Source organism: Brevibacillus sp. M2.1A (genome assembly GCF_013284355.2).
GTDB lineage: Bacteria > Bacillota > Bacilli > Brevibacillales > Brevibacillaceae > Brevibacillus.
Genome location: NZ_JABSUY020000001.1, coordinates 1,632,102 through 1,688,667, shown reverse-complemented (window position 1 = coordinate 1,688,667; position 56,566 = coordinate 1,632,102). Strand labels below are relative to the sequence as shown.

Here is a 56,566-nt window from a genome sequence, read left to right as displayed (position 1 = left end):
GCGGTCATCGCCATGCACCATGATCATCGAACCAATCAGTCTCGTAGAGGTGCCCCATGATGTGGTGTGAACGTACTTGAACTGATTGTCGCGATCCAAAAACTTGATTTCAAAGCCGCGCGCGAATTTATCGCCCAAATAGTGCGAGGTACCCGCCTGCACTGCTTTTCCATCCTTCATCATCGCTTCAATGGAATACGTGTCAACAGCACCCGCAAAGCGTTCACTTGGTGTTTTTTGTCCCTTCCAAACCGGAATGGCCAGCTCCTGCTCAACGACCTCTCGGTAAATCTCCAGCATTTGCATCGTTTCCTGACGAGCTTCCTCCTCTGTCGCATGTGCCGTGTGGCCTTCTTGCCAGAGAAATTCCGATGTCCGCAAGAACGGCATTGTCCGCTTCTCCCAGCGAAACACGTTTGCCCACTGATTGATTAATACAGGCAGGTCCCGATAGCTCTGAATCCATTGGCTGTACATATGCCCGATGATCGTCTCGGAGGTTGGACGTAGTGCGAGCTTTTCCTCTAGCGGCTCGCCCCCAGCCTCTGTTACCCAAGGCAGCTCTGGATTGAAGCCCTCGATATGCTCTTTTTCTTTTTGAAAGAAGGACTCGGGGATCAGCATCGGGAAATAGGCATTGCGATGCCCTGTCTCCTTGAAGCGCTTATTCATCGCCTCTTGAATTCGCTCCCATAGCTCAAAGCCATCCGGCTTGAAAACGATGCAGCCGCGCACCGGTGTGTAGTCCATCAAATCCGCCTTTTTGATGGCATCGATGTACCAACGCGAAAAATCCTCCGATTGCGGTGTAATTTCTTTTACAAACGCTTTGTCCTCTTTCATCCGTCTACGCTCCTTTTTGTTCTTACGTAAAATGCAAAAAATCCCCCATCCCAAAAAGGGACGGAGGATTAACTTCCGCGGTACCACCCTGATTGACCATAGCAATACGCCATAGTCCTCTCGATAACCCGATAACGGTGGGCATCCGGCTAAGCTCTTCACCAGCGGCTTCAGGATGGGATGCAGTTATCCTTTACGTATCAGCCTTCCAGACTAGGGCCGACTCTCTGTAACGTGGGAATAGCTGCGGGTCCTTTCATAGCCTTTTGAAACTTTCTATTAAGTTAACATATTAGCGAGTCATGTCGTGGTTGTCAATTGTTGGTACGCGCAGCGATTCTGGAGCCGAGCTTCACGTAGATCGGATACGCGACCACTGAAATCATAACACCTTTGAAGAGATTGAACGGCACGATTCCGTACAGAACCAATGACCAGATGCTTGTCGCGTTGAACATAGTCAAGAGCTGTTCAATCGGCATTTGATAAAGCACAGCGTACGCAGGCAACAGCACATATGCATTTGCCACAGCCATGACGATCGTCATCAAAACCGTCCCCAGAGCGAGACCAGTCAGGAAGCCTTTTTTGCCTTGGCCCAGACGCTGCATGTAGACAGCCGCAAAAATAAAGCTTGATCCTGCTACGACGTTTGCGAGTTCACCGATCAAAAGGCCATCTGTATTTTTGAAGAGCATGTGCAGTGTATTTTTCAGTACCTCGATAATAATGCCAGCTACAGGTCCGTACATGAGTCCCCCGATCAATGCCGGGAGTGTGCTGAAGTCGAGCTTCAAAAAGCTTGGCATCAGTGGTACGGGAACCTCGAGATACTGCAGAATAAATGCAACGGCCGCCAGCATGGGAATCGTCACCAGCTTTTGGGTTGCACGTGTGCGCGAAGAATGCAGCGCTGTTTCTTTCATGTTTACCATCTCCTCATTTTTCTACTCCTTCTTGAGGAATGGCAACAGTCGTTGTATGCTCACACGTCTTGTTACACAAACAGAATAAACCCTGTGGCTATGTTCCACAGGGCATTTGCAAGCGTATGACAAAACCATGCGCAAATAAAAGGTACAAGAAACAAGAGGGCTGGCCTCTACGTTCTCATCCCGTTTGCACAGGTAAACAAGCACGTGTGATAAACGTACTGTCGTCATCCTTCTCCCATCCAGACTGTACTGTCGGCTCTGGAATCACACCAGATCCTGCACTCCGTCGCAACTTTACGCTCGGGAGGCTCGCGGGCTTAACATGCGTAAAGCATGATCACCGCCGGTCGGGAATTTCACCCTGCCCCGAAGGAATGTGTAGTTGTATACAGCATATTATACTGCTGTTTTTTGATTTGACAATAGAGGAAACTGCCAAAGCGACACTTCTTATTTATTTTTCCGATGTGTTTAGTGCGAATAGCGAATAAAAAAGACACTTGCTAACTAGAGAGCACATTATGCTATCATTCGCTTGTACAATAGAATCGGCTCCTCAAGGGTGGTCGCGGCTCATCCCCATAGAAAGCGGGTGAGATCGGCTTGGTAGTTACCTTGACCAAAAAGAAATAGACCGCCCTTGAGTTGACAGCTCTGCGGTCTATTTCACAACATAGTATTGATCCGCACCCCTTTGCGGGAAGCGCCTATTGTACCGACCGTTCCGGTTGCAGCCGGGATGGTCTTTTTTTACCTCACAACGACTTCGGATTATAAATAATCAAGAACCCGCTCCCCGATACTTCGTGACTCCCCAGTTCCAGACCAACAGCCCAATCCCGAAGAAAATAACAGCCACTACCGGCGTCATTGCCGCATATGTGTACCAGACTTCCTTGCGCAAAAAGTAAGCCGCCGGATAAACACCTACGAAAGCAAACGGCAGCACGTAGGTGAGCACAAAGCGAATAGCCTTGTTGTACACGTCTACCGGATAGCGCCCATATTGCTGGATGTTGTAGATCATCGGAGCAATCCCTGTCCGCGAGTCGGAAAAGAAGCTAACCGCGGCAATCGCGGTATACACGCCACCGTAAATCAGTGCCCCGCTGATCGAGAGCCCGATAAAGATGAACACGTCGTACCAGTAAAACGACAAATCGAGTTGAATGGCAGCATACCCCATGATGATGATCCCGGTTATGACGCCAAAAATGCGGTCTGGCGCAATCGACTCGAGGCACACCTGCGCCAGATTGTGGATCGGTCTCGTCAGGATGCGATCCATCTCGCCCCGGATGATGTACCGTTCGTTGAAGTCCCAAAAACCGAAGAACATCGAGAATAACGCGTATGGAACCAAAAAGAACCCATAGATAAAGATAATCTCGTCACGCGTCCAATCCCCCATCAGCGGAACATGGGTGAACACAACAACAATAAAGACAAGATTGATCAACTCAGAAACCAGATTGGACACAAAATCCCCGAGAAAATCTGTTCGGTAGGCAAGTCTCGTCTTGAAGTACTGGCTCAGGTAGTCGGCAAAAATACTGAAAATATGTCTCATGTCTTGCATGCTCTACCCTCCTTGCACAACCAGCTTGTTGCGGGCAAGACGCCACATCACCAAGATGGGAACCAGTATGACAAACATCCAAACCACCTGAAAACCGATCAATTCCCAGGAGCGTTCCGTTGTAATCGCACCTGTGAAGATCAAGCTCGGATAGTAGTTGACCGCCTGAAATGGAAGATACCCCATTACCGTTTGCGCCCAACCGGGGAAAAAGCTGATCGGCAGCACGAGACCAGACAACAGATCCACCACGACCCGCTTGGCTCGCATCATGCCATCGTTTCGGAACAGGAAGAAAGTAAGCAAGCCTGTCACCAGATTGATTTGTGTATTGATCAAAAACGCACACATCAAGCTGATCAAATACAGTCCCCACCCAGTTGCTGTCGCAGGGAAGCTGAACGGAATGATCAGACTGATAAGGAAAATGCCTGGACCCGCGAAAAAGAGAAAACGAAAGATCCCTTCCCCAAAAGCCTGCGCCGTTTTCACGGACAAGTAATTATAAGGGCGTATCATTTCAATCGCGACCTTGCCTTCTCGGACGTCCTGGGCTATTTCCGTATCGATGTTGTTAAAATAAAACGCCCGCGACATCCAAGCAATCGCAACGTAGGAAGTCATCTGTTCCACCGTAAGCCCGCCCAGCTGCTGTTGACCTCCGTAGATCGCTCCCCATAAAAAGTAGTACGCACCGATGTTGATCGCGTAGATAATGATCCCGCTGTAATAGTTCACACGATAGGCAAGCATCGTCAAAAACCTCATGCGGATGAGTTCCATATAAAGCTTACGCATGGCTTCTTACCTCTTGGTCTGAGGAATAAATGTTGCGAACGATATCCTCTGTGCTCGTCTCCTCGATTTTCACATCGCTGACTTCAAAGGAGGACATGACCGTCGACAACACAAAGGGCAACATTTCTTGACTTCGCGCTACTTTTACACTGAGGGTAAAGTCATTGATTTGCTCGATCTCACAAGGCATCTCGCCCAATGCCTGACGAAGAGCATCTGCTGAAGTGCGCTTTTTCATTTGAAAGGACACTTCTGTGCCATTGCCCCATTTTTCCTTGAGGTCATTCAGTAAACCATCGAAGATCAGCTTTCCTTTGTCCATGACAAGCACCCGTTTACAGAGTGCTTCGATGTCTGACACATCGTGAGTCGTCAACAAGATCGTCATATTTTCCGTCTCGTTCAGATTGCGGAGAAACTCACGGATTTTTTGTTTAACGAGGACATCGAGTCCAACTGTCGGTTCATCGAGAAACAGCAGGCGTGGCTTATGAATCAACGAAGCAGCCACTTCACAGCGCATCCGCTGTCCGAGACTCAGCTTGCGCACTGGCTGACTGACGAACGGAGAAATTTCCAGCTCTTCAATCAAACGCTCCAGCCATTTTTCTCCTTCTACTTCGTCAACCTTATAAACACTTTTCAACAGGCGGAAGGACTCTAGCGGAGATAGGTCCCACCAAAGCTGAGAGCGTTGCCCGAAAACAACTCCGATGGATCGAACGTACTCTTCCCGCTGCTTGAAAGGCACATAGCCGTTGATGACGATTTCGCCATCGCTCGGGGTTAAGATACCCGTCAGCATCTTGATCGTGGTCGATTTTCCGGCACCATTTTCCCCAATCAGCGCGAACATTTCCCCTTCCCCTACTGTAAAGGAAAGGTCATCCACCGCTTTTACTGTCTTGTACTCTCGACTGAACAAATCACGAAAAGCACCACCAAGGCCCGGTCTGGACTGATGAATGCGGAAATCCTTTTGTAAATGATTTACCTGAATCATGGAAAACCGTCCTTTTTTCTTCGCTTAAATACCATTTGTAGTGTATATGAGCCAATCGAATTGTGCAAAAGGCAAACTGCACCAAACTGTTATTGAAGATAAAGAATCATGCCCGTTTTGTCGTCTGACTTTTTAAAACGGATATAGTGGAGGCATTCGGGATCATTGTTTTCCAGAGTGATGAGCTCGTCTGTATAACGTTGCAGCCCTTTATGTACAATCGGCAGCACCGTTTCTTCCCACTTTGGCTGTGCTCCACCTATAGTTCTCGGCATGAAAAGACCATCCGTTACCAGCACCAATGCCTTCACGCCAACTCGATTCATGCGTCCATACTCGATAAAATCCCGACAGGCAACATCACCATTCAACACGCCGTAGCCTCCTGGTCCATTCGCCTGATAGCGGTTATGGATCAGGATGTCCATACATCGTTCGTACAGCTCTGTTCGGGTACACGATCCTTCGTTGATTCCTTCTTCCCACTTCGCCAAGGCGGCCTGTTCCAAATGGCTGACTTGCGTGTGCGTCAGGGGTCTTACCATCTCATCATCATAAACGGCAAATATCATGCAATCACCCAACTGCGCATACTCGATATGGGCATCTCCTACACGAACGACTGCACAGGCCGCTCCCCACAATGCTTCCTTTTTCTCAAGATTGATGCCACTTTGCCGCATCTGCTCCTGAAGGGTTTCGTTTATCGTCCCCAAATAATTGTGCAAAGCTGCATCCTCCGGCATTGCTTCCAACTGCTTTTTTACAAGGTCAGCCGCGATAGCTCCTCCTGTCTGCCCTGCTTCGTTCTCATACGGGATCAGCGACGTAGTGCCATCGATGACCGCATACACATGTTTGACCTGCTGAATCACATAGGCGTCCTCATTGCTTTTGCCGCTTCCTTTCATGGAGATGCACTCAAGTTTCATGATGACCCCGCCTTTACCCTTGGAGTGATTTGCTTGAAAATTGTATCATTTTTCCTTTCCTTCATCTATAGCTCTCCGTTCATATCCACTTGTTGAACAGCTGTGGTAAGATAATGAAGGACTTTTTCCAAAAGAGGTAGTTCCAAAAGAAAAGAGGGAATATGCATGAAACGTGAACGATCCGCGCAACTGCACGAGCAAGCACTCGACGTCATTCTAGGCGGGGTAAACAGCCCTTCCCGCTCTTTCAAGGCCGTAGGCGGGGGAGCACCCGTAACGATGGAACGTGCCCAGGGCGCGTATTTCTGGGACGTGGACGGCAATCGATATATTGACTATTTAGCAGCATATGGCCCCATCATTACTGGCCATGCACATCCACATGTGACCAAAGCGATTTGCGAAGCGGCTGCCAATGGAACCCTGTACGGTACGCCTACTCCATGGGAAATTACCTTTGCAAACATGATCCGTGAAGCAATCCCTTCGATGGAGCGCATTCGCTTCAACAATTCCGGTACAGAAGCAGTCATGACCTGCATTCGTGTAGCACGTGCCTATACCGGACGTGTCAAAATCATCAAATTTGCAGGCTGCTACCACGGCCACTCTGATTTGGTGCTCGTTGCTGCCGGCTCGGGGCCATCTACTCTGGGGATTCCAGACAGTGCAGGTATTCCGCAAAGCATTGCCAGCGAAGTCATTACCGTACCTTTTAATAATATCGAAGCATTCGCAGAAGCTATGAGCAAATGGGGAAGCGAAACGGCTTGCGTCCTCGTTGAGCCGATTGTCGGCAACTTCGGTATCGTGGCACCTGAGCCTGGCTTCCTGGAAGAGGTTAACCGCATTACGCACGAAGCTGGCGCCCTTATCGTCTACGATGAAGTGATCACGGCCTTCCGCTTCTGCTATGGCGGCGCACAAAACCTCCTCGGAGTCGAGCCTGATCTGACTGCATTGGGCAAAATTATCGGTGGCGGTCTGCCAATCGGCGCTTATGGCGGTCGTCGGGAAATCATGGAGCAAGTCGCCCCACTCGGCCCTGCGTATCAAGCAGGAACAATGGCTGGTAATCCTGCTTCTATCCGTGCGGGTATTGCCTGCCTGGAAGTATTGAAGCAGCCGGGCGTGTACGATGAATTCGAACGACTTGGCGCTATGCTGGCGAACGGAATCATCGAAGCGGCAAACAAACACGGCGTGACCATTCAGCTCAATCGTGTAAAAGGGGCATTGGCTGTTTACTTTACGGACGAGCCTGTTCATGATTACGATGCAGCTCAGAAAGCGAATGGAGAAATTTTTGCCCGCTTCTTCCAGCTGATGCTGAATGAAGGTGTATGCCTGGCTCCATCTAAATATGAAGCTTGGTTCGTGACGACAGCTCATACAGAAGAAGACATCCAATACACCATCGCGGCTGTAGACCGCGCCTTTTCTCAGCTGTAAACCATTCCCACGTCCTTTCGTATCCGTCCGAGGAAATAATAAACCTGTTCGCGATTATGTTTTCGAGGAGGATATCCCGGTGTCCAAAGGTGAAAAATCATATCCGCAGGCTCCTGAAAAGACGTTGGATTCCAAAATGAGCAGTAAGATGCTCGAAGTGAAGGGCTTTCAAAACCCGCGAAAAACCGAGCATCATAAAACTCAAAATCACGACAGATGAGCATCAAAACAGACACATTCCCAATCATACTGACGAGGAATGTGTCTGTTTTTTCGCATGCGGCAACATTGTCAATATTGGTCAGAGATTGTACAATAAAATAGTGAAACTGTCATAGGACTTATTCGTATACATGAATATGGGACAGAATGAAGTAGTAAGGTTACATGTATGGCTTAGCAACATTTCGTTTTCATAGATTACAATGAGGAGTGAGTGTGGAATGTTTTTCCATCCTATGGATTTCCTGATTCTGATTGCATTCGGACTGTCGCTCTGGGCACAGTTCCGTGTGAAAGGAACTTTTAACAAATTCGCCGAAGTTCCTACCTCCTCCGGTCTTACCGGTGCAGAGGCAGCCCGTCGCATGCTCGATGCGAACGGCTTGACGAACGTTCCTGTTCAACATATCCCAGGTACATTGACTGACCACTACGACCCGACTGACCGTGTCGTACGCCTGTCTGATCCCGTATACTTCGGCAACTCGATTGCCTCTCTGTCCGTTGCTTGTCACGAGGTAGGCCATGCGATTCAGCACAAGGTCTCGTACCCGATGCTGGTAGCACGCCATCGCATTTTCCCGGTAGTCAACCTGGTGTCTGGTGTGGCGCCATTGCTGCTGTTGGCTGGTTTCTTCTTCAAAATGGCTGGACTCCTGCTCATCGGGATTATCTTCTTCTCCGGAGCAGTTGCCTTCCAGCTCGTCACACTACCTGTCGAGTTTAACGCAAGCAGCCGCGCGAAAGAACTGATGCTCAAAATGGGCTTCATCCGGAATGAAGAAGAACGTGGCGCAAGCAAAGTACTGGGCGCAGCCGCTCTGACGTACGTAGCTGCCGCTCTGATCTCTGTTCTGGAGTTGGCGAAATACATCATGATTTTCCGAAGCTCTGACGACTAATCCGTTAAACGAAACGGCAAAGGTACAGCTCTCTCATATGGGAGGCTGTACCTTTTTTCATGAGGCTACGTTACAATAAGGCAGGGGGTTTTGCATATGCGAATTGGAATCATTGGATTAGGCAGTATGGGACAAATGCTGGTGAAATCACTCTGTAAAAGCGGTGTGGTCCAGCCCGAGCAAATAACCGTCTTCAATCGAACAAGAGAAAAGGCTGAAAATCTGCAAGCATCACATGGTATTCTCATAGCCAAAAGTGCGCAAGAGGTGTGCGATCAGGCAAAGCTGGTCTTTCTCTGCACAAAGCCACTGGATATCCTGCCTGTACTGCGTGAGCTGTCTATCCCCAAAAGTGTACATATCGTTTCTGTAGCAGCAGGTGTTAGCATCGATGATTTGGAAACCGTCCATACAGGTGCCGTAAGCAAGGTAATTCCTACAGTCACTTCGCAAGAGCTGCATGGTGTGTCTCTGTTTACATGCAGCAGTCGAACAAGTGCAGAGGATCGCAATGAGCTTCTCGCTCTCCTGTCTTCCATTAGTCAATCACAGGAAGTATCCGAGGTCGAGATCGAAACAGCGACGATTCTCACCAGCAGCGCACCAGGACTGATCGCAGGGATTCTTGATTCCTTCGCGCAGGCAGCCGTTCGCAAAACACCGGAGCTTGACTTGGATACTGCAAGAAGCATGCTGGTGGAAACGATGCTGGGAACCGCTCTTTTGCTCAAAAACGAACAGCTTAGCTTCGACCAGCTGATCGAGCGTGTTGCTACCAAAGGTGGCATTACCGAGGAAGGCTTGCGTGTGCTTGACAAGACGCTTCCTTCAGGGTTTGACGAGTTGTTTGCCATGACAGAATCCAAGCACGCTGCTTTGAAGATACTTGTTCAACAACAAATAAAAGCATAAATCGCGGATAGGAGAACAACACGATGATCATCGGTTGGATTGGTTTGGGTAACATGGGTATACCAATGGCTAGCAATCTGCTGGCTGCAGGCTACGACGTACGTGTCTGGAATCGTACGCCGGGAAAAGCTGCACCATTGGTGGCATTGGGTGCGAAAAAGACTGCGACTTTGTCTGAGCTCGTGGCAGAAAGCGATGTACTTTTTACCATGGTTAGTGATGATGATGCTGTAAAAGCAATCTATACAGGCTCAGATGGCCTCTTGCGTCTTCCTGTGCAAGGAAAGCTGGCGGTGGACATGAGCACTATTTCTCCGGATACTTCCCGTTTTCTTGCTGACCAGGCCAAACAAGCTGGGCTGCGCTTTCTCGATGCGCCTGTCTCTGGCAGTGTAGGACCTGCAAAAGAAGGGAAGCTCGTCATCATGGTAGGTGGCGAGAAGGCGGATTATGAGGTAGTCAAGCCGATGCTGGACAAGCTAGGCAAAGCAGCCTTTTATTTGGGCCCAAACGGTGCTGGCACGTCTGCCAAGCTGGCGATCAATCTGTTGCTTGGCATTACGGTACAAGGTGTCTCAGAGACATTGCTGTTCGCACGCTCTCTCGGCATTGGCACAGAACAGATGCTGGACATCATTTCCGAGAGCGCCGTGGGAACCCCGTTAATTCGCGGAAAAGCAGCCTCGATTCTCGCTGACGACTATCCGGCTGCCTTTGCCCTGAAGCATATGGCCAAGGACCTTCGATTAGCGCATGAAGCAGGCGTTTCTACACCATTGGCGGAATCCGTCAATGCCACCTATCGCCATGCACTGGAATCAGGACTGGGAGAGCTCGATTTGATGGCGATCCTGCGTCACCTTGGCGGAAAATAAGCATTGTGCCTTGACTGACCCAATATAAGTGAAACAGCGGCTACCTAAGACCTGAAAAAGAAAGTCTTGGAATGGCCGCTGTTTTTTGTCATTCCACGCAGAGCATACGCCTATGTTTGACATATATTGCTTACAAAAGGAGGAGTAGGCTATGCATCATCCCAATTTTCCGTATATACAATACAGTCATCGACTCCCAGTATACGCTGGTAAGACCTTTCGCTATGATTATGATGATGGCAATATATTTATCATCGATTTCTTTGACGCTACTCACCGGCATGATGTCGGGATTGCTGGGATGCATAAAGGATTCAATGGTTACTATACATTCAACTACGTGGAGATAGCCCCTTGCGTATACTTTATGTATTGGCTGGAAGAAGTCTATACGGTCAGCCAAGTTGCTGATTTTCATAAGATGCTGGTCTATACCCATTATACCTATGATGCACAGGGTGTTCGAATAAGTCTGTTCCATTCTGGTACCATAACCGAACTAGACAGCTCCACCTCCTAATGCTTCACCAACGCTTCAAACTGTCGGATCATTTTATCCAGTTCTGTCACAGATTGCGTCAGCCTGTCCATATCGCCCAGCGTCGTTTCGGCAACAGCGCGCACTTCCTCTGAGCCAGCCGATGTTTCCTCGGAAAGAGCCGTTACTTCTAAAACGGCATCGACCATTTGCCTAGACAGCTTGGCCTGTTCATCCATCCGCTGTTTAATATCGTCAATGGAGGCAACGGTCTGTTGTACCCGCTCCACGGAATCTCCTAACGTTTCGCCAGTCTGCCCGACGATTCGGACGCCCTCCTCAATCACTCCATGCCCTTCCTCTGAACGCTTCATGAACTGGTAGATTTGCGACTGGATGTTATCAATAATCCCTTGAATGTCTTGCGTCGAATCGGCTGTCTGCTGAGCCAGCTTGCGAATTTCATCAGCTACCACCGCAAATCCCCTGCCCGCTTCACCCGCTCTCGCTGCTTCGATCGCTGCATTTAACGACAATAGTTTCGTTTGGTTGGAAATCGACGAAATCATGGTAGAGATTTGCCCGATTCGCTCTGATTGGCCATGCAACTCAGTCATAGACTCCATGCTCTGGTTCATCAGATTTTGAACCATATTCATTTTGGCTGACGCCTGTAATACAGCTTCCTTGCCTTCCTGAAAAGCATCGGAAAAATATTCGGCCCGACATTGCTTCCGTAAGCACTTTGGCTAATAGTTTGGCTCTGGTAGACAACTCCGGCACCCAACGCAAGGAAAGCCAGACTGGCATAGCGATCAAATGTTTTACTCATGGCTGTTCTCCCTCCCTGTTGAAAATCTGTTGCGAGGCGAGTGAAAGAGAGAAGAGGTCTTGCCCCTTCCCTCTGTGTCCCGCTTTATTTATGAATCCCGATCGCCTTCAACAGTTCCTCGATCTGTTTATCCTGCTCGTCCAGGAATGCTTTGAAATCCTTCGAGTTCTTGTAATCGCCCTCTACGCCATCCGCCTTCAACAATTGCTTCCATTCTTCTTTTTCACTCAATGCCTTGAAGGTTTTATCCCAGTATGCGACCTCGGCTTCTCCCATCTCTTTTGGACCCAATACGCCACGCCAGATCGTAAATTCCGCATCCAGACCAAGTTCCTTCATAGTCGGCACGTCGCTCAAAATACCGCCAAGACGCTCAGGCGAAGTCACGGCCAACACGCGGATTTTTTTCGCTTCCAAATAAGGCAGTACCAGCGATACAGGCTTGGCAGCAGCTTGTGCATGGTTGCCGAGCAGCGCGGTGATCGATTCTCCACCACCCTCATACGCGACATACTTGACCCTTTTCGGATCAAGACCGTACTTGTAGATCGGAAGCATTGCAATCACATGGTCCATGCTGCCCGGTGAGGAACCGCCAGCGATTGTCACCTGTGTAGGGTCTGCCTTGATGTCATCCAAGAGAGACTTGAGATCCTTGTACTTGGAATCAGCAGGCACGGAGATCGCGCCGTAATCTCGCGTTAACTGCGCCAGCGGAGTTGTATCTTTGTAGCCGTATGGACTATTTCCCTCTTTTTTGTGGTTGTTCAAAAGCACTGGCGGTGAATTCACCAGCAGCTTGTACGGGTTTTTGGTTTCTTTGGTGGCATATTCCGCCATGTAGACGCTGCCTCCCCCGCCAGGTCTATTTTCGACCAGGACGGTTTTTGTTACCAATTTCGTGTCAGCCAAACCTTTTGCCAGAAGTCTTGCCGTTTTATCCAAACCACCGCCTGCCCCGTTGGGAGCAACGAGCGTGATCGCTTTTTCCGGATAGTTGGATGCAGCTGCGGTCGCTTGACCTTTTCCAGTCTCCTTGGTCCCGCCACAAGCAGCCAAACTGACCGTCAGTGCTGTAGACAAAACAGCCAACATCCATTTTTTCGTTCTTCTTTGCATGACAATTCCTCCTACTGTTTCGTTTAGTAAAACGCTTACATTATTCTGTGAGTGGCAAAGCCCGTAATGGGTATTTCGCCACTGCACAGACTTTCTTCATTTCCTTAAATAAAGGCAGAATAATCAGTTATTTATTACGTAAGACGGATACGGGCACATGTGCATAGCCCTCCATCAGCCTACGGGCTGTTCTTCCATTGGCTGCCCGACTCACAATCCAGTTAGTTCCATGCTGTTCCACTGTAGACTCTACATAGATCACTCCTGACGGATGCCCAATGCGAATTCCTTTGTTTTGTGTGGCGACCACTTCATTCGGAATAGTTCCCGGGATTTTCGCCGCCGCTGCCACTGCAATGGCTCCGCTTACTGCATAAGCACGATGAAGACTCCCCATAGAAATGTAGCGTGAAACCAGATCGATCTCATTCTCTTCAATTCTGCGATGAACGGAAGTGCTATACACTTGAGGCGGAGCAATCATCGCAATCTTTGGCAGTGCATGTGACGATGGCGATACTCTCTCTCTGTCTTCTGGCTGAATCATTCCGATTAAAATGCCCGCCTCGACTCGAATTGCTTCTAATGTGGACATGAGCCCTTTATTGTTGTTGACCTCAGCTTGCAGCTCTGTTCCCTGCACGCCCACATCCTCTGCTCGCACAAACACCACAACGTTGGCGCAATCGATGATCGACACTTTGAACTGACCTCCATCTTGCAAGCGGATCGTATCGGTAGCATGTCCGGTAGGCAGTGTCTTCCCTGTAAAGGTACCGCCGGAGTTGAGAAAATTGATCATGATTTTTGCTGATGAGCCGGGTACACCGTCGATGACAAAGTCTCCTTCGTACTCGATTTGCCCATCCTTCACAGGAATTTCGGCCACGATCATCTTTTTGATATTGGTGTTGTAAATGCGTACGTAGGTAACCGGCTCCTGTAACGGCACATATCCTTCCTCTGCTGCATACAAGCCGACTGCCGTGACAAAGTTACCGCATGTAACGTTGTAATCGATGACCTTTTTCTCCAGGCTGACCTGACCAAATGTGTAGTCAATATGCGCATCAGGCTGAAGGGACGGTCCGACTATGGCGAGCTTGCTGGATAGCGAGGTGCCTCCGCCCAATCCATCGATCTGCGTACTGTCTGGACTCCCATACAAGCGTAAAATGACTTCATCGCGCAGCTTTGGATCTGAAGGAAGGTCCGATCTACGTAAAAGCAATCCCTTGCTGGTGCCCCCCCTCATGATCACGGTTGGGATTTTGTGAACTTGGCCAAAATCGTACATCTGCTGCCTCCATGAATGTTTTTTTGATTCTGTGCCATTAAGGTACCACACCCGTGAATATAAAAAGAAATACGAATGTTTTATCATTTTCCATAAATTTTTTGTACGATTCATTCAATTGCTACTACAATAAAGGTACAAAACCAAAGCGTGCAGGGAGAGTGAAAATGACGTGGACGAAAAGGATTGGCTGCTCTTGAAAACACTCTATGAGCAACAAAATATGACCAAAACAGCGGAGGTTTTGTATGTATCCCAGCCCTCGCTCAGCTATCGCATTCAGCAGCTAGAGAAAGAGTTCGGGATTACGATCATGCATCGGGGCAGGAGAGGCGTGGAGTTCACCCCGCAGGGCGAGTATTTGGTGAAGTATGCGATTGAGATGCTCCAGCAGTTGCAGCGGACAAAAGAATTTCTGTTAAGCATGGACAATAAAATATCAGGCACATTAAAAATCGGCACAGCAAGCAGCCTGGCCCGCTACAAGTTACCGCATATCTTAAAGCAATTCCATACACAATACCCGGACGTGGAGTTCAAAGTAACATCGAGCCGCAGCTCAGAACTGACGAACTCCGTGTACAAACAGGATGTGCATATCGGGTTCATCCGCGGAGATTACAACTGGCCGGAGGAAAAGCATCTCATCATGACAGAAAACATCTGGATTGTATCCAAGCGGGAGATTTCGCTTCATGAGCTGCCTGGGCTCCCCAGGATCATGTACAAAACGGATATCTCGCTAGAAAACTTGTTTGACAACTGGTGGAAGGAGACGTTTTCCAAGCCGCCATCGATCACGATGGAAGTGGATCACATGGAGACGTGCAAGGAGATGGTCTTGAGCGGATTTGGCTATGCGATCATCCCGCAGATTGTCCTGACGGGCAGTGAAGACTTTTACCGGATTCAATTGCGGACGAAGCACGGCGAGCCGATCTTGCGCAAATCGTGGATGATCTATCGGAAGGAATCGATGCAAATCTCTTTGTTAAAAGCATTTGTTGATTTTATTAAAGAGAGGAAGCTGATGTAACTACTGCGATAAGTTTTTTTTATGGAAATAGATAAAAAATACATATACCTTCTTATGATCAAGAAGCATATCATCAAAAAAGGCTGCCTTACCAGTAGAAAGGTCTACGAATAAGACAGCCTGCTCGTGTTTTAATCTACGGTAACCCCACTGGAATGCTCCGACTGCTTTTTTTGCAAGCGCAACGCAAAAAGGAATGCGATGAGTAACAATCCAGCAGAGACATAATAAACAGCCCGGACTCCCTGCCATTCAGCGATAGCACCCATCACCAAGGCAGAAGCCCCAAAAACGAGTAAATCAATCGTCCCTTTTGCTGACAGGACATAGGGCAGTGCCGATTCCTCCGTCTCTTGCTGCAAAAGAGTCTGCTTGCTTACATGCACCATTTCCAAAAACGGGCCAAGCGCAAAGGAAAACAACAGTGCCACCAGAGCATTCGTACTGCTGCCAAAACAAAAAGTAAAAAAACCGACTCCAATCGTACCGCAAACGATCCAGCGAAATAAATGGCGACGCATCCGCTCCGCATACATCAATAGCAGCGTCCCACCCGCAATAGCTCCAAGCATGTAACCGGCATTGATATAGCCCCACCATGCTTCTCCTTGTCCAAGCACATCAAGGACAAATGGCAGCATAATCGCAGCGATCCACACACCCCCGGACAAGCCGATCACAACATCCATTGCGACCAGCAGTCGCAGTACAGGCACATCGCGAATGGTTTTCCATCCAGTGAGCCAGTCTGTTGCCGCCCTGGCCCCCTGTTCTTCGCGCAGCTTTTCCTTCGCCGGTGCAATGCCTGTCATCGCGATCGTTGCCACTACATAGGCACCAACCGTTCCCCACAGAACGATACTTGCTCCCAACCAAGAAACGAGTAATCCTCCTGCGGCCCAGCCTGCAAAATGAACGGTTTGATCCGAGGTGGCAAGCAGCCCATTCGCTCGCATGAGATCTTCTCGTCCGACCAACTGCGGCACCATGGCATTGCGTGCAGGGTTTGCCCAGCCATCCATAAAGGCGATGGCTGACCCCAATCCGAACAACAGCCAGATCCACTCTCCCTGCTCTCCTACACCGCTGCTGACGGCTAAGGAGGCTCCAGCCAAAAGTATCGTCTTCAAGCCTTGCGACAGCACGAGCATGCCCGTCAACGACAATCGCTGAAACACCAGCGGTGCCAACAAGCTGCTCACAGACTGCGATGCCACAATGACAACCGGTATAAACGACGTGTACATGACAGAGCCAGTTGCAGCGTAAATGACCGAAATAAACGCAACAATATAAAATACATCCCCAAGGTTGGCCAATGTCTGACCCGCCCAGAGGCAAATAAAGCGTCGATGCCACATGAAGCGCACCCTCCTGTCGGTTCAGGACCAGCCTATACGTCGTCCTGATGGAATATGAAGTTATTCACACCGACTCGCCATCACAATGGAGGTGCACCTCTTTTCGCGAAAATTACCTTTTATTCTATTCCAGAATCAGGATGCTGTACAGATTTGTTTCGGAAAAAGCTGTAGTACACCCAGCCTGCGTTAATAAACAAGAAAGCACTCGTCATGTAAAAGACTCCGCTAATGCTCACATAGCCTGCCAAAAAACCGCCAATCATCGGTCCAAGCATGCTGCCGATACTGACGAAGCTGTTGTTATAGCCATAAACACGACTGACCATATGTACAGGTGTTGCTCTTCGCAGCAAAGCATTGACGGATGGAAGCAGTCCTCCCAGCGACAAGCCTAACAAAAACCGGAGCGCGACCAATTGCCATACCGTATGTACGAGACCTTGCGGAATGAAGATGATTGCGGCAGCCAAAAGCGAGAACAAGAGCACCTTTTGCGAACCGAACCGATCTCCTAAACGCCCCAGCTGTGGGGAGGCAAAGACGTTTGCTACCCCCATGCAAGCCTGGACAATTCCGGCCCACAGCGCTACCTTTGCCCCTTCCGAACCGAGCAACTGCGAAATGTAGATCGGCAACACAGGGATAATGCTAAACAACGCAAACTGGATCATTACGGTTACAAAAAAGAGCGCCGGGAGTTCTTTGGAAGAAAAGATCATCTGAAAATCTTCCCGTAGACTCGACCGTTCCTTTTTTTCAGGTGGAACAAAGTTCTCTTTCACCGTAAACGTAATGACCAAGGTGGCCAATAATAATACGCAACCGGTAATCACAAAAATCATCCGAAAGCCGATCTTCTCCGCGAGAACCCCGCCAAACAGCGGTCCCATAATCGTTCCGGCCGTAATAAAAGACTGAAGCAATCCCGTTGCATAGCCAATTCGTTCTTTTGGGACAGAGGATGCTACCAATGCGGTACTGGCTGGGATGATTCCCCCTACGAGTCCATTGAGCAGACGAAGAGCCAGAAGCTGCCACAGGCTTCCCGCAAAACCGGTCATTGCCATGGTAATAGACATGAAAAATCCCGAGCGCAAAATCATGATCTTGCGCCCGTGCTTATCGGCCAAATTTCCCCAGATAGGCGAGACGAGGCCCGCCGTCAAAAAGTTGGCTCCAAAAATAATCCCCGCCCAAGCCGTGACTTGGTGAGGGTCTTCAATTCCGAAATCCTGCTGAATGTAAAGCGGTAAAAAAGGCATGATCATGCTCATCGCCACCATGACGAAAAACAACGATCCACAGAGCACATATAAATTACGGCGCCATATCTCCATCGGATTTCCTCCAATCCCATCTGCTTATCCCTGTTGCAGGTCGGATGTACTTCCTAAATCTTGCACACTCCACAGGCCATAGTATACTCCCTTTCTCTCCAGCAATTGCTCGTGGGTGCCCACCTCAACGATTTGTCCCTCTTTCATGACAATGATTTTGTCCGCATGGGTAATCGTCGAAAGTCGATGGGCCACGATGAGCGTGGTTCTTCCTTTTGCCAATCTGGACAAAGATTCCTGAATCGTGTGCTCTGATTCCAAGTCGAGTGCAGACGTCGCCTCATCCAGGATCAGAATACCCGGGTCACGCAGAAAAACTCGCGCAATCGCGATTCGCTGCTTTTGCCCGCCAGAGAGCTTCACGCCACGCTCTCCCAGCTCCGTATGGTAGCCATTCGGTAATTCGCTAATAAAGTCATGGGCATTGGCCGCCTTCGCAGCTTCTTGCACAGCACTGTCATCTGCATCCGGATTGCCCATTAAAATATTCACTTTTGCTGATTCACTAAACAAAATATTATCTTGCTGCACCATCCCGATGTGATGTCGCAAATTTTGCTGCTTCACATCGCGGATATCGATGCCATCAATCGTAATTTTCCCTTCGGTCACGTCCCAAAAACGCGGCAGCAAGCTGATCAGAGAAGATTTTCCGCCGCCTGACATCCCGACAATCGCAACTGTTTCACCAGAAGAGATGCTCAGATTTACATTGTTCAAGACGAGAGGGCCTTCCTCCCGATAGCGGAAGGACACATTCTCAAAGCGGATTTCTCCACGAATGCGTTTCGTTGCAGGGTCTACTGGCAACTCCCTTGCATTTGGCTTGTCGACGATATCGTACGATTCATCGATAAACTCGAACATCCGGTCCATCGAGGCAATTGCCTGAGTCAGGACTGTACTGGAATTGACCAGACGTCGCAGCGGCGTGTACAAACGCTCCAAATAAGCATAAAATGCCACGAGTGTCCCTACGCTCATACTCCCGCCGATGACTTGGTAGCCAGCATAGGCAATAACCAGGAGCGGTGCGATATCTGTCACCGTATTGACCACAGCGAAGGTTCGGGCGTTCCACCGCGTATGTGCCAGCGCTTTATCCAAAAACTGATTGTTCTCCTTGGCAAATTCCTTGCTCTCCTGCTTTTCTAATGCAAAGCTGCGGATGAGCGACATGCCGTTCACGCGTTCGTACAAATACCCTTGTAAACGCGCCAGTGCAGCAGAACGATCCTTCGTCAATTGACGCAAGCGCTTGTAGAAAAACTTGACAGAGATACTGTACAAAGGGAAAACAATAATGGCGACAATCGTCAGCTCCACGTCCATATAGAGCATGATCGCCATCGTCAGCGTAATCGTAATCAGGTCTAACCAGAGATTCATCAAGCCCGTTTCCACGAAGCTTTTGGTGGATTCCACGTCGTTAATGACCCGAGAGATGACCTCACCCGTTTTTGTATTGTTGTAGTAACGCATCGACAGTCGTTGTAAATGAGAAAACAATTGATTGCGAATGTCAAACAGGATACGACTGGATACCCACTGTGCATAGTATTGCCGGATGTACTCAACAGGGGTGCGAACAACGGTAAATAACAAAAAGGCCCCGAGCATCAGCCAAAATAACTGTTTCAGTTTTTCCTCTTGAGGAAGCGGGCTCGGCAGCAGGTCATCAATGACGTATTTGATAAGAAGCGGCAGAGCAAGTGGGATCGCAAATTTAATAATCCCAATACATATAGTCCCCAATATTTGTTTCCAATAGGGCAGGACATAAGCCAAATAGCGGCGTATGCTCAACCGTCATACCTCCTTTGCAAACAAGGAAATCCCTCCCCCGGTCATACGGGAAAGGGATTATTCCTCATCATCTCGCACTAAAAGATAACGCTCGTACCAACGTTGGACGAAACCGTTTTGAAAAGGGCCGCGTCGTGCGCTTACCCAATCCAGCACCTCTCGCAATGCTGTCTGCACTCTTTCCACAACAAATGGAGGATAGTTCATCTGTTTGCTATGCAAAAGAAACTCCTCTTCGTCGAGAATTGAGTACGTCATATCGGGAAACACTTTTACGTCGAGATCATAGTCTATGTAGCTTAGCAATTGTCCCTTCATGCTGAAGGGCGAACCAATGTTGCAATAATAATAAATACCGTCATCACGAATCATGGCAATGGTATTGAACCACTGGCCTCTACCAAATGTACAAATGGCCGGTTCACGCGTACGCCATTCCCGCCCGTCTGCTTCTGTCACCTTGACCCGATCATTTCCCCCAATCACCACCGCATCACTGGTATGAATCAACGTAGATTTGTCCCATATGCGGTGCAACGAATGGTCATGTTTATAACTTTCTATGCGGATATTGGAGCCCGGAGTTGGTGACATGACTCTCCCCTTTCTTCTCTTCTCTATTTGAATGGGGACAAGCCTCCTTTAAGAAGAGAGCTTTTTGGAAAGTGTAACATATTTTTGTACTTCATAGCCAAGTGAAAGGTAAAACGGAAGGACTTCCGGATTTGATTGATTGACCATGATCAAGACGTTATTGACACCTCGTTGCTTGAAACGCTTTTCAATTGCTTCAACGAGTTCGCGACCAATACCTGAGCCTTGCATCTCTGGAAGTACAGCCAATCGGTAGAAATAGGCACGTGCTCCGTCGATCGTGCCAACCACGACCCCTACCACTCTGCCTTCAATTTCTGCAACCATTACCAGATCGCTGTCCCAAGCCAAATGCTGGGCCAAATCGTTCAATGACTCTTTGTCCGATTGGTCCAACCCCGTCTCCTGCCAAATACGTGTGATAGCCGAATAGTCACCGAGTCGAAACGGACGAATCAGCATGTGTTGCCTCCTTCGTAACCTTCTTACTCTATTGTACAACACATGGACAACTTTGTCTTGTGTCGCCACACCACAAAGTCTCCAACTCCCTACTCCATCTACAATAAATAATTATGTCAAAAGAGAAATACCGCCGTCTACAATCAATGTTTGTCCGCGAACCATCCACGCTTTGTCGGAGAGCAAGAACATCACAGCATTAGCCAAATCTTCCGGCTCTACAATGCGTCCTGCTGGCGTACGCTCTGCTGAGCTACCGAGCAATTCTTCACGATTCGGGAAATGTTTGAGTGCATCCGTATCCACCGCTCCGCCAGATACAGCGTTTACTACAATATTATGCGGTGCGAGCTCGACTGCCAAATAACGAGTAATCGCTTCTACAGCTGCCTTCGATACGCCAACCGCTGTATAGTTGTCGAGAACGCGAATGGACCCAAGGCTGGACAAGCTCACGATTTTTCCGCCGTTGCCGCCCTTGATCATTAGTTTTGCCGCTTCTTGCGCACAGAACAACAGCGCCTTGCTGTTAATTTCCATGGTCCAGTCCCAATGGCTTTCTTCCAATTCCATCAGCGGACGCAATACACCCGATGCCGCATTGTTTACAAAGACATCCAGGCGACCGAATTCCTGGTCAATTTCTGCGAACAATTCTTTGATTTTTGCTACATCCCCTACATTGGCTTTGATCAGATGGACACGAGCGCCCTTTGCTTCCAGCTCTGCTGCCGCTTCTCTTGCCGCAGTGCGGTTACGCAAATAGTTCAGCACCAGGTCATAGCCCTGTTCTGCCAATTGAAGAGCAATCGCTTTCCCGATTCCTCGCGTCCCGCCAGTAACCAGTGCAACTTTTTTCGTTGTATTCATAAAAAGATTACCTCCCAACCTTACCAACTATTAATAGCAGGTACTAATATGTAAAAATCACTTATTCATTATACAACTCCACCTGCGCTTTTTCTACCTACGGAAAAAATCTCGGCATGACTTGATCCTCTCAACTATAGCCATACTAAGCTCGCGGTATCAGGCAAACCACTACCACATAAGGAGGAATGGCAGGGTGTACATAGGTCGGGAATTGTCCGAATTAACCATGATGCCACTAGCTGATTGGGAAATGAATGAGCTGCTTTATTACCATCACAATTTTTCACAATTGGCAGCTTACCTCAGTGCAGAAGGAGCCTCTCTTCACGTCAAAGTCATCCATGAGCTTGAATCCCGTGGGCCAGTGAATGGAGACAGCGGGGGATGGGATCATTCCTCGTCACCTATTTACGATTAAGTAAAAAACCCGGCTGCTCGTGAATGCAAACACGGCGCCGGGCTTATTTTTAGATACGAAATTGGCCGATCTGGTTTTGCAATTCCTCCGCGAGATGTTCGAGAGAAACGGCTGAGGAAGCGATTTCTTCCATAGAGGCTAGCTGCTCTTCCGCAGCTGCAGATACACTCCGCGTTCCATCTGACGCTTGCAGTGTCACTTCGGAAATATGACCAATAATCTCAACCACTTGCTGTGTCCTCGTGGAGAAATCACGTGTCGCTTCAGATACCTGACCGATTTTCTCTGCCACTTCATTGACGGCTGACTGAATTTGTTCGAAGGATTGGCCAGCTTCGTTCACCTTTTCAATACCTTCCGTTACTTCACGCTTGCTCTGATCCATAACAATCACTGCATGGTTTGTCTCCGCTTGAATCGCGGTGATCAGCTGGCTAATTTGTTGTGCCGAGCTTGCAGATTGCTCTGCCAGCTTGCGTACCTCATCAGCCACTACAGCAAAGCCTCGTCCAGACTCCCCAGCTCGAGCCGCTTCGATTGCCGCATTTAGTGCGAGCAGATTGGTTTGGTTTGCGATGGCAGTGATCACATCCACGATGTTTCCGATTTCTTGGGAACGCGTCCCCAGATTATCCACGACTTCTGCCAGACTGTGAATCGATTCGCTGGATGCGTTCATTTGAAGCACAGCCGATTGAATGGATTTGTTTCCGGTCACTGCCAAGTGTGACGATTCCTTGGCTGCAGTGAATACATTTTGTGTATACTCTGCGATCTGACCGATTCTTGCCGACATTTGTTCGACTGCTGCATTACCCTCCTGCGAATGAGAGACTTGCTGCTCGGTTCCCTCCGCCATTTCTTGCATGGTTTCTGCAATCTGTTCTGTCGCTTTGCTCGTCTGATCCGCACTTGCTGCGAGCTGCTCCGCCGAAGAAGCTAGCTGCTGAACAGAATCATTCACAGAATGAAGCAAGGACCGAAGTGATTCCGCCATATGATTGAAGGCTTTGCCCAACGTACCCAGCTCATCGTCATTTCGAATATCTACTTGTTGTGTCACATCGCCTTGGCTCATTTTTTCCGCCGCTTCTGTCAACATGCGCAGAGGACGGAGTAAGGAGCGCAAAATCAGGTAAATGACTCCGCCAGCTACCACCAGCGCAGCAATTATAATCACGAGCATCGTGTAAAAAATCGGATTTGCTGCTTCTACTGCTTCACTTTCATACATCACGCCTACCAGCTTCCAGTCCGTATTTTCATTCGTAGTAAACACGGCTTGGACGGGGTTTCCTTCATGCTGAAATTGTAAGCGACCTGACTCTTTTGCATATACAGTATCCGCCCAAGACTCTGTAACCTCCACGCCAGACTCTCCATTTGGATTGACTAGCATTTTTCGGTTTTTATCCAAAATCGCCATAAAACCTTGGGTACCGATTTTCGCTTGCTTGACCGTCGCGTCCAGCGCTGTCAGTTGAATATCAATTCCCAGAACACCGGATTTATCTGGCAAGGACATCGCCATTCCCAACACGACTTTCCCCGTTATGGCATCAACGTATGGGTCCACAATGATGCTCTTGCCGGGTTGCTTCATGGCTGCTATGTACCAATCCCTTTTTCGCGGGTCGAATCCCTCTGGAAGCTTCGAATCACTCGCGGTCAACATGCCACCATTTTCGTCTCCGATATACGCTTCACTCACTTCTGGGTTCATCGCGAGAAAACGTTGCAATTGTTTTTTCGTTTTCATTTTGTTCTCTTCTAAGATGTCTTGGCGTACAATATCAGAGGCAATCCATTCTACATTTCTCGATTGCTCCAGCAATGTGTGATTCAAAAGCGCATCTATCAATCGAACATTTTCAGAGGCAGTCGTAAGCAATTCATCTGACAACTCTGCCTTGGCACTCTGATATGAAAGCAACCCGAGCAAAAGCATGGGGATTACTAATATTGTGGAAAATGTAGCGATTAGCTTGGATCTTACAGTGAGTCCGGGTGTTTTCATTCGCTAGCATCACCTTTCTGCGTGTTGATGTCCTATATTGTTACCCGTTATATGTCTCATTGTAAACCTTCCTTTGCTCACCGGACTACACATTTGTTTATTATTTATTATTTTTTATTATATTCAGAATATACTTTCTTCTATAAATAGGTAAAAAATCGCTTTACAACAAGAAAAAAATGCCATATTCTAAGAGTACGTTCCACACACTACTACTACGGAAAGAAAGGAGGCAGCACCATGATGATGATAGCAATGAATCTAAATTCAGCTCTTTTTGATCGTCTTGTGGATGTTCCAACTAAATATAGCAGCGCCTCCTGGGTCGACGAATTCCAGTAGTATTCGTACTCTTCAACGTTTCCATTTCGTCTATTACCGACCACAGGCGTTGTTGCTTGTGGTCTTTCTATGTCCTTCAAAGCGGCATGTCCGTTTTTGTTGCCAGAAGACCGCAGGCTTTCGCCCGTGGTCTTTTTCTTTCTCGACAATTAACATTTTCCACCTTGAAAGGGGGTGATTGGTAATGGTACTGAACTTTTTGCTTTTCACGGTCAAGATTGAACGCAACAAGGAACAAGCAGAGAAACTTTTCACGGAATCTGCTCGCTGTCGCTATCTCGAAGAACGCGCCGAAGAACATGCTTTTGAAGCTGCACAATTTGTAAGCCGCATTTAATGGACACCACTACTTGACTACGGGAGGGATTTTGGTATGAAAAACAAACAACGGCGTCAGATGATGAGGTTTACAGGAGTCAAAGCGATAGATGGTAGCTGACTGCACCAAACTAACGGGATGGGAGGGATACACTCATGTACATTCCAATGATTTTCTTCACGATCATTATTGAGAAACGAAAATTGACACCGAAGCAAATTGAAGCAAAATACATGCAACAGCAAGCGCTGAAACGCATGGAAGAACAAAAGCATCAGATCGTGACACAATTTCCAGAGTTTTTGATTCGATAAAAAACGGTTTTACCAAGATCATGTCTGCGGGGGCATGATCTTTTTATTTTCCACTCCTCTCCCCCTCTCTCGAAGCTTTAGGCCATTCAAGAGCTGCAAAGAAACAAGATCGAGGTCGTCTTAGCAACAGGCAGAGCTCATTATTATTTTGACAAGCTTGCCCAGCAGTGCGGCATCGACTCGTATGTCAGTTGCAATGGCGCATATGTCGTCTATCAAGGAAAAACCATTTATGATCGCCCCATCCCGCCAAAAACACTCGATCAATTGCAACAGATCGCGGCCCAGCACGACCATCCCATCGTGTTTCAAGGCAGTACGGCGGGCTTTTCTACCCATCAGCAGCATCCTTATTTGGATTGGACCTTTCAGCAATTGAAGCTTGATTCCCCCGATCACAATGCGGACTTCGCCTATTCTGAAAATATTTATCAGGCGCTGTTGTTTACGCCAGATGCGCATGAACAGCGGTACAGAGAAGAGATTCCCGCTCTCTCGTTTATACGCTGGCATGAGTATTGTATAGATGTTTTTGCGAAAGGCGGTTCCAAAGCGCTTGGTATTGAAGCGCTCCTCTCGCATATCGGGCTTGCGCCAAGCAAGGCAGTTGCTTTTGGAGACGGTCTGAATGACAAAGAAATGCTCTCTTATGTCGGGATGGGGATCGCGATGGGCAATGCGCATAAAGCTTTATTGCCGTATGCCAATTACGTAACGCGACACGTCGATGATGGCGGGATATCTCACGGCTTGCGTTATATCGGACTGATAAAATAAAAAAAGCTGCCGAGAAATGCCCGACAGCTTTGCCTACTTGTTATTTTTGTCCCAATAGTTCGCGAATTTTTTGATGCGCCATCGGGATGGTGTAAGCATCTAATTCCTCCCAAGCTACGTATCTTGCATGAGCGGAGAGCTCTTCCCCTTCGATCCAGTCACAGGACCATACTTGCATGTTCCACTGCAAATGGGAGAAGATGTGCTGAACCGTACCCAGCGGCTGCATGACTTCTACATCGATTCCGAATCGTTCACGCAAACCAACTGCAAGTGCCTCCTGCTTGGCAGCATCACTTTCCTGTTCAGTTTCAACAGTAGGGAATTCCCACATGCCAGCGAGAAGCCCCTGATCGGGACGCTTGTTCATCAAGACTTTGCCGTCGCGAACGATAATGCCTACTTGCAGATCAACAGGACGTGGAGGTTTGGCTTTGCCTTTGACCGGCAGCTCTTCTGCCACTCCCTCCTGACGCGCCATACAGTAGTCAAACACCGGACAGGTCAAGCATTGCGGAGTGCGCGGCACACAAACCATCGCTCCCAGCTCCATTAAAGCCTGATTAAAATCTCCCGCTCTTCCCTCTGGAATGACCTGGCGTACGAGATGCTCGATTTTGATTCTTGTGGCAGGCTTGGCAATGTCATCGGTTAAATACAGCAGGCGTGAAAAAACACGCATAACATTTCCATCCACAGCCGGCTCCGCCTTTTCATAGGCAATGCTAAGAATGGCACCTGCTGTATACGGCCCGACACCTTTTAGTGTAGCGATCTCTTCTGGTGTATCCGGCACAACTCCTCCATAGCGAACCGTTACCTCGCGGGCTGCGGCTTGAAGATTGCGCGCGCGGGAGTAATAACCGAGTCCTTCCCACGCTTTTAAGACATCATCCTCGGGCGCTTTCGCTAAATCACTCACCGTCGGAAATTTCTCCATGAAATTCGCATAATAAGGTTTAACGGTCTCTACGCGTGTTTGCTGAAGCATGATCTCCGATACCCAGATGCGATAGGGGTCTTTGTTGATCCGCCAAGGCAAATCCCGCTTTTGTGAGTCGTACCAGGCCAGCAAATCCTGTGCAAAGCCAAACACATGAAATTGTTCAGGAAGTGTATATTTCAAGCTTTCTTTTTTTCTTGCCATTTCCTTTTCTTCTACTCCTTTTCAACCCAGTTCCGCGGGACGAAACGCCCACACATGCAGTTTCGCAGCTCCGCCGGAAATACAGTCGCAAAAGTCTTGGTCTGCCAATCGGTTTGCCTTGATTTCTTCGTATACGTGAACAGTCTCGACCTCAAACGTTTCGACAAACAGACCGGGCTGATCCAAGCCCTCCATTGAGCGATACTGACGTGCACCCATCGCTTCCATTCGCTCAGCCATCTTGGTGAGCAATCTCAGAGCGTGACTTCGTTTTTCAGTATCCAGCTTATATTCAATGAAAACCGTTAGCATGCGACATGTTCCTCCTTTACCGATTCAACGCTTTCATCATACCCTTCCCACCCCGTGCGAACAAGCACACAAATATTTTCAGAACGGGCGGGAATTAACCTTAGGCAAACGCTATAATAAACAATAAAAGTGGAAGGAAGGGAGGAAGACAACGATTCCATGGATACAGCCACACATTTTGCCATGGGCTTTGGATTGGCCGGGCTCGCCTATCTTGATCCTGTCGTAGCTTCTACTCCGTCACTTGCAATGGCCGTCATGATTGGAACGGTCATTGGCTCGCAGGCACCTGATTTGGATGGCTTAGTCCGCCTTCGTGGTACCGCTGCCTACATTCGCAACCACCGAGGCGTTTCTCACTCGGTTCCCGCTTTATTTCTCTGGACTGGAGCCATTTTCGTTCTCATCCAGGCCATAATGCCACAGCACCATTGGCTGCATTTGCTCGGCTGGATATTCCTGGCCGTCTGTTTACACGTATTCGTTGATTTGTTCAATTCCTATGGCACAAAGGGCCTGTACCCGTTTCGCGACAAATGGGTGGCGCTCAACGCCATTTTCATTTTCGATCCGTTCATTTTCGCTGCTCATCTCGTCGGCTTTATGCTATGGGCAGCAGGTGCGCATCCTGGACACGTCTTTTTATGGATATACGTGATCATTGCCGGGTACTACTACTGGCGTTGTCAGGTGCAAAGACGAACGACCGAGCTGGTTCGTCAGCGAATCGGCAAAGCTGGTACTTTCACCATCATTCCTACTCTTTCCTGGACGTATTGGACCTTCGTCGCCAAGACAGACCAGCATTGGTATGTAGGTGAAGTCATTTCGGGAGACGTCGTCATCTTGGACACCTTCTCCATCAAACCGGAAAATGAGCGGATTGCGGCAGCCAAGAAAAGTTACAAAGTCCAGTCCTTTCTTGCTTTTACCCATCATGTGCACGTAGAAACAAAGGAGCGCTCCTTTGGCTACGAGGTCAAATGGATTGATCTACGCTACCGCTCGCGTTTTCAAGGGAAAAGTCACTACATGTTCGTCGCCGTGGTCTACCTCAACTTTGACCTGACCATCCGTGATTCCTTCGTCGGTTGGATCCACCGCGGAGAAGAACAGCTTACCAAAAAATTGGATTCAAAACGCTCGTAATCGACGAGACTGCCGCCCCTGTCAGTAGAGGGCGGTTATTTTTTGTCATCTGACCCGCTCATTTTCACCAAAATTGCACCTGTTCTCCTAGTCAAATACCCATTACGATCAAAATAACAACGACAGACTGGGGGACTCGACATGATACCAATTCGTTATTCCAAGCGTACCATCACTGATCAGGAGCAAATTGACCAGTTTTTGCAAGTGGCAAAGGTCGGCCATCTCGGCTTGTCCAATGAAATCGAGCCGTACATCCTGCCTTTGAATTTTGCTTGGTGGAATGGCTGTATTTATTTTCACGGCGCGGATTCTGGCAGAAAGATCGAAATGATCAATGGCAACAACCGCGTATGTTTCAGTGTTTGCGAGGAGTACGGCACAATCGCCTCGCCTGTGCCTGCCCATATCGATACGGCTTACATGAGTGTGTTTATCGCTGGGACCATTGAGCGTGTTTCCGAACCTGAAGAGATGCGCGATGCGATGCAATCCATGATCGACAAGTACGTACCCGGCTATTATTCAGAACCGTTGCCTTTGCAGCATGTCATCAAGTATCGTTCTTCGATGGGCAGTACAACCGCCATCTTCCGGATTACGCCTACCGCGCTAACCGCCAAAGGTAATCCCCTTTCCGAAGAGAAACAATTCTATCCGGGCAGAAAAGTCGGGATGGATGTATAGCCCGAAAAAAGACACGCTCCTTTTATAAGAGACGTGTCTTTTGCTTGACTGATCTTTACTTATTATACGGAGCACTCATTCCTGTCGAAATCGCGATTCGGTTCCAGCTGTTGATCGTATTGATCGCCATAATCAAGGCAACGTACTGGTTCTCGTCAAAATGCTCGCGAACCTGCTGGTAGAGCTCTTCTGAAACACCGTTAGCTGTAATGACCGTGACAGCTTCTGTCAAAGCAAGGACGGCCCACTCTGCCTCTGTGTAAACCGCAGATTCTCTCCATACACTGAGCAAATAAATGCGTTGCTCTGTCTCACCGAGCTTGCGCGCATCTTGCGTATGCATATCCATGCAAAAGGCGCAGCCATTGATTTGGGAAGCACGAATTTTGATCATCTCAATCAGTTTTTTGTCCAAGCCGCTTTCATTCACGAATTTTTCCAGCTTGAGCATGGTTTGATACGCTTCGGGATTCACTGTACGATGATTGATTCTAGCTTGCATGATTCATCTTTCCTCTCCACTCGAATTTGCTTTCAACCTCAAAGACGAGTGAAGTGTCGTTCTTGTGACGAATCATCCATTTTCTTTTTGCAAATGGGCAAGCTTATCTGGATTGACTATCATGTACAAACGTTCAATGCGATCTTCTTCTTCATTCATTGTGATCTGCATGATCGCTTTCAGCTGACCTTCGGAGTAGACAGCGATTCCATCCTGGCCATTGATCGAGCGAATTTGCATGGTAGCATGAGAAGCCCACCTTGGCCATACCCCCATCCAGAAGGCCGTAATCCGCTCGTCTGAGAAGACGGGATGAATAGCCGCACGGACTTTCCCGCCACCATCGCTGACAAACACAGCATCTTTTGTCAAAAGGCCGATCAATGCCTTCGCATCTGACTTGGAGATGGCCTGCATTAGCTGCTCTACCAGGCTCGAAATCCGATTCGACTGAGGGATGATCGCCTGATATCCTGCTTCAGCCAGCTTTTTTCTTGCGAGGCTAAACTTCTTCCGGCAATTTACTTCGGTCATTTCGAGCATCGTGGCAATTTCACTGTATTCGTAGCCGAGTGCTGTTCGGAGCACAAAAACGGCCCGTAGTGTCGACGGTAAATTCTCCAAGAGAACAAGCAAGCCATATGAGACTGCTTCTTCGGCAATCACCGTATGCAAGGGATCATTGGTTTCCGAAGCGTCCAGCATCGGCTCTGGCAGCCATTCCCCTACATATTGCTCCCGCTTCCAACGGGCAGATTTTAATAAGTCCAGACAGCGATTGGTCACAGCTTTGCACAGATAGCTTTTCACATGGTGAATGTCTTGGATGTCGGTACCTGCCAATGCAAGAAATGTATCCTGAACAATGTCCTCCGCTTCCGTTACCGAGCCCGTCATCCGGTAAGCAAGGGAAAACAGTAATGATTTATACTCCCGATAAACATCCTCCATGTGCACGGTCATTATTTCGAATCACCAAACTGCCAAAGGGTGTGACTGAGACTTCCATAGCGGATGCTCATATGCAGGCGCTTCGCTGTACGTTCATCGTCAGCAGCTCCCATGACGTACACAAGCGGAACAAAATGCTCGGTTCCATACGCGGGAACAGCTTTTTCGGCATGTGGAGCAAGCTCGCGATAGTTGGCGAGATCCTCGACATTCCAGTCAGTCAAGGTTGTTTGCAGCCAGTCTTCGAATTGCTCCGCCCACTCAAAGGTAGCACCATCGGACTCTCTCAGGTTCATATAGGAAAAATTATGGACAGTTCCGCCACTGCCGAGGATCAGAACGTCTTTTTCGCGTAGGGGACTGAGTGCTTTGCCGATCTGGTATTGCTCCTTTACAGTCAGGTTCGGATTAACTGATAAAGCAACAACAGGAATGTCTGCATCCGGATAAATATGGCGCAAAACAACCCAGTGTCCATGGTCCAAGCCTCTCGTCGTGTTCAGAGCGACAGGAATACCAGCTTCCTGAAGAAGTCGGATGGTCTCATCCGCTACTTCACGCTCTCCTTTTGCCGGGTACTCGATTTCGTATAACGCTTGCGGGAAACCGCCAAAATCGTGAATAGTCGGGAAGGTGTCCATCGTTCCCACCATTTGATCATGTGCTTCCCAGTGAGCGGAAAATATGACGATAGCACGCGGCTTGCGTGGAAGCAGGCTAGGCAATTGGTTCAGTGCTTCTGTATAGGCGTTGTTTTCTATGGCAAGTAACGGGGCACCATGTGCAATGAAAAAAGACGGCATCATATGCGTACACTCTCCTCTATACTTTTTAAACTTAGTTACTTTTTGTAAGTATTATATCGCATAATCATCTCGGTTACAAGTGTATCCAGAATCGATGCCGTTTCTTTGCTCTGAACAAAAAAAGCTTGCCGCTCCTAAAGAACGACAAGCCTTTTGGCTGGTAAAGTTACAATTACTTCGCTGCTGCGAAACGCTTGCTAACTTCATCCCAGTTTACAACATTCCAGAACGCGCCGATGTAGTCAGGGCGTTTGTTTTGGTAGTTCAGGTAGTAAGCATGCTCCCAAACGTCCAGACCAAGGATAGGTGTTTTACCTTCCATGATTGGGCTGTCTTGGTTAGGAGTAGAGCTGATTGCTACTTTTCCGCCTTCTGCAGTCAACCAAGCCCATCCGGAACCGAAACGAGTAGTAGCTGCTTTTGCAAATTCTGCTTTGAAGTTGTCAAAGCTTCCGAAAGCCGCGTTGATTGCGTCAGCCAGTTCACCAGTTGGTGCGCCGCCACCATTCGGGCTCATGATTTCCCAGAACAGTGTGTGGTTAGCATGGCCTCCACCGTTGTTGCGAACAGCAGTGCGGATGGACTCAGGCAGAGCATCCAGATTGCTGATGAGCTCTTCTACAGTTTTACCTTGCAGGTCTGCGTGTGCTTCCAGAGCTGCATTCAGGTTGTTAACATAAGTAGCATGGTGGCGTCCGTGGTGGATTTCCATGGTTTGCGCGTCGATATGTGGTTCCAAAGCGTTGTGTGCATAAGGCAATGCAGGAAGTTGATGTGCCATTGTAACATTCCTCCTCAAATTATGTAGGTCAAGCTTACGAGTTCATTATACTGCAAGGTAAAAAGTTTTTCAACAAATCGGTATGCAAAGTATATTAATCTATTTATTATTTCAAAGATTTCTATCTTGCAAACGAAAAGGAGCGTGCTAGACTTGGATTATTACAAACGAATAGAATCAGGTGATATCTAGTGGAAATGGACTTATCAACGATCGTACTTCTCGCCGTCTTTGGATTCGTTGCAGCATTCATCGACAGTACTGTTGGTGGAGGTGGACTCATCTCCCTCCCCGCCCTGCTTGGTCTAGGAATGCCCCCGTATCTTGCTCTTGGCACGAACAAATTGGCTGGCACGATTTCATCTGCCACCAGCTCCTACACCTTTATCAAGAGCGGTAAATTTGACAAGAAGCTCATGCTGATCTTATTTCCTGTCTCGCTGATCGGTGCTTATTTCGGGGCGAAAACAGTTCTGTTCGTTCCTCAGGAGTTTTTGAAGATCCTTGTCGTTATTATGATGGCACTTATTTTTGTTTACACCCTTTTCAACAAGCGTTTCGGTCAAGATTCCAACTACAAAGGACTGACCAAATTCACGCTCGGCATCGGGATTCCTTTTACCTTTTTAATCGGATTTTACGATGGATTTTTCGGGCCTGGAACCGGTTCATTCTTTGTTTTTCTGATGGTGCTTTTGTTTGGCTATGATTTTGTGATTGCAGCCGGCAATGGCCGAATTTTGAATCTGGCCAGTAACATTTCAGCGCTTTTTGTCTTCACAATGGAGGGCAAGGTCGTCTTCATGACTGGTCTCATCATGGGGATCGCGATGCTGTTGGGTGCGAACCTTGGAGCCAAAATGGCTATCAAAACGGGGGTACGTTATGTTCGTCCGTTATTTTTGGTCGTATCCATTACTTTGATCGTGAAGATGGTGTATGAGTTGATTTTTACTGCTTGAATTAAAGAGCCCTACTTGTACGCTGCTGTAGTGGTGGGGAGGAAACAGGAGAAAACGCTCAGCTTCTAGGGCCACCCCCTGGGGGATTGACTGCCCGACTCCATGCAAAAAGCGAAACCGCGTCCAAAGTAGTCCATTCAGGAAGTTTTTCAGAGGTGGACGCTTAAGACCGTGTTTCGCTTTTTGCATGGAGTCTCGGTCGGTGTCCCTAAGATCTTCGCTTATTTCTCCTGTTTCCTCTACGAGCTTTCCATGTTTAAACGAGCTTTTAAAGATTTATATGAATGAAGAAATATCATCAGTTACGACAGAGAAGAATATTTCCAGACGTAGCGACTTGTGGAGTCCTACCGAGCTCCGAAGTGATTCGCGGGCAACAGAAACGCAACGTGCTCGCGCTACGAAGCGGCTACCACTTTTGCGTTTCCCCGCGAATCACTTCGGAGCGGGCAGTCTTAACCCCTAGCAGGACGGAGCCTGGAGCCTAGACTGGAAATATTCTTCTCCCCACTACAGCCATAAGCAAGTGATAACAAACTCTCCTACTCAAGCTGCCATGGCAATGCCGGGCTGGATTCGACCTCGTCATTGACAGGAGTTACCACCGTCTATCCGCAGTACATCGCCCGCTCTGACAAGGTACTGACAATTGAGGATCGGATCAACGGCTTTTTTCAACGATGCATGAATGGTAAACCATTGCCATACAACAGTGATGAAATGCGGGCAATGGTCGCTCATCTTACTTACATCGCTACAAATCGACCCTGGCTCATGAAAAATGATACGCGCATAGCGAAAAAGGTCACCTGCACAAAGGGGACCTTTTTCGGCTAGCATGTGTGATTCGTCCCGCACTGGAGATAATGACGCATTCTTATCCTGCACCGTTTGTTTAATCAAGATAGCTCGCCATTGCCTTTGGTTCCAAAGGCACATAGACTAGCGAAGGGGTCTCTTGGCCTTTCACCCATATATAAGCCAGCTCTACAGGATGGTTTTTCAAGTAGGCTCTCGCTGCTTTTTCTGGGTGCATCTCTTGCTCGTCAGTCTGCGCACTTGAAGTGTTGCTGGATAAATCCTTCTGAAAGCCGATCACCTTTCCGGTTTTGGAGTCGATGTCAACTGTGTACCCTTGTACATGATTCTCCTGACGCTTTTTTCCAGACAGAGCTTTGAAATAGATGTGGTATGTAGGTGAATAGAGTTCAACTTTGATCACTTGTAGCCCCGTAGTTTCGGAATCCAGATATTTTTGAAGGAATGAAACGGCTGTATCGGTCACAACAGTAGCATCCTTCGCTTCAGCAGAAGGAGATGTTGGCGGATTCACATACTCGAATCCAGTGACCTCACCTGTCAAATCGTTCGCCTGAAGAGAAACAGAACTGTTCTTACCCACCTTCCAATGATAGGTAGTCGTACCCTTGTCGCCCTCCACTTTCCACAAGCTTTCTCCTTCTACCGTGAAATCAAAATTCGTTTCCAATATTCTCATGGCCTCTTCTTTATTCATAGCAATCATTCTCGTTCCAACGCCACTCACCTTGTAATTCTTGCCACGCAATTGGTTATATTCCCTCTCGACTCCAATCAATTGACCATCTTTGGCATCTACAAAACCCATCAGGTCAGGATTGTAGCTGATGTTCTGCGTGTCTGAATAGAAAAGCGACATGACGTCGGCTAGAATGGACTCCGCCTCTACTTTAGAAATCGTACGGGATGGATCAGGAAAGGTTTGTTCATTTCTTTCTCTTATCTGAATCTGGCTAGCAAGTACAGATTTTCCGTTGTTGGCTTCATCTAGCATCACGATGTAGTGATCATTGATGAACGGAATCCCGTTTACGGTACGCGCAAAGACAAATTGCTTTTGCTTTGTATCCGACAAGGAATCTACAAACTGGTAGGAGCGACTATCCTGTCCAACCATTTGTTTGAGATAGGCAGCTGCTTGGTCATGCAGGGTAGTCGAGGTCGTTTTGCTGTAGGGAGCCGTTGTTGTCTTAGCAGAGCTCTCCTTAGAAGATTTCTCTCCTATTCTCGACTCTTTTGTAGTGACTCGTTTTTCTGGCCCCGCTATCTGTTCTTTTTTCACCCCAACCGCAGGAGGTACCGGTACACTTTCCTTGGTATTTTCAGGAGCTATTTTTGTAACAGTCATCGGTTCAAAACTCGGAGGAGACAACTGTTCTGGTGACGAGTGCCTTGGTTCTTCTACGTCAGTTGAAGGAAGAGCGAGTGAAGCTCCCCAGGCAACCAACAGAAAAAAGGCAACAGCCTGAACACTTTTGATCATTCGATTGCTGGCGATTGACTGCTGATCCATTTTCCTTGCTTTTGCCGCTAAAGCCACTCTTAGCCGTTCCTTTGCTTCCATTTGCGGTTTTGGAGCATATTGATTCAATTCTTTCATTCTCTCATGTAGGATATCTACGTCTTTCCAATACATGTGCTCCCCCCTCCTTCCGTCCCCTTTCCTCCATTTTTTGTTGAACGAGTTTGATGGCCCGATGATAGTCTACCTTGGCTTTGGACTCAGAGATACCCAGGAGCTCTGCTGTCTCTTTCACGCTGTGCCCCTCAATAGAACGTAAAATCACAACCATGCGATACTTGGGAGGAAGCGAGAGAATCGCATCTCTAAGCTGGCGGTCTCGCTCCTTTTCCATATAAATCTCTTCTGGCAAGCCATCCTTGGCTGGAAGCTCTTTAAACCAAATATCCGCGAATATTCTCTGGAATTTTTTGCGTCGATAAAGATCAATGGCAGCATGTTTGGCAATGGAAAATATCCATGTTTTTATCTGCACTCTTCCGTCATACCGAGGCAATGCCTGCAACACCCGTGTAAATACTTCTTGGGTAATATCTTCCGCGTCGTTTCTGTTCCCGATAAAGTGATAGAGGAAATAATAGATGTCCTGATAATAGGTTTCGACAAGATCCTGAATCCGCTCTTCATAGCTCCCATACATCTGCTTCCCTCCTTTACACAAAACAAGTGTGCTTGCTCCATAATTGAAAGCAAGCACGGCACTCCCTTATTTCTTCTTTCTTGGGTTTTGGATAGACTCCCCAGTCAGGGCGTCTACGTACTCTAACATATAGTCATTCTCTTGTGGCTTGTAAACCAGTATCGTGGACTCCGAACTTTCACGGTCTATGACTGGAGCATAGTACATCAGTTCCAATGGATGATGCTTCAGATACTCTTTGGCAGCTTTCTCTGGTGAGACTGCCTTGGCCAGATCGGGATAAGTGACTGCGCTGGGATCGAATTCTCCAAACAGGCCCATGAGTTTGCCTGTCTCACTGTTAATCTCAACCCTATAGGATTGATCCTCAACCGGGATGCCATTTATCGTGTTGAAATAATTGAAGATGTAATGATCGGATTGCTTCAGTCGAAAATCCTTGTCCATTGCCACGGCTTTTGTATCGGTATGCAAATAAGTTTGTAGCACTTGCAGGGCTGTCTTTTGAGCTTCTTCGATGGATACCTTCTTGCTAGGCTCTTTAGAATCGTCTTCCAAATACAGAGCAACGACTTGACCATTCGTTGTTTTTACCCGTACGCTGGCGACTTGATCCCCTTTTTTCCATTGAAACTCCTTCACATCCCCATTTGGCTTATTTTCGGGGACCTTTTCAGTAAAAGTAGCTCCGGTTGAGTCAAAGCCAAGAAGATTTTTCAAATGGCTCGCAGCTTCATCCTTATCCTTTGCAGTCAACTTTTGGCCCTGCGGCGAAACTGGAATAGCAGGAGCTGAAAGATTGGGCTCTCGGTAAAATCTCGCATGTTCGGTCTCGACTGATTTACCCGACTTGGCATCCAAGAATCCGGACCAGGAGACTTGATAGGTCAACATCAAGCCACTGCGGTCTTTATTCGAACGATAAACGGGTGTCATCAGTCCTACGACTGCTTTTTCTGCCTCTTCTAAAGACATCGCTTCTTCTGGTTTCGGAAGGGAAGCAGGATCAATCTGCTTGGAGATCTGCCCAACGTTGCTGATCAGAGAGACGACCTCCCCATTCCCATTCAGACCCAAAGACATTTTTTCATCATGATGCGGAACCCCGTTTATGACTAACCGATATGCGGGACCGCCCAATTGCTCTGACTTTTGCGGATTATATTGGTACATCTTCGCAGCGTCTCCCAGTAAAGCTTTCAAAAATGCATCCGCTTTTTCCTTCTGGACGTCCAACGGAAGCTCCTTGTCATCCGGTTCATCTGTCTCATAACCAAAGCTGTTGATGTCCCCTGTCTTCTTGTCCAGATAAATATCCATCACGGGTTTTTTTTTGCCGTCTCCCTTTTTTCGTTCTACCATTACAACATCGCTTGTTTCTCCTATGTCCATTTTCTGAACAGTGAGCTCTTTCATATATGGCAGTAGCTCTGACAGCTTGTCGATTGTTTTTTGGGCCATGGCCTGCGCTGTCGCATCCACCACCACTCCCGTATGGCTGGCTGAAGTCTTCCCAGCTTGAGCCGCCCATGCTGGCGTGGCTGTCAGAAGAGTTGCCGCCATGACAGACATAACTGCCCGATTCCATTTTTTCATCTGTTCTTTCCTCCTCAGATTTGTTTCCTGCTTCTCATTTGCATTATTCGCACGAGCTTACAAAAGGTTACATTTGATTTCCAGTTTCCTCCACAAAAAGACAATCATCTGAACAGCGACTATCCGTCAAACAATCGGTTTCCCCGGTCAAACTATGGTTACAAACATACAAAAAAACCTTGCTATGGTGTAAAACAGCAAGGTTTTCAGGCTGACTTTTTATGGTTTGGCTTTTAGCTAGCCCCGACTGCTACAGTTTTTGCTTGATGATCACGTACCGCCTGATTGCTCGCCGCCATAAACGCCTGCGCGACCGCCATCAGTACATCTCGATGCTCGGAAACTCCTTTAAAATGACTTCCGTTGGCACTGACCGTCACGATCGCTTCACCTGTCGCATGCTCTCCCGACGACAATGAATACAGCTCCATGTCCGTAAACTCCACGTCGAACGGCAGTGCCTGCTTGATGCCTGCCACCAATGCCTCAACAGGTCCTTCTCCGGTGCCAGAGTATGCTTGTTCTTCTCCCGTTACATTGTTCGTAATCGTGCAGGAAGCCATGCGATGTCCGGATGTGCCGGTGAGCACCTGAGCGTTTACCAGTGTGAATGGCTCCAGTACAGCGTTCACGGTATGTCCCACCAGTTCAAGCAATTGATGATCCTGGACAACTTTTTGCTTGTCAGCCAGCTCTTTAAATTGGACGTACAGGGCCTCCATCTGTTCGTCAGTCAACTGTATCCCGAATTCGTTTACGCGGTGCTTGATGGCATGACGGCCGGAGTGCTTTCCGAGAATGATCATGTTGCGAGGAACGCCCAAGCTCTCCGGGTCCATGATTTCGTACGTGCTGCGCTCTTTTAAGAGACCGTCCTGATGAATTCCCGCTTCGTGCTGAAAGGCATTGCGACCGACAATTGGTTTGTTGAAAGCAATCGGGAAGCTCATGGCACGGCTCACCTTTTGTGAAGTGGTGTAAATGTGCTCCGGTCTGATGCCAGTTTCGGCATCCAGCGCTTCTTTGCGCGTCTCAATTGCCATCACCAGCTCTTCCAAAGAGCAGTTCCCTGCCCGCTCACCGACCCCGTTGACCGTTACCTCGACTTGAGTGACCCCCGCTCGAATCGCTGCCAAACTGTTTGCAACTGCGAGTCCCAAGTCATTGTGGCAGTGTGCACTGAACTCTACCTTGTTGCTGCCACGGACGTTTTTCATAACACGAGTAAACATAGCCCCATACTCTTCTGGAAGTGCGTACCCTACCGTATCGGGGATGTTGATAATGGTTGCGCCTTCTTCAATCGCTGCCTCGATCATCTCAAACAGGAATTCATCGCCTGTGCGAGTCGCATCCATCGGCGAAAATTCGATCCGGTCTACAAACTGTTTGCCGTACGCAATCATTTCGCGGGCGATCTTTATCACCTGCTCTCTCGACTTGCGGAGTTGGAAGTCCAGATGAATACTAGAGGATGACAGGAACATGTGGAGTCTGCGTCGCTCTGCCGCCTGTGTAGCCCGGACAGCAGCATCGATGTCCTCCTTCACCGCACGAGCAAAGCCACAGATTTCTACGCCGTGCACCTCTTGTGAAATACGTTGTACCGCCATGAAGTCACCGGGGCTGGAGATCGGGAAGCCCGGTTCAATGACATCCACGCCGAGGTCTGCCAAATGCTTTGCAATCACGATTTTTTGCTCAGGCGAAAGAGACGCTCCTGGCGCTTGCTCTCCGTCACGCAGTGTCGTATCAAAAATATGGATTCGTTTTGTCATGGGTAATGCCTCCTCAATTTTTAGTCGTTTTAACCGTAATAAAAAAAGCCCGGCGTCTCCATATACAAGAGACGACAGGCTTTTGGCTGCCGCGGTACCACTCTCGTTGATCCCCTCTTTTGTCAAAAGAGAATCCACCTCGCTGTCCCGATGACGTGGGACGATCCGTCAAGGTCTACTGAACGTTTTCAACCTAGCCGCTCCCGGGTGAGATTCGAGCATTTCCTGACTGCGTCGCACCTACCCGCAGCTCTCTGGACAAGAAATTCGCTTTACTAGCTCCCGTTCTTCGCGTTTGTTCTATGTCGTTGTGAAAATCAGAAAATCAAAAAGGCCTGCCGTCTCTATCGAAGAGACGACAGACCTTGTCTATCGCGGTACCACTCTCGTTGACCCCAGCTGCTCGCCAGAAGTCCACCTCATGTACTGATCCTGATCGACCAGCACAACCCGATCACGGAGGTTAACCGTCAGAACTTACTGCTCGATGCAGCGCTACATCTTGTTCAGTCCTGCCGCTCCCGGGCGAGCTTCAATGGTTTCTCTGACTGCGTTGCACCGTCCCGCAGCTCTCTAAACAGATCAGACCACTTACTGTTCCCGTTCTTCGCGTTATTGTTATTATTGTTTGAAATTTTATTCGGTTTATATCTGGTTGTCAATGGAGGCTGACAATAAAAATAATTTTACTAACCCAATTTAATTGAGCCCTCTCACCGAGCTGCGGCCGAACTGTCTGTAATAAAGGCAAGCGAGCCCCAGTATCACGAGCACTAAAGCGGAGTAAATATTGCTATAAACCGACGCTCCTGGATAGCTATTGAGCAGATTCCAGCTCACAGCAGCTCCTCCATCAATCGACTTGCCGTACAAAGTAGCTGCAAGTGCACCTGCAATAAAGTTCAGCATTGCCATCAGTCCCATACCGACGCCGATCTGTTCCTTTGGTAGCGACTGCGAGATTGCGTTTGACATCGAAATCATCATAAACGATAGTCCGACATTGCCAAAAATCAGGAAAACAGCAATGAAGAACGGGGACACTCCCGCAAAGGAAGAGAAGAGGACAAAGCTGCTCAAAAGTAGCGCAGACGCTGTGTAAAATAAATACGAATTCCCTTTCTTATCTGCAAGAATCCCGGCCTTTTTCCCCAAGAACGCGGTCACAATCGCCCCAGGTACCATGACAAAGCCAATGAGCCCCGGTGCCAGATGATTCACATCGGCCAACAACTGCGGACTAAGAAAAGCGAACGAATAGCCACTCCCTATCATCAAAAAGGCAATGACCAGCCCGAGCGAGTAGCGTTTACTCCGGAATAAGTCAGGGCGAATAAAGGGTTCTGCGGTCGTCCGAATCCTTACCAAGAACAGAAGGAATGAGAGGATGCACCCGAGTGCGAGCAGCAAGCTCTGATTCGTAATAGCCAGTAGAAGCAATGTAATCGTTATGGCGAGAAGCCCTCCGCCGATCCAGTCCATTTTGACAGCTTCCCGCTCCTCCTCCTCCAAATACTTACGGAAAAAAGGCACGGCAAAGAGCGTGAACAACGGCATACAGAACAGCCATCTCCAATCGAGCAGACTGACCAGCAAAGACGAAAGAACGGGACCTAATGCGCTACCGATTGCCATCCCGGTCATAGAGATCCCTAAAGCTCGCCCCCTACTCTCTGGGGGAAAATAACGCACCGGAATAATCGAAGACGTCGCCGGAACAACTGCAGCTCCTGCTGCCTGCACAATTCTCCCCAAAAGCACCATGCCATAATTATGGGCGAAAAATCCGACAAGGGAGCCGATGGCAAACAGAATCAGTCCGAATGTAAGCAAATGTTTGAGCTTATAGGAATCGGCTAGCTTGCCGTACATCACGGTTCCAACCGCATAGATTAACAAAAAGGCAGACGTCACCCAGCTAACCTGGCTAAAAGATAAATGAAATTCTGTCCTGATTTGCGGTAACACGATATTGAACATCGTAGCACTCATCACTGTCATCATGAGCGTAAACACGAGTACGCGAAGAACTTTTTCAGCAGATTGTTGTTGTGATTCGGTTTGCATATTGGAAAGACACCTCTCGTTATCACCGATTTCTTCCCGGGAAGGTGATTGTTTGCCTTACTTGTTGTAGTTTATAATGATTTTAAAATAAACGAAAATATATCTTTTGACATGCAGTTGATATACCTAAGTATATGGAGTTGAATCGAATGGAATTGTTGCAATTGCACTATTTCCGAACAGTGGCCAAGTGGCAGCATATGACGAAAGCCGCCCAAGAGCTGCGGATTGCTCAGCCTGCTCTCAGCAAGACCATTGCTCGGTTGGAAGAGGATGTCGGGGTTCCGTTATTTGACCGCGAGCGAGGACGTATTCGGCTGAATACATTTGGAAAGGCGTATTTGGAACGTGTAGATAAAGCATTGAACTTGTTGGAGGAAGGTCAAAAAGTCGTATCGGATCTGGCCGGAATGGAGCATGGTCGTATACATCTGGCAACGTCGACCTTGGATTTGTTATCAGAACCGTTGGGCAAATTTCTCGCCCTCCATCCCGATGTGCATTTCCAAATCACGCAAGCCACCATGGAAGAAATGGCACTCCTTTTGGAGTCAGGCGAAGTGGATATTTGCTTCACCCATTTGCCGATCAAGCTGCCGGATATTTTGACTACACCCGTATTGAAAGAAGATATTCACGTAGCTGTCCCGCGCACACATCACTTAGCCAAACATACCAGTGTTCGCCTAAGCGATTTGGCTGAGGAGTCCTTTATCGGCTACAAGGAGGACTTTCCCATCCAAATGCTGTACGATCAGTTCTTTCAAAAAGCAGGGATTACCCCTAAATTCGCTTGTCGGGTAGATGATCCCGGCTCTATCCAAAAGCTCGTCCGCGCAGGCCTTGGCATCGCCCTCTACGGCTGTATCAGTCGAGAGCAAGACCCACACCTTGTCATGCTTCCGATCAAACACCCGATCTGCCAGCGACATTTTCAAATGATTCGGCACGAAAAAAGATATCTCTCCCTGGCTGCACGCAAGTTCTGTGATTTTATCGTCCAGTATTTTGCAGAGTCTCTTGAAAAATAAGCCCCTTTCCAACAGAAAAAGCCTGGCATCATTCGCCAGGCTCCTCCTCTATTCTTGTTTTCTTTTTTTCATGCGTAAAATAATGCCGTCAATGAGCAGTCCAATCCCCGCTCCGTAAAAAGGGGCCGCAAACCGAGTTCCTTCAGCAAGCGGCAGGTCTTTCAAATACACGATAAACACACCGACAATAAAACCGATCATCGTGTAGCGCAGCCGGGTCGCCCCCATCAAACGACACTCCCTTTCACGCTACTTCCCGAATTTATTTGGCATTTTCATGTTTTTCATCGTACGGCTCATTTGCTTGAGCTGCTTTTGGTTAAGATTCATCCCCATTGAACGGGCCATGGCTTGAAGCTGCTTTTCGTCCATTTGCATGTTGGACATTTGTTTTTTCAATAAATAAGTCCCTCCATAAAATCCACCAGCGAGACCGATTAACAATGTGACAATTGGAATTACCCAGTTGTACCAAGCCATCAATACATTACCATCCTCTATACGTAATTATGAACTCTTTTATTGTACCATAGTTGGGCTATCTTCTGTAAATTGTGATTAGAAAACTTGGAAAATGAGAACACTGCCCTCAACAATATCTTTGTCTCAAGCATATTCTAATAGCAAGAGGTGAAACAACCATGACTCCAATTGTGATTCTGGACGCTGGACACGGTGGCAGCGATCCTGGCGGAGGCAACAACGCGCAATTTACCGAGAAAGATATGAATTTGCAAATAACGCTCTACCAATATAATCGCTTTTTGGCTCTAAATATTCCTGCTGCGATCACACGGACAACCGATGTGACTCTAACAAGTGAGGCTCGGACTGCTCTGGTTCGAAACAGCGGTGCTCGCTACTGTATATCCAACCATATTAACTCAGGTGGCGGCCGAGGCTCCGAGGTCCTTTACTCGATTTACGGCTCCCCAACCTTTCCCCAATTGATCCAGGATGCCCTGGCAGCGGAAGGGATGCCGAATCGACGCATTTTTACGCGGACACTGCCAGATAATCCGCGGCTTGATTACTACTTCATGCACCGGGAGACTGGCAGCGTGGAGACGGTAATTGTCGAGTATGGCTTTGCCGACAATGCATTGGACGCAAATAAGCTACAGCAGGATTGGCGAGATCTCGCGGAAGGCGTAGTCCGGGCATTTTGCACGTACGCTAAACTTCCCTACCAGCCCCCTGCGACTCCTACTTCTACACCGAAACCGACTGTAGCACCAACCCTTGCTCCCACCACTTCTCCTGGGAACGGAGCTGACTGGAAGCAGGAAGCCGTCAACTGGCTGTACGATCAAGGATTATTAACCGATGAACAATGGCGTCAGAAGCCTGACCAACCTCTGCCACTCTGGGCACAGGCTGTCATCCTGAAGCGACTATTCGAAAAGCTCAAAACGTAACAGAACGTCTCTGTTTAATCGTCTGCCTTAAAACGGGTCAGCGGCGTATCCGTTAAACCCGAATAATTTCTTTTTGCTGGCACACTCACCAATTCGTCCTCTGGGTAACGGTAGGCGGTTAGCATTCCGCCGAACACACATCCTTGGTCGATGTTGATGGTGCCATTTTTTCGTTTTGGCTCTGGATGCGGATCATGTCCCCATACGATTATGGGCGAAGTCACCTTTCGTTCTTTTGCCCATTCTCTGCGGATCGGGCGCCCATCCGGTCCCGTCCCTGCCACATCGCCATATCGGCAAAATGTGTAGACCGCAGGCGAATCCATACCTATGTAATCGTCGCGAATCCCCGCATGAACGGCGACCGCCACTATTTTTTCATTTTGTTTGATGATCATGTGCGAAGGAGAAGAAAATAGCAATCTACGGCTCTGTTCACGCAGCAAGGAGGCCTTCTTCGGTCCATATTCTTGCTGATACAGCCGAATTTCCTCTTCTACTTTTTCATCTCCGTGAGCCAATGTTACCGGTCTACCATCCAGCCAACGAGCTACTTTCCACCCGTGGTTACTATCTACCATCTCAGCCAGGCCTGCCGTGACATGTTGGTGAAAAAATTGCAGCATTTTGATTGAGTAAGGTCCACGACTCGTGATATCACCGAGGGAAAGGAGCTTTCGGCCATGGGGATGGCGATATGTACCGTCTGGGGTTCGTTCATATCCCAAGCGTTTGAGCAATTCTATAAATTCGTCGTAACAGCCGTGAACATCGCCAACGATATCCACACCATTGTCAGCCGAAAGCACCTTGGAGCGTGTTTGAGGTTTGTGCCTCATAGCCCGGCCCTCCTTTCCGTTATCTCTCATTCGTTACTTACTATCTTTACCACATCTACGAAAAAAACTCACGGTTTGCGTACAAGAAAACTGTTTAAACAAGTAAACGCGCGAAAGAGCCCCTGTATACTGAGGAGCTATTTGGCGCGTTTACCTATACATGATGCGATGTGATTAACCTAAGCTATGCGTATGCACGTAAATGGCCGCTTGCGTGCGATCCTCCACGTTCAGCTTGGCAAGAATGTTGCTGACATGAGTCTTGACCGTTTTGATCCCGATAATGAGCTCATCAGCAATCTCCTGGTTGGACTTGCCCTGACCGATCAGCTTCAAAACCTCCAACTCGCGCGGCGTTAGCTGCTCATGGGGATGGGACTCTTGACCGTGACGGAAACGGGCCATGATTTTTCCTGCTACCCTCGATTCCAAAACTGGCTCACCCGCCGCAGCAGAGCGAATTGCCTTTGCAATCTCGGCTGCACGCGAAGTCTTCAGCAAGTAGCTGAATGCCCCGGCTTCAATGACCGGATATACCTTTTCGTCATCAATAAAGCTAGTCAAGACAATAACCTTACTGGATGGACAGCTTTCTCGAATACGCCGAGTCGCTTCCACACCGCCGATGCCTTCCATGACTAAATCCATCAGAACAACATCTGGGCGCAGCTCTTGCGTCATTCGCACCCCTTCTTCCCCACTGCCTGCCTCTGCTACGACTTCAATATCGTCTTCCGTAGACAAATAAGCAGCCAGACCCATCCGAACCATTTCGTGATCATCTACCAGAAGTACCCGAATCACTGAGCCTTCACCCTTCCCGTTCCGTCTGTGACATTAGAGGAATACGCACCTCAATTTGCGTCCCTTTCCCAATCGCCGAGTAAATCTCCATGGAGCCTCCGACCTCTGCTACGCGCTCCTGCATGCTGCGCAAACCGTAGGACGTCATTTTCTCCCCATCTGGATCAAAACCAACACCATCATCCGTTACTCGCAGGCGAACCTGCTCTTGCAATGTAAACAGCTTCACTGTAATCTGGGTAGCTCTGGCATGCCGCAATGTGTTGGATAAGGACTCCTGCAAAATGCGGAACAGATGATCCTCAATTCCACTCGGCAAGCCTTCTACGTCTTCGATCTCCCACGCCAGCTGCATGGTATTTTTACGCGTCAGCTCATCTAAAAGTTCCAGAATGGCTTCCTTCAATGACTTGTTTTGTAACGTAGCCGGGCGAAGATGCAAGAGCAACGCCCTCATCTCCGCTTGTGCAGCTGCTGCCATCTCTTCGACCAATTCAATCTGTTGGGCTGCACGTTGAGGATTTTTTTCGACAAGCCGTTTCATCGCCGCAGTCGTCATGGCGATAGCGAACAGTTGCTGGCTGACTGCGTCATGCAGTTCTCTCGCCAATCTCTGTCGCTCCTCTGTTACCGCTGCATGCTTCAATTGTTCTGCGAGAGCCGCATTGTGGTTCGACAGCCGCTGCAAAGATGCTACTTGCTCTTCCCATTGCGAAGCCAGGCGATTGATCTGCCATCCCAATTCGCCTACTTCATCGACGCCCAATTCGGGAACCCGATACGACAGCATTCCGCGCCCAAGCTTCATGGCAGCTTCCCACAGTACACTGAGTCTCTTTTTCAACAAATTGCCGACGATATAGGAAATGATCAATGCCACTAAGACACCTGCAGGCAAAGAAACAACAAAAGCAGCAAGCTGAATCAAACCCTCTGGATCGGCAGGGAGATTGATTCCTATATATTCTTCAAGCCACCACACGAAGTTGCGGTCGCTGATTACTTCGTTGTACCACCGATGAATCCCCGGGTGATCTTTCCATAAAAAGTATAGCCAAAAGAAACAAATAAACGCGGCAGTAACTGCACTGACGGCCAGTAACATGCCATAGCGCACGTATTGCCACTGAATACTTGCCAATCGCTGTCGACGCATCCGCCAGTACCTCCTAGATGTACTTGACTTTTATATCGCCGACAAGCAGCGAGATATGCAAGTTTACTTTTTGCAATGCTTCATCATACTGATCAGAACGAATCTTAACACTGCGGTTGATACCCCCCTGACGGTGGCTTAGCACCTCCAGGTCACCAATACTTAACCCTGCCGTTACCGATACAGGAAGATCGACCGGTACATAAATCGTCACATCGCCTACCCAGCCCTCTACGACAAGAACCGCTTCATCCCGCATCAACACTGCCCGGGAAAGATCAATCACAACATCCCCGATTCCATGCCAGACATGCAAGTGATTCAGTTCAAAACGCCCGGAAGTCAGGTGATAATCCCCAATCAGAGAACTGCGGGAATCTTTTGGCAGCATGTCGTCAGGGGATGAAGACATGCTTTCGTGATGAGGAATTTTTCCACCAACATGCTTCCATTTGTTCCAGCTGTCTAGCCAAGGGCGCTCCGCTGTTGAAACGTTCACGTCATTCGGGATACTTGCATCACTAGTCAAAATCGTCTCCGCAGCAGATGGGTTCCCACTCTCGCCTAATGGCTGATTCACACGGTGATCTCGTCTGCTGCTCTTGCCCCGAATCAACTGAAACCCGAAATAAATAAACACGATTGGCACTGCAATCTGGAACAAATCATCAATCCCGACACTAAACCACATATCCATCGCGATGATGGTCCCCAGCGAGAATAAAATTCCTCCGCCAATCCGATTTTTATTCCCCCACAAACGAAGGCCGAAATAAATAAGCACCATCGGCCACAAATCAAACAGACCGAACGAAATGATACCCAAACTGTCTAACAAAAGACCGATTCCCGTAAAAATAATCAGGACACCAGCCAACATTTTGTGCAAACGGGACAGTTTCACAAAAGTCTCCTCTCTCACGCCCCATGCTGATCGTTTTCACTTTGACCATTACGACATGTATAGATGAATGCAGGCGGAATGTTCAACAGGGTAAAGTCGATCTCAACCCGGGGAAAACGATCCTGCAACTCAGCCTGGAGTTGTAGCGAATATTGGAATGTAATAAATAGGCCCCCTGGCTTCAGTACAGATTGAACTTCGTCCAGAATTGCTGCCCGCAGCTCTTGTGGAAAATTGGCGAATGGCAGACCTGAGATAATGACATCTGCACCTACAAGGTCCTGCTCCTCCAAGTAAGACCTAAGTTTAGTCGCTTCCTCCCTGATAGGAAGATCGGGAAAACGTGATTGAAGCATAGAGCGAAATTGGGAATCTCGTTCCACAAGCACGTACTGTGTGCCGGGACGCAAGCGCTGATAGATCGTTTGGGTAAATGCCCCTGTACCAGGTCCCAGCTCCAGGATCACATCGGTTGAAGCCCAATCGACGCTTTTCAACATTTGCTCACATAAAAAACGAGAGCTGGGGATTATACTACCGACGCGTCCAGGCTCAGCGATAAACCGCCGCAAAAAGACCAAGAAGTCCTGCAAGAATCGTACCTCCTAGGGGAAAAGCAGCCTGATGTACACAGGCTGCCGAATTGACCCAATCTATTCTACACCTTGTCCCCCAGTTCCTGTTGAATTAGGATTGCACTGGTTTGGCTACCGGTGTTTTTGCTTCATTAATGGATGCTTTGATGCTAGCAAGTTCTGCATCGAGATCATCCTTTTCCAGGTCAGACAAAGCGTTCTCCCAAGCGCGGTTCGTTTGGCGCCATTGCCCACTCATTTGTGCTTCTGCTTCCATGCGCATGACTTTTTCCTCCATGCGGGCGAAGCCACGGCCTGCGGACTGATTGCCGATACCAACAACTGCTTGATTGACTTGCTTTTGTGTACGAGCTACTTGTGCACGTGCCATCAGTGTGAACTTTTTCGCACGCATTTTATAGAACTCTTCCTTCAGCTCAGCCAGCTTCTCGCGCATTTGTGTAGCTGCCTCGGATGCTGACAGGTAGAGAGTTTCATATTCCGCTGCCCGGCCTTCGTACTGCTTCTTGTCAGCGAGTGCTCGACGTGCCAACTCGTCTTCTCCCTCAGTTAAGGCGAGCTTGACTTGACGATCGCGTTTTTCGATCAGGGCATTGGCTTCATCCAATTGCTGACGGAATTTCTTTTCCAGTGCAACCTGACGGGCAACCGCGACTTCAACTTGTCCGATTTCTACTTCCATGTCACGCATATATTGATTCAGCATTACTACCGGATCTTCCATGGAATCCAATGCATCATTTACCGAAGCTACTGTCAGGTCACGCAAACGTTTAAAGATACTCATTATTTTTTCCTCCTCATCATATCACATCATATTGTTCATCCAAAAGACTCTTGCGACATAGGCGTTACTGCGGGCGTCTTCTTACGTTTCTCTCCCAAGTGTCCAGCGTATCTTCCTTTAATACTTTTTGGGCCCATTCACGCTCCCAAGAAGGAGGCGCTTGTTTTGGCTCTTGGCTGGGACGCAGTAAGCGATATCCCAGATAAATCACCCCAATGGCCAGAAGCGCGTGAAACAGTAGGTCAAGCTTGCCAATCAACATCAGGAACCCGAACAGGAAGACCAGGATTCCCCAAAAACGTGAACCGGTTTGTCCCATGATCTTTTTGGCACCGTATATCATGATCACGCCGGGAATGATAAACCCGAGCAAGTCTCCGATATCGATACCCACCAGATCCAGAAGAACCAACCCACCGACTAGCAGCAGAACCAGCCCGAGTAGAACTTTGCCAGACCGTTCGCTCATTACTCGCTTACCTCCATTCGTTTTGCATGTGGTGCTTGTGGAACGTTATGCCCTTATTGTAGCCCTCGGTATAGGCTTCCCATAACGGGCGTGCGGTTGGTTTTTCCCTCCGTCCTTGGACGGAGACAATTTCCTGCCCTAATCGGACGAGCTGTCCCGCAAGACAGAATATGCACGCGTCGAAAGGCGGCTTGCACTGTCGAACGAAAACGTTACAGCATTTGACGGCATCTTTGTGACGAATATGTGAACGAACAGATAAAAAGAAGGAAATAAAGGACTGGCGTAGAATCTTCGTAAGAGTGCGTGTAAAAAAACATCGAAAAATAGCCGAATTCCGCTTGGCGGAAACGGGGGAACCACGTTTTTGGGGTGAATGGTTGCTACTCCTAGCAGCCTAGGGCGTCCTTTCGACCGAACCCTTCAGCTAACCTCGTAGGCTCACGAAGGGAGCAGTTTCTTTTGCGCAAGATGGTTTTATCTTTATTTATGGCTGGATTGCTTGCTATGGGGGCAGGCACTGCACAGGCTGCTGAGGAGAATACTCTCAATGAAGTAGTCAGTGACTTGTACGGTACCCCTTACAAATCTTCCGGCTCGTCCAAAAAGGGCTTTGACTGCTCCGGTTTCACGCGCTACGTATTTGATGCGTTAGGTGTAGACCTGCCTCACAATTCTGCTTCCCAGTACGAATTAGGTACAGAGGTAGCCAGAAAAGATTTGCAGCCAGGCGATCTCGTATTCTTCAACACGAACGGTCGCAGCATTTCTCACGTGGGTATCTACATCGGAGACGGCACATTCGTGCACTCGGAATCTGGTCGTGGAGTCGTCAACACCAAGTTGAGCGATCCATACTACTGGAGCAAGCGTTATGTAGGCGCCAAGCGTCTCAGCGTTCCTGTTCTAGCGAAAGCAGAAATTCCGAATAAGGAAAAAGCGGTGCAAGCTGCATCGTTGCCGGAAAAACCAGCTAAAAAATAGTCATTCGGCAAAATAATAAAAGCCAGGGACACTACGTCTCTGGCTTTTTCTGACGAAATTTAGTACCTGGTCTAAAGAGGTACCCTCACATATTAGAACAACTTAATAACTTACGGGGTTTCTTCCCCTGATCAGGTCAAAGCATGTTATGATAGACAAGACCCATTCTTTGAATGGTATTCCTTATTAATAGAAGTAACTGGGGGTTGTTCCGGTGAAAGATCACATTTTAATTGTCGATGACAATCTGGAGATTATTGAACTGCTAGAAGACATTTTGGAGAACGAGGGCTTCACCGTTTCCTCCGCAGAGAGCGGAGAGGATGCACTCTCGCTGCTCAGCCAAGGAGAGCGTCCCAACCTGATCCTTTTGGATATTATGATGCCCAACATGAGTGGCTACGAGCTCTGCTCTCAAATTCGCCGTGAGTGGGATTTGCCTATACTGTTTCTCAGTGCAAAAGGAAAAGCGGTAGATAAAGTAGTCGGCTTCGAAATCGGCGCAGATGATTACATCACGAAGCCTTTTGATACAGAAGAGCTGCTCGCTCGCATTCGTGCCCACCTTCGTCGCTATGAGCGCATTCGCAAGCATACCGAAGAGCAGCCTGAGAAGGAAACGACCTCCTCTCCGATTACGGTTTTGAAATTCAAGGACCTGGAAATCCATAAAGAAACGTATTCCGTTTATGTATGCAATCAAAAGATTGAGCTATCTACCAAGGAATTCCAACTACTCACCTTCCTCGCAGAAAATGCGGGCATCGTCTTTACAAGAGAGCAAATTTATGACCGTGTCTGGGGATATGGATATGGCTCGCTCAATACAGTGACCGTCCATATTAAAAACCTCCGTGAAAAGCTGGAAACAGAACGTCAGTTCATTAAAACACAATGGGGGACAGGCTACGTATTTATCGGGGAGAAGCTTTAAATGAGCTTACGCAATAAAGTTTTGCTCTCCTTCATTGCCTTGATCACACTCAACATCTTGTTGTTTAAATTTGTTTTCCAAGACATTATTGTCGCTCAACTCAAAAATGATCGGCATAATCAGTACCAGGCTGAGAAAGAAGCCGCAGAGAAGGTCATGCTCAATCAACTGCTTCTCGTCAGTAATTTCAAGGACCCAATCGAACGTTTGGAGCTTGAAAAGCAGTTGCCAGACGACGTGATGTACCGCATGCTCGTAAAGGATGCCAATGGAAACACCATCTACAGCAAAACATCACGCGCCTATAATTTGAAAATGCCTTCCCCCTCCTCATCAAGTCGTGGCGATTCTGCCAAACAAAGTGACCTCAAAGTGGTCGCTGAGTACCATTTTCAGCAGGAGCCACCGCGTACAGGGGAGATCGTTGTTTATTTCTACACAGATGATTACGACATGATGGCTACAACAGGGGTTTCCATGATGCTCTGGTTTATTTACGGAAGCATTAGTCTGGTGGGATTGGTTCTGCTCGCTTTGTTCGTTCGCTGGATACTAAGGCCGGTTAACGAATTATCGCGCGTCACCCAAGAAATCCAGGAAGGGAAGCGCCTGGTCACATTTACGTATCGATCGCATGATGAATTTGGGCAACTCTTTCGATATTTCGGGGAAATGGTGGATGAGCTTCGCTTAGCGGAAGAAAGACAGGCAGAAATGATCGCTTCGATCGCCCACGACTTCCGCACACCTCTCACCACGATCAAAGGGTATGCGTCATATATCGGCTCTGGTCGTGTGACGGATATGACCAAAATACAGAAACAGATGGGCAAAATCGAGCTAAAAACGACGGACTTGGAAAAGCTGCTGGATGAGCTGCAGGACTTCACCACTCAAAGCTCCGAAGTCCGACTCAGTATTAACCGCATTCATGTCAAAAGCTTCTTGAGAGGAATCATTGAGGACTATTTGCCAAGAATCAAAGAGGCAGGTCTCACCTTTCAATGGAAGCTGCGCATCTCCAATGAACTACACATCGAAGCAGATGAGACCAAGCTGCGGCGTGTCATGGAAAATTTGTTAAACAACGCTATCCACTACAACAAACCGGATGGCTCCATTTACCTTACGTGTGATCAGCGAGAAGGACATGTCCTTTTTACTGTGATCGACAAAGGAGAAGGAATCGCTGCTGAAGACTTGCCGAAAATTTTCACCAAGTTTTATCGGGCGGAAAAATCACGAAATCGCAACAGTGGCGGTACAGGCTTAGGCTTGACGATTTGCAAGAGCATCGTCCGGCTTCACGGCGGAGATCTGATGGTAAACAGTGAATTGGGAACGGGAAGCAGTTTCTCCTTCACCATCCCCTTCTTCCACGGGTAGCTTTCACAAGCTACCCTTATTTTATATAGATTTATTCTCAGTTAATTATTTCTTTATATTTTACTAGTAAAATAATTTTTGTAAGCATGTTGCTTTCAGTGATAAATAACCCCCAGTTCGGTATCTGACACAATCGGCGAAACCGTAGTGATAAGATGCCTCTTTTTTTGTCCCTCAACTTCCATTTTTTTCTATCTCTTTTCCAAACGCATCGGCAGTCCGTTCTTGGGACGCAAGGTGACCAACGGCTCGGGCTCCACTACCTGGTTCGGTTCAGCCAGTCTTAGTCGATATCGCTGTGCAATCGTCGCCAGTAGCAAAGCTGCCTCCATCAAAGCAAAGTTATTCCCGATACAAACACGCGGCCCGCCACCAAACGGGAAATAAGCATAGGCTGGAATTCTTTTTAAGAGGTCGCTGTCAAAACGCTCTGGAATGAATTGTTCAGCCTGGTCATAATAGCGTGGGTCACGGTGCATGACATATTGGCTCATCATCAGTGTTTCTCCAGGCTTGTACGTGTGACCGCCGATCTCAACCTCATCTACCACTTCCCGATTTATCGTCCATGCCGCAGGATAGAGCCTCAGCGTTTCCTGTACAATGAGATTCGTATACTTCAGCTGCGGAATATCCTCGACCGTCGGCAGCTTTTCACACAGTACGGTCGACAACTCGTCATGCAGCTTTTTCTCCACCTCGGGATGAGTAGCCAGCAAATAGAAAATCCACGACATCGTATTCGCAGTCGTCTCATGGCCCGCTACAAAAATGGTCATGACCTCGTCGCGAACCTGCTCGTCTGTCATTCCTTCCCCATCATCTTCATCACGCGCTGCCAAAAGCATCCCCAACAAGTCCTTATGCTCTTCTCCTTCGCTATTGCGCCGAGCTTCGATCAAAGAGTAGATCGTTTTGTCCAGCAGCTCACTCGACTCCAGGAACTCCCGATTGCTTTTGGTAGGTACGGACAACGGAATGTCGATAAAAGAGGAGCCTTTGTTTGCCACGTATTTCAAACCGACATCGATGGCATGTCCAATCTGATCGGCCCCTTCCTTGACGGTTTTGCCAAACATCGTCTCCGTAATAATCGCAAGTGTTACTTTCATCATGTCCGAGTGAATATCGCGGAGCTCCCCGGTTTTCCAATCCGACATGAGATCAACGGCTTGCCGGACCATCACGTCTCCGTAGGTGGCGATACGATCTCGATGAAAAGCTGGCTGCATAAGCCGCCGTTGTCGCAAATGCTTTTTTCCTTCACTGGTAAGAATTCCATCTCCTACAACAGCTCGCGCAACCTGTAGTCCTTTCCCTTTTCGAAAATGCGCCTGTTTGCTGACCAAAACCTCTTTGATGTGATCCGGATTCGTTAACAGATAAATATGGCGGGAAGGACCGAAGCGAAAATGAACGACTTCCCCATGCTCTTTTGCAGCGTCGCGGATGAACTGAAGCGGCGATCGGCGAAATGCCATCAAATTCCCTGAGATTGGAAGACCCTTTGGGCCGGTGATCGTGATATTCATACGTCTCCTCCTTTTTACTTGCAAATCCTACCGATAGTATCCGGCACGATAAGGAGATTATGCGAAAAAAAGCCACCCGAACTTCGGATGGCTGACGAAATCATTTTGTTTATCGTGGAACAGGTTGGTCTGTGCGCAACAGACGAGAAGCAATCAGTCGCTCGCGTACCTTGATGCCAATCAGAGAAGCCAGAACTGCTTTGACAACCCCTACAATGAGGAAAGGCGTTACACCAAAAGCAACAGCTTTATCCCATGGAATGTCCATAACGTATTTGAGCTGTACAGTACCAAAAGCGAGTGTGACAAACATGCCAATGATATTGGCGATGATGGCGTTTTTCAGGTTGAATCTTGTTTTCTCCAAGTAGAGCCCGGTCACATAAGCGGTGGCGATAAACCCAAATATGTACCCGCCGGATTTTCCGACCAATATCTGCAAGCCGCCTTTTGCCTCGCTGAATACAGGCAATCCGACTGCACCGAGCAAAACGTAAATAACCAGAGCCAGTGTCCCGTATCTTCTTCCCAAAATGGTCGCCGTCAGTCCTACTGCTAACGTCTGCGCAGTAATCGGAATCAACGTCAAGGGAATCGTCACCTGCGACAATACCGCAGTCATTGCAGCAAAAATGGCAGAGAGCAATAGCCATCTCAAGCGTTCGTTTCTCATGCGTACTAGCCTCCGTTTTGTTAACTAAAAATATGATAAGGTTAACAAAATAATAATACGCATCTGCCCTTTTGTAAATCCCCGTTCTGCCCGCTTACCTTTTTGCTTGTTGATTCATGTGTAACTGCAGCTTTTGAAGTGACTGAACCGTATGATCGATTAATTCGTTCAGGTCATCAATGTTGCCTTCATCAATTTTCCGATGAAAATCCAGCGTCACCTGGTTGGTGATTTGCTTTGGCGGCCAATCGATTCGATGCTCCTCTAACTTGACCGATACTTTCTGTGTAATATACGGCCGTTGCCCCCAAATGTCATTAAGAATCGATGTGACTTCTCTCGCTTCTGCCGGCACATCTCTGTAATTTTCCAGCTGCAAGTAAAAATGGATGCAAATCGTACATCCGATATGCTCTGTCAACGGTTGTTCCAGCTGTTCGGCTGCAATATCAGCTAACTGGGTACGAAGCTGCATCTCAGCACGGACAGCTGCGGTATAATCATGTTGATCAGCCAATTTGAATTCGATCTGAAACTGTCGATGGAACGTAGCCATATCCATGACATCCGAACGGTTCGTAATCGTGATTGCCCCTTCGAAGTCCCGGTCGTATACCGCACCTTCCAACACAACCCTGATATTGTCAAAAACAAGCGGATGAAACATCTCGCGCCCTCCTTTTCCCAGGCATTCGGGCCCTTTCTTTTACAGTATATAGCATGCCTGCTTTCTCCTTGTTTTGCAAGCAGACCGACTTCCCCATGGCGACGCCTTCAGGAGAGTGGTACCATGAGAGTGATCCAACCTTTGAGGTGACAGCCATGTTTTTAATTGGAATTCTAATCGTTGTTGCAATCCTTGGTGAAATTATTCATCGTTTGAATCCATGGAAAAAGCCAGAACCTGCGTATGAGGATCTCGTCGACCAAATCAAACAGACAGACTGGTACCAGGAGCTGTCTCGTGATCAGGCGTGTCGTTACGTTCTGGACAACGACCCGCATGTCCAAGCCTACTACGCGAGTACGTATGAAGCCAAACGACTCCTTGCACAGGAAGGCTTTCAATTGGGGCTGATTGATTACGTCAAGCAGGAAGCTGCAAAGCACGCCGATAAACCGCGCTGACATGCGAAAAAGCCGTTGTTATGGAACAGCGGCTTTTTCTTTGAATCAAAAAAAAGGTATACCTGCCATGGCTCATGCCCTGTGGTACACCTGTTTTATCCGGTATTCATGTTTGTATTAGCGTTTTTGATGATAGTGTTTGTAAGCGTCAAAGGATGCTTGCTCTTGGCAAGGTGCGCATTCTGTTGCATACGATTCAGCTTGTTCGTGAATCATTTGACCGCAGGCAGCACAGCATTTTGCTTCGAGATTGCGAAAGAAATTAGTGATCGGCGTCATGATTAAAACCCCCCGTGTGTTATTATCTGTATTGTATTACAACAGCATCTGTTTTATAAAAGTTTGTTATAATACATTACGCCGATTTA

At 48.2% G+C, this 56,566-nt stretch carries 61 protein-coding genes, 2 pseudogenes, 2 riboswitches and 2 other annotated features (1 of these 67 running past the window's edge); of the genes and pseudogenes, 21 read left to right on the top strand and 42 right to left on the bottom strand.

Going from position 1 to position 56,566, the window contains the following annotated elements:
• The 6 genes from proS to HP567_RS08260 form a co-directional block, all read right to left on the bottom strand.
• Positions 1-843, bottom strand: the 5' portion of a protein-coding gene (gene proS / locus HP567_RS08285; protein ID WP_173611420.1) for a proline--tRNA ligase. 624 nt of this gene lie to the left of the window's left edge; 843 of the gene's 1,467 nt are visible here — the first part of the coding sequence; it begins with the start codon at positions 841-843; its stop codon lies beyond the left edge, outside the window.
• A 314-nt stretch (positions 844-1,157) separates the two neighbouring features.
• On the bottom strand, positions 1,158-1,769 hold the full coding sequence (locus tag HP567_RS08280; RefSeq protein WP_173611419.1) for an ECF transporter S component: 612 nt from the start codon (positions 1,767-1,769) through the stop codon (positions 1,158-1,160).
• 232 nt (positions 1,770-2,001) lie between these two features.
• Positions 2,002-2,156, bottom strand: a riboswitch (FMN riboswitch).
• Between the two features lie 403 nt (positions 2,157-2,559).
• Positions 2,560-3,357: an ABC transporter permease gene (locus HP567_RS08275; protein ID WP_370646715.1), complete on the bottom strand. Its 798-nt coding sequence runs from the start codon at positions 3,355-3,357 to the stop codon at positions 2,560-2,562.
• 3 nt (positions 3,358-3,360) lie between these two features.
• The gene (locus tag HP567_RS08270) at positions 3,361-4,155 is read right to left on the bottom strand and encodes an ABC transporter permease (RefSeq protein ID WP_173611418.1); all 795 of its coding nucleotides are present in this window, start codon (positions 4,153-4,155) and stop codon (positions 3,361-3,363) included.
• Positions 4,148-5,158, bottom strand: coding sequence for an ABC transporter ATP-binding protein (locus HP567_RS08265; RefSeq protein WP_173611417.1), 1,011 nt, complete (start codon positions 5,156-5,158; stop codon positions 4,148-4,150). The genes HP567_RS08270 and HP567_RS08265 overlap by 8 nt, the downstream gene beginning before the upstream one ends.
• A gap of 89 nt (positions 5,159-5,247) precedes the next feature.
• On the bottom strand, positions 5,248-6,090 hold the full coding sequence (locus HP567_RS08260) for a protein phosphatase 2C domain-containing protein (RefSeq protein ID WP_173611416.1): 843 nt from the start codon (positions 6,088-6,090) through the stop codon (positions 5,248-5,250).
• A 165-nt stretch (positions 6,091-6,255) separates the two neighbouring features.
• On the opposite strand from HP567_RS08260, the gene HP567_RS08255 reads away from it, so the two are divergent.
• The 6 genes from HP567_RS08255 to HP567_RS08230 all read left to right on the top strand — a co-directional run bounded on the left by HP567_RS08255 (position 6,256) and on the right by HP567_RS08230 (position 10,973).
• Positions 6,256-7,542 (top strand): glutamate-1-semialdehyde 2,1-aminomutase, encoded by a 1,287-nt coding sequence (locus HP567_RS08255; RefSeq protein ID WP_217367247.1) that lies wholly within the window; start codon positions 6,256-6,258, stop codon positions 7,540-7,542.
• A 79-nt stretch (positions 7,543-7,621) separates the two neighbouring features.
• Positions 7,622-7,762 (top strand): hypothetical protein, encoded by a 141-nt coding sequence (locus HP567_RS08250; protein WP_162837772.1) that lies wholly within the window; start codon positions 7,622-7,624, stop codon positions 7,760-7,762.
• Between the two features lie 223 nt (positions 7,763-7,985).
• The gene (locus HP567_RS08245; protein WP_048031441.1) at positions 7,986-8,666 is read left to right on the top strand and encodes a zinc metallopeptidase; all 681 of its coding nucleotides are present in this window, start codon (positions 7,986-7,988) and stop codon (positions 8,664-8,666) included.
• Positions 8,667-8,762: 96 nt separating this feature from the next.
• A complete protein-coding gene (locus HP567_RS08240; protein ID WP_173611415.1) occupies positions 8,763-9,578 on the top strand; it encodes a pyrroline-5-carboxylate reductase family protein in 816 nt (271 codons plus the stop codon).
• Positions 9,579-9,601: 23 nt separating this feature from the next.
• A complete protein-coding gene (locus tag HP567_RS08235; protein ID WP_173611414.1) occupies positions 9,602-10,453 on the top strand; it encodes an NAD(P)-dependent oxidoreductase in 852 nt (283 codons plus the stop codon).
• 151 nt (positions 10,454-10,604) lie between these two features.
• Positions 10,605-10,973, top strand: coding sequence for a MoaF-related domain-containing protein (locus HP567_RS08230; RefSeq protein ID WP_173611413.1), 369 nt, complete (start codon positions 10,605-10,607; stop codon positions 10,971-10,973).
• Here the strand turns inward: HP567_RS08230 and HP567_RS08225 are convergent.
• From HP567_RS08225 to HP567_RS08210, 4 genes and pseudogenes are all read right to left on the bottom strand, one after another.
• Complete coding sequence (locus HP567_RS08225) at positions 10,970-11,590, bottom strand: methyl-accepting chemotaxis protein (protein ID WP_173611412.1); 621 nt, start codon at positions 11,588-11,590, stop codon at positions 10,970-10,972. The two genes, HP567_RS08230 and HP567_RS08225, sit on opposite strands and share 4 nt — an antisense overlap.
• Before the next feature lie 44 nt (positions 11,591-11,634).
• Positions 11,635-11,763, bottom strand: a pseudogene (locus HP567_RS08220) (tripartite tricarboxylate transporter TctB family protein); the annotation flags it as partial.
• A gap of 84 nt (positions 11,764-11,847) precedes the next feature.
• Positions 11,848-12,882, bottom strand: coding sequence for a Bug family tripartite tricarboxylate transporter substrate binding protein (locus HP567_RS08215; RefSeq protein WP_173611411.1), 1,035 nt, complete (start codon positions 12,880-12,882; stop codon positions 11,848-11,850).
• Positions 12,883-13,009: 127 nt separating this feature from the next.
• Positions 13,010-14,179: a 2-methylaconitate cis-trans isomerase PrpF family protein gene (locus HP567_RS08210; protein ID WP_173611410.1), complete on the bottom strand. Its 1,170-nt coding sequence runs from the start codon at positions 14,177-14,179 to the stop codon at positions 13,010-13,012.
• Between the two features lie 172 nt (positions 14,180-14,351).
• Between HP567_RS08210 and HP567_RS08205 the strand changes: the two genes are divergently transcribed.
• Positions 14,352-15,215, top strand: a complete 864-nt coding sequence (locus HP567_RS08205) for a LysR family transcriptional regulator (protein ID WP_173611409.1) — start codon at positions 14,352-14,354, stop codon at positions 15,213-15,215.
• A gap of 131 nt (positions 15,216-15,346) precedes the next feature.
• On the opposite strand, the gene HP567_RS08200 is transcribed toward HP567_RS08205, so the two are convergent.
• The 6 genes from HP567_RS08200 to fabL all read right to left on the bottom strand — a co-directional run bounded on the left by HP567_RS08200 (position 15,347) and on the right by fabL (position 21,648).
• Positions 15,347-16,576: an MFS transporter gene (locus HP567_RS08200; protein ID WP_173611408.1), complete on the bottom strand. Its 1,230-nt coding sequence runs from the start codon at positions 16,574-16,576 to the stop codon at positions 15,347-15,349.
• Between the two features lie 119 nt (positions 16,577-16,695).
• Entirely contained in the window at positions 16,696-17,916 is a 1,221-nt protein-coding gene (locus HP567_RS08195; protein ID WP_173611407.1) for an MFS transporter, read from the bottom strand.
• Positions 17,917-17,940: 24 nt separating this feature from the next.
• Positions 17,941-19,722 (bottom strand): ABC transporter ATP-binding protein, encoded by a 1,782-nt coding sequence (locus tag HP567_RS08190; RefSeq protein ID WP_173611406.1) that lies wholly within the window; start codon positions 19,720-19,722, stop codon positions 17,941-17,943.
• Positions 19,723-19,779: 57 nt separating this feature from the next.
• Positions 19,780-20,316 (bottom strand): DUF402 domain-containing protein, encoded by a 537-nt coding sequence (locus tag HP567_RS08185; RefSeq protein ID WP_007729805.1) that lies wholly within the window; start codon positions 20,314-20,316, stop codon positions 19,780-19,782.
• 48 nt (positions 20,317-20,364) lie between these two features.
• Positions 20,365-20,778: a GNAT family N-acetyltransferase gene (locus HP567_RS08180; RefSeq protein WP_016742780.1), complete on the bottom strand. Its 414-nt coding sequence runs from the start codon at positions 20,776-20,778 to the stop codon at positions 20,365-20,367.
• Between the two features lie 111 nt (positions 20,779-20,889).
• Entirely contained in the window at positions 20,890-21,648 is a 759-nt protein-coding gene (gene fabL, locus HP567_RS08175) for an enoyl-[acyl-carrier-protein] reductase FabL (protein ID WP_012684763.1), read from the bottom strand.
• 196 nt (positions 21,649-21,844) lie between these two features.
• Here fabL and HP567_RS08170 point away from each other — a divergent pair, with 196 nt between their 5' ends.
• Positions 21,845-22,069: a hypothetical protein gene (locus HP567_RS08170; RefSeq protein ID WP_173611404.1), complete on the top strand. Its 225-nt coding sequence runs from the start codon at positions 21,845-21,847 to the stop codon at positions 22,067-22,069.
• Between the two features lie 49 nt (positions 22,070-22,118).
• On the opposite strand, the gene HP567_RS08165 is transcribed toward HP567_RS08170, so the two are convergent.
• Together HP567_RS08165 and HP567_RS08160 are read right to left on the bottom strand one after the other, a co-directional pair.
• Positions 22,119-24,086, bottom strand: a complete 1,968-nt coding sequence (locus tag HP567_RS08165; protein WP_173611403.1) for a methyl-accepting chemotaxis protein — start codon at positions 24,084-24,086, stop codon at positions 22,119-22,121.
• Between the two features lie 215 nt (positions 24,087-24,301).
• A complete protein-coding gene (locus HP567_RS08160; protein ID WP_173611402.1) occupies positions 24,302-24,577 on the bottom strand; it encodes a hypothetical protein in 276 nt (91 codons plus the stop codon).
• A 35-nt stretch (positions 24,578-24,612) separates the two neighbouring features.
• Here HP567_RS08160 and HP567_RS08155 point away from each other — a divergent pair, with 35 nt between their 5' ends.
• The 3 genes from HP567_RS08155 (at position 24,613) to HP567_RS08145 (ending at position 25,838) form a co-directional block, all read left to right on the top strand.
• On the top strand, positions 24,613-24,765 hold the full coding sequence (locus HP567_RS08155; protein ID WP_170831582.1) for a hypothetical protein: 153 nt from the start codon (positions 24,613-24,615) through the stop codon (positions 24,763-24,765).
• A gap of 137 nt (positions 24,766-24,902) precedes the next feature.
• Positions 24,903-25,061: a YrzI family protein gene (locus tag HP567_RS08150; RefSeq protein WP_106654267.1), complete on the top strand. Its 159-nt coding sequence runs from the start codon at positions 24,903-24,905 to the stop codon at positions 25,059-25,061.
• 84 nt (positions 25,062-25,145) lie between these two features.
• Positions 25,146-25,838, top strand: a complete 693-nt coding sequence (locus HP567_RS08145) for a Cof-type HAD-IIB family hydrolase (RefSeq protein ID WP_330873253.1) — start codon at positions 25,146-25,148, stop codon at positions 25,836-25,838.
• A 40-nt stretch (positions 25,839-25,878) separates the two neighbouring features.
• On the opposite strand, the gene mutY is transcribed toward HP567_RS08145, so the two are convergent.
• Both mutY and HP567_RS08135 read right to left on the bottom strand, forming a co-directional pair.
• Positions 25,879-26,985 (bottom strand): A/G-specific adenine glycosylase, encoded by a 1,107-nt coding sequence (gene mutY, locus HP567_RS08140; protein ID WP_173611401.1) that lies wholly within the window; start codon positions 26,983-26,985, stop codon positions 25,879-25,881.
• A 21-nt stretch (positions 26,986-27,006) separates the two neighbouring features.
• Positions 27,007-27,297: an MFS transporter gene (locus tag HP567_RS08135; protein ID WP_173611400.1), complete on the bottom strand. Its 291-nt coding sequence runs from the start codon at positions 27,295-27,297 to the stop codon at positions 27,007-27,009.
• 159 nt (positions 27,298-27,456) lie between these two features.
• Here HP567_RS08135 and HP567_RS08130 point away from each other — a divergent pair, with 159 nt between their 5' ends.
• Both HP567_RS08130 and HP567_RS08125 read left to right on the top strand, forming a co-directional pair.
• Positions 27,457-28,446 (top strand): metal-dependent hydrolase, encoded by a 990-nt coding sequence (locus HP567_RS08130; RefSeq protein WP_173611399.1) that lies wholly within the window; start codon positions 27,457-27,459, stop codon positions 28,444-28,446.
• A gap of 141 nt (positions 28,447-28,587) precedes the next feature.
• Positions 28,588-29,133, top strand: coding sequence for a pyridoxamine 5'-phosphate oxidase family protein (locus HP567_RS08125; protein WP_173611398.1), 546 nt, complete (start codon positions 28,588-28,590; stop codon positions 29,131-29,133).
• 55 nt (positions 29,134-29,188) lie between these two features.
• On the opposite strand, the gene HP567_RS08120 is transcribed toward HP567_RS08125, so the two are convergent.
• The 4 genes from HP567_RS08120 to HP567_RS08105 all read right to left on the bottom strand — a co-directional run bounded on the left by HP567_RS08120 (position 29,189) and on the right by HP567_RS08105 (position 32,173).
• Entirely contained in the window at positions 29,189-29,635 is a 447-nt protein-coding gene (locus HP567_RS08120; RefSeq protein ID WP_173611397.1) for a carboxymuconolactone decarboxylase family protein, read from the bottom strand.
• Between the two features lie 72 nt (positions 29,636-29,707).
• Positions 29,708-30,598: an RNA polymerase sigma factor SigJ gene (sigJ, locus tag HP567_RS08115; protein ID WP_173611396.1), complete on the bottom strand. Its 891-nt coding sequence runs from the start codon at positions 30,596-30,598 to the stop codon at positions 29,708-29,710.
• Complete coding sequence (locus tag HP567_RS08110) at positions 30,598-31,392, bottom strand: dioxygenase family protein (RefSeq protein ID WP_173611395.1); 795 nt, start codon at positions 31,390-31,392, stop codon at positions 30,598-30,600. Before HP567_RS08110 ends, sigJ begins: the two co-directional genes overlap by 1 nt.
• Before the next feature lie 172 nt (positions 31,393-31,564).
• On the bottom strand, positions 31,565-32,173 hold the full coding sequence (locus HP567_RS08105) for a superoxide dismutase (protein ID WP_047073692.1): 609 nt from the start codon (positions 32,171-32,173) through the stop codon (positions 31,565-31,567).
• A gap of 191 nt (positions 32,174-32,364) precedes the next feature.
• Between HP567_RS08105 and HP567_RS08100 the strand changes: the two genes are divergently transcribed.
• Entirely contained in the window at positions 32,365-33,135 is a 771-nt protein-coding gene (locus HP567_RS08100; RefSeq protein ID WP_047073690.1) for a sulfite exporter TauE/SafE family protein, read from the top strand.
• A 543-nt stretch (positions 33,136-33,678) separates the two neighbouring features.
• Positions 33,679-33,972 (top strand): annotated as a pseudogene (locus tag HP567_RS08095) (c-type cytochrome); the annotation flags it as partial.
• A gap of 58 nt (positions 33,973-34,030) precedes the next feature.
• On the opposite strand, the gene HP567_RS08090 reads toward HP567_RS08095, so the two are convergent.
• The 5 genes from HP567_RS08090 to HP567_RS08070 form a co-directional block, all read right to left on the bottom strand.
• Positions 34,031-35,590 carry a hypothetical protein gene (locus tag HP567_RS08090; RefSeq protein WP_173611394.1) on the bottom strand — a complete coding sequence of 520 codons (1,560 nt, stop codon included), beginning with the start codon at positions 35,588-35,590 and terminating at the stop codon, positions 34,031-34,033.
• On the bottom strand, positions 35,559-36,116 hold the full coding sequence (locus tag HP567_RS08085; RefSeq protein ID WP_173611393.1) for an RNA polymerase sigma factor: 558 nt from the start codon (positions 36,114-36,116) through the stop codon (positions 35,559-35,561). Before HP567_RS08085 ends, HP567_RS08090 begins: the two co-directional genes overlap by 32 nt.
• A 66-nt stretch (positions 36,117-36,182) precedes the next feature.
• Positions 36,183-37,712 (bottom strand): YcdB/YcdC domain-containing protein, encoded by a 1,530-nt coding sequence (locus HP567_RS08080; RefSeq protein WP_173611392.1) that lies wholly within the window; start codon positions 37,710-37,712, stop codon positions 36,183-36,185.
• A 233-nt stretch (positions 37,713-37,945) separates the two neighbouring features.
• The gene (locus HP567_RS08075) at positions 37,946-39,490 is read right to left on the bottom strand and encodes a 2-isopropylmalate synthase (RefSeq protein ID WP_173611391.1); all 1,545 of its coding nucleotides are present in this window, start codon (positions 39,488-39,490) and stop codon (positions 37,946-37,948) included.
• A gap of 64 nt (positions 39,491-39,554) precedes the next feature.
• Positions 39,555-39,789: a binding site (T-box leader), on the bottom strand.
• A gap of 49 nt (positions 39,790-39,838) precedes the next feature.
• Positions 39,839-40,107: a binding site (T-box leader), on the bottom strand.
• An 82-nt stretch (positions 40,108-40,189) separates the two neighbouring features.
• Positions 40,190-41,557, bottom strand: coding sequence for an MFS transporter (locus HP567_RS08070; protein ID WP_173611390.1), 1,368 nt, complete (start codon positions 41,555-41,557; stop codon positions 40,190-40,192).
• 149 nt (positions 41,558-41,706) lie between these two features.
• Between HP567_RS08070 and HP567_RS08065 the strand changes: the two genes are divergently transcribed.
• Positions 41,707-42,588, top strand: a complete 882-nt coding sequence (locus HP567_RS08065; protein ID WP_173611389.1) for a LysR family transcriptional regulator — start codon at positions 41,707-41,709, stop codon at positions 42,586-42,588.
• Positions 42,589-42,636: 48 nt separating this feature from the next.
• Here the strand turns inward: HP567_RS08065 and HP567_RS08060 are convergent, their stop codons facing one another.
• Entirely contained in the window at positions 42,637-42,816 is a 180-nt protein-coding gene (locus HP567_RS08060; protein WP_012684743.1) for a hypothetical protein, read from the bottom strand.
• 21 nt (positions 42,817-42,837) lie between these two features.
• Positions 42,838-43,068 carry a YneF family protein gene (locus tag HP567_RS08055; RefSeq protein WP_047073685.1) on the bottom strand — a complete coding sequence of 77 codons (231 nt, stop codon included), beginning with the start codon at positions 43,066-43,068 and terminating at the stop codon, positions 42,838-42,840.
• Between the two features lie 161 nt (positions 43,069-43,229).
• Here HP567_RS08055 and HP567_RS08050 point away from each other — a divergent pair, with 161 nt between their 5' ends.
• Positions 43,230-44,006, top strand: coding sequence for an N-acetylmuramoyl-L-alanine amidase family protein (locus HP567_RS08050; RefSeq protein WP_173611388.1), 777 nt, complete (start codon positions 43,230-43,232; stop codon positions 44,004-44,006).
• A 14-nt stretch (positions 44,007-44,020) separates the two neighbouring features.
• Here HP567_RS08050 and HP567_RS08045 read toward each other — a convergent pair whose 3' ends face one another.
• From HP567_RS08045 to HP567_RS08015, 7 genes are all read right to left on the bottom strand, one after another.
• The gene (locus HP567_RS08045; RefSeq protein WP_173611387.1) at positions 44,021-44,845 is read right to left on the bottom strand and encodes a metallophosphoesterase; all 825 of its coding nucleotides are present in this window, start codon (positions 44,843-44,845) and stop codon (positions 44,021-44,023) included.
• A gap of 174 nt (positions 44,846-45,019) precedes the next feature.
• Complete coding sequence (locus HP567_RS08040; RefSeq protein WP_007721557.1) at positions 45,020-45,649, bottom strand: response regulator; 630 nt, start codon at positions 45,647-45,649, stop codon at positions 45,020-45,022.
• 7 nt (positions 45,650-45,656) lie between these two features.
• Positions 45,657-46,805, bottom strand: coding sequence for a HAMP domain-containing sensor histidine kinase (locus HP567_RS08035; protein WP_173611386.1), 1,149 nt, complete (start codon positions 46,803-46,805; stop codon positions 45,657-45,659).
• A gap of 13 nt (positions 46,806-46,818) precedes the next feature.
• Positions 46,819-47,709, bottom strand: coding sequence for a cell wall-active antibiotics response protein LiaF (gene liaF / locus HP567_RS08030; RefSeq protein WP_173611385.1), 891 nt, complete (start codon positions 47,707-47,709; stop codon positions 46,819-46,821).
• Positions 47,710-47,723: 14 nt separating this feature from the next.
• Positions 47,724-48,302, bottom strand: coding sequence for a class I SAM-dependent methyltransferase (locus HP567_RS08025; protein WP_173611384.1), 579 nt, complete (start codon positions 48,300-48,302; stop codon positions 47,724-47,726).
• A 94-nt stretch (positions 48,303-48,396) separates the two neighbouring features.
• On the bottom strand, positions 48,397-49,092 hold the full coding sequence (locus tag HP567_RS08020) for a PspA/IM30 family protein (protein WP_173611383.1): 696 nt from the start codon (positions 49,090-49,092) through the stop codon (positions 48,397-48,399).
• 64 nt (positions 49,093-49,156) lie between these two features.
• Positions 49,157-49,561: a LiaF transmembrane domain-containing protein gene (locus tag HP567_RS08015; RefSeq protein WP_173611382.1), complete on the bottom strand. Its 405-nt coding sequence runs from the start codon at positions 49,559-49,561 to the stop codon at positions 49,157-49,159.
• 318 nt (positions 49,562-49,879) lie between these two features.
• Positions 49,880-50,019: riboswitch (cyclic di-AMP (ydaO/yuaA leader) on the top strand.
• 4 nt (positions 50,020-50,023) lie between these two features.
• On the opposite strand from HP567_RS08015, the gene HP567_RS08010 reads away from it, so the two are divergent.
• The 3 genes from HP567_RS08010 (at position 50,024) to HP567_RS08000 (ending at position 52,865) form a co-directional block, all read left to right on the top strand.
• A complete protein-coding gene (locus tag HP567_RS08010) occupies positions 50,024-50,545 on the top strand; it encodes a C40 family peptidase (protein ID WP_173611381.1) in 522 nt (173 codons plus the stop codon).
• A gap of 214 nt (positions 50,546-50,759) precedes the next feature.
• On the top strand, positions 50,760-51,479 hold the full coding sequence (locus HP567_RS08005; RefSeq protein WP_173611380.1) for a response regulator transcription factor: 720 nt from the start codon (positions 50,760-50,762) through the stop codon (positions 51,477-51,479).
• Positions 51,480-52,865: a sensor histidine kinase gene (locus HP567_RS08000; RefSeq protein ID WP_173611379.1), complete on the top strand. Its 1,386-nt coding sequence runs from the start codon at positions 51,480-51,482 to the stop codon at positions 52,863-52,865.
• Positions 52,866-53,056: 191 nt separating this feature from the next.
• On the opposite strand, the gene HP567_RS07995 is transcribed toward HP567_RS08000, so the two are convergent.
• From HP567_RS07995 to HP567_RS07985, 3 genes are all read right to left on the bottom strand, one after another.
• On the bottom strand, positions 53,057-54,397 hold the full coding sequence (locus HP567_RS07995) for a cytochrome P450 (RefSeq protein WP_173611378.1): 1,341 nt from the start codon (positions 54,395-54,397) through the stop codon (positions 53,057-53,059).
• 109 nt (positions 54,398-54,506) lie between these two features.
• Positions 54,507-55,070 (bottom strand): biotin transporter BioY, encoded by a 564-nt coding sequence (locus tag HP567_RS07990; protein WP_173611377.1) that lies wholly within the window; start codon positions 55,068-55,070, stop codon positions 54,507-54,509.
• 94 nt (positions 55,071-55,164) lie between these two features.
• Entirely contained in the window at positions 55,165-55,737 is a 573-nt protein-coding gene (locus tag HP567_RS07985; protein ID WP_173611376.1) for a hypothetical protein, read from the bottom strand.
• 95 nt (positions 55,738-55,832) lie between these two features.
• On the opposite strand from HP567_RS07985, the gene HP567_RS07980 reads away from it, so the two are divergent.
• Entirely contained in the window at positions 55,833-56,198 is a 366-nt protein-coding gene (locus HP567_RS07980; protein WP_229087959.1) for a hypothetical protein, read from the top strand.
• A 117-nt stretch (positions 56,199-56,315) separates the two neighbouring features.
• Here HP567_RS07980 and yhfH read toward each other — a convergent pair whose 3' ends face one another.
• Complete coding sequence (yhfH, locus tag HP567_RS07975; RefSeq protein WP_173611374.1) at positions 56,316-56,477, bottom strand: protein YhfH; 162 nt, start codon at positions 56,475-56,477, stop codon at positions 56,316-56,318.
• Positions 56,478-56,566 lie beyond the last annotated feature (89 nt).

What these genes read in the sequence shown, in the direction of transcription:
- HP567_RS08255 (WP_217367247.1), top strand. Translation starts at nt 6,256, where the DNA reads ATGAAACGTGAACGATCCGCGCAACTGCACGAGCAAGCACTCGACGTC.
- HP567_RS08230 (WP_173611413.1), top strand. Translation starts at nt 10,605, where the DNA reads ATGCATCATCCCAATTTTCCGTATATACAATACAGTCATCGACTCCCA.
- HP567_RS07980 (WP_229087959.1), top strand. Translation starts at nt 55,833, where the DNA reads ATGGCGACGCCTTCAGGAGAGTGGTACCATGAGAGTGATCCAACCTTT.
- HP567_RS08050 (WP_173611388.1), top strand. Translation starts at nt 43,230, where the DNA reads ATGACTCCAATTGTGATTCTGGACGCTGGACACGGTGGCAGCGATCCT.
- HP567_RS08080 (WP_173611392.1), bottom strand. Translation starts at nt 37,712, where the DNA reads ATGAAAAAATGGAATCGGGCAGTTATGTCTGTCATGGCGGCAACTCTT.
- HP567_RS08270 (WP_173611418.1), bottom strand. Translation starts at nt 4,155, where the DNA reads ATGCGTAAGCTTTATATGGAACTCATCCGCATGAGGTTTTTGACGATG.
- HP567_RS08060 (WP_012684743.1), bottom strand. Translation starts at nt 42,816, where the DNA reads ATGGGGGCGACCCGGCTGCGCTACACGATGATCGGTTTTATTGTCGGT.
- HP567_RS08085 (WP_173611393.1), bottom strand. Translation starts at nt 36,116, where the DNA reads ATGTATGGGAGCTATGAAGAGCGGATTCAGGATCTTGTCGAAACCTAT.
- HP567_RS08045 (WP_173611387.1), bottom strand. Translation starts at nt 44,845, where the DNA reads ATGAGGCACAAACCTCAAACACGCTCCAAGGTGCTTTCGGCTGACAAT.
- HP567_RS08200 (WP_173611408.1), bottom strand. Translation starts at nt 16,576, where the DNA reads ATGTGGCATCGACGCTTTATTTGCCTCTGGGCGGGTCAGACATTGGCC.
- HP567_RS07985 (WP_173611376.1), bottom strand. Translation starts at nt 55,737, where the DNA reads ATGTTTCATCCGCTTGTTTTTGACAATATCAGGGTTGTGTTGGAAGGT.
- HP567_RS08180 (WP_016742780.1), bottom strand. Translation starts at nt 20,778, where the DNA reads ATGCTGATTCGTCCGTTTCGACTCGGTGACTATTCGGCTATCACACGT.
- HP567_RS08110 (WP_173611395.1), bottom strand. Translation starts at nt 31,392, where the DNA reads ATGATGCCGTCTTTTTTCATTGCACATGGTGCCCCGTTACTTGCCATA.
- HP567_RS08150 (WP_106654267.1), top strand. Translation starts at nt 24,903, where the DNA reads ATGTACATTCCAATGATTTTCTTCACGATCATTATTGAGAAACGAAAA.
- HP567_RS08090 (WP_173611394.1), bottom strand. Translation starts at nt 35,590, where the DNA reads ATGTATTGGAAAGACGTAGATATCCTACATGAGAGAATGAAAGAATTG.
- HP567_RS08260 (WP_173611416.1), bottom strand. Translation starts at nt 6,090, where the DNA reads ATGAAACTTGAGTGCATCTCCATGAAAGGAAGCGGCAAAAGCAATGAG.
- HP567_RS08130 (WP_173611399.1), top strand. Translation starts at nt 27,457, where the DNA reads ATGGATACAGCCACACATTTTGCCATGGGCTTTGGATTGGCCGGGCTC.
- HP567_RS08280 (WP_173611419.1), bottom strand. Translation starts at nt 1,769, where the DNA reads ATGAAAGAAACAGCGCTGCATTCTTCGCGCACACGTGCAACCCAAAAG.
- HP567_RS08065 (WP_173611389.1), top strand. Translation starts at nt 41,707, where the DNA reads ATGGAATTGTTGCAATTGCACTATTTCCGAACAGTGGCCAAGTGGCAG.
- sigJ (WP_173611396.1), bottom strand. Translation starts at nt 30,598, where the DNA reads ATGACCGTGCACATGGAGGATGTTTATCGGGAGTATAAATCATTACTG.
- HP567_RS08070 (WP_173611390.1), bottom strand. Translation starts at nt 41,557, where the DNA reads ATGCAAACCGAATCACAACAACAATCTGCTGAAAAAGTTCTTCGCGTA.
- HP567_RS08105 (WP_047073692.1), bottom strand. Translation starts at nt 32,173, where the DNA reads ATGGCACATCAACTTCCTGCATTGCCTTATGCACACAACGCTTTGGAA.
- HP567_RS08185 (WP_007729805.1), bottom strand. Translation starts at nt 20,316, where the DNA reads ATGTCACCAACTCCGGGCTCCAATATCCGCATAGAAAGTTATAAACAT.
- HP567_RS08035 (WP_173611386.1), bottom strand. Translation starts at nt 46,805, where the DNA reads ATGCGTCGACAGCGATTGGCAAGTATTCAGTGGCAATACGTGCGCTAT.
- HP567_RS08215 (WP_173611411.1), bottom strand. Translation starts at nt 12,882, where the DNA reads ATGCAAAGAAGAACGAAAAAATGGATGTTGGCTGTTTTGTCTACAGCA.
- HP567_RS08265 (WP_173611417.1), bottom strand. Translation starts at nt 5,158, where the DNA reads ATGATTCAGGTAAATCATTTACAAAAGGATTTCCGCATTCATCAGTCC.
- HP567_RS08055 (WP_047073685.1), bottom strand. Translation starts at nt 43,068, where the DNA reads ATGGCTTGGTACAACTGGGTAATTCCAATTGTCACATTGTTAATCGGT.
- HP567_RS08155 (WP_170831582.1), top strand. Translation starts at nt 24,613, where the DNA reads ATGGTACTGAACTTTTTGCTTTTCACGGTCAAGATTGAACGCAACAAG.
- HP567_RS07995 (WP_173611378.1), bottom strand. Translation starts at nt 54,397, where the DNA reads ATGAATATCACGATCACCGGCCCAAAGGGTCTTCCAATCTCAGGGAAT.
- yhfH (WP_173611374.1), bottom strand. Translation starts at nt 56,477, where the DNA reads ATGACGCCGATCACTAATTTCTTTCGCAATCTCGAAGCAAAATGCTGT.
- HP567_RS07990 (WP_173611377.1), bottom strand. Translation starts at nt 55,070, where the DNA reads ATGAGAAACGAACGCTTGAGATGGCTATTGCTCTCTGCCATTTTTGCT.
- fabL (WP_012684763.1), bottom strand. Translation starts at nt 21,648, where the DNA reads ATGAATACAACGAAAAAAGTTGCACTGGTTACTGGCGGGACGCGAGGA.
- HP567_RS08000 (WP_173611379.1), top strand. Translation starts at nt 51,480, where the DNA reads ATGAGCTTACGCAATAAAGTTTTGCTCTCCTTCATTGCCTTGATCACA.
- HP567_RS08120 (WP_173611397.1), bottom strand. Translation starts at nt 29,635, where the DNA reads ATGCAAGCTAGAATCAATCATCGTACAGTGAATCCCGAAGCGTATCAA.
- HP567_RS08015 (WP_173611382.1), bottom strand. Translation starts at nt 49,561, where the DNA reads ATGAGCGAACGGTCTGGCAAAGTTCTACTCGGGCTGGTTCTGCTGCTA.
- HP567_RS08245 (WP_048031441.1), top strand. Translation starts at nt 7,986, where the DNA reads ATGTTTTTCCATCCTATGGATTTCCTGATTCTGATTGCATTCGGACTG.
- HP567_RS08275 (WP_370646715.1), bottom strand. Translation starts at nt 3,357, where the DNA reads ATGCAAGACATGAGACATATTTTCAGTATTTTTGCCGACTACCTGAGC.
- HP567_RS08240 (WP_173611415.1), top strand. Translation starts at nt 8,763, where the DNA reads ATGCGAATTGGAATCATTGGATTAGGCAGTATGGGACAAATGCTGGTG.
- HP567_RS08075 (WP_173611391.1), bottom strand. Translation starts at nt 39,490, where the DNA reads ATGACAAAACGAATCCATATTTTTGATACGACACTGCGTGACGGAGAG.
- mutY (WP_173611401.1), bottom strand. Translation starts at nt 26,985, where the DNA reads ATGGCAAGAAAAAAAGAAAGCTTGAAATATACACTTCCTGAACAATTT.
- HP567_RS08020 (WP_173611383.1), bottom strand. Translation starts at nt 49,092, where the DNA reads ATGAGTATCTTTAAACGTTTGCGTGACCTGACAGTAGCTTCGGTAAAT.
- HP567_RS08125 (WP_173611398.1), top strand. Translation starts at nt 28,588, where the DNA reads ATGATACCAATTCGTTATTCCAAGCGTACCATCACTGATCAGGAGCAA.
- HP567_RS08135 (WP_173611400.1), bottom strand. Translation starts at nt 27,297, where the DNA reads ATGCTAACGGTTTTCATTGAATATAAGCTGGATACTGAAAAACGAAGT.
- HP567_RS08195 (WP_173611407.1), bottom strand. Translation starts at nt 17,916, where the DNA reads ATGGAGATATGGCGCCGTAATTTATATGTGCTCTGTGGATCGTTGTTT.
- HP567_RS08225 (WP_173611412.1), bottom strand. Translation starts at nt 11,590, where the DNA reads ATGAATATGGTTCAAAATCTGATGAACCAGAGCATGGAGTCTATGACT.
- HP567_RS08235 (WP_173611414.1), top strand. Translation starts at nt 9,602, where the DNA reads ATGATCATCGGTTGGATTGGTTTGGGTAACATGGGTATACCAATGGCT.
- HP567_RS08210 (WP_173611410.1), bottom strand. Translation starts at nt 14,179, where the DNA reads ATGTACGATTTTGGCCAAGTTCACAAAATCCCAACCGTGATCATGAGG.
- HP567_RS08165 (WP_173611403.1), bottom strand. Translation starts at nt 24,086, where the DNA reads ATGAAAACACCCGGACTCACTGTAAGATCCAAGCTAATCGCTACATTT.